Below are 55,488 nucleotides of genomic sequence, written 5' to 3'. Positions count from 1 at the left end.
GCCGAGCAGCCCGAAGCTCAGCACAGCAGCCAGATCGGCCCACTTCCCTCTGCGAGGCGGCCGAGCGACACCGGAGGCCCCCTCCACCGACGACGCGGTGGCCGGGTCGCCGCTGCCGCTGGGCACGTCCGGTTCAGGAGTAGTCATGACAATTCATAGGGTAGTCAGCGTATGACGCCGCCGTGACATGTTTCGGGGTACTGCCGTACTATGTGCCGGGTTCGCCGACCGCCGATCACGAACCCACCCCCCGACCACAATTCGGCCACCCCGCTGCCCCGATTCTTCTGCCGTCCCAGCGGATGATTCACTCTGTCGGTCCAGGCACGGGTCGAGTTCATATCGTGAGGAATCGACGCATGGCAGAAATCACTGGGGATCAGCGCGTGCAGTCCGAGGTGCTGGAAGGCCTGGCAACCGCTGTCAACCACCGTCGCTGGTTTATCGAACTGGCCGTGCCGTACCTCGGCGACGACCCAATCGAGATCGGCAGCGGTCTCGGTGACTACGCACTGGAATGGTCCGAGCGGCTGCCCCGGTTCACCGCCACCGAGGCTGACCCGGACCGGCTGGTGCAGCTCAAGGAGCGCCTCGCCGACCGTCCGAACATCGAGGTCCGGCAGATGCTGCTGCCGCACCACGACCGGGGTGATCACAGCGCCGCCGTCTCGTACAACGTCCTGGAGCACATCGAGGACCACGTGGGCGCGTTGAGCAGCATGCGCGACCTGGTCCGACCCGGCGGCGCCGTGATCATCATCGTGCCGGCGTTCCAGTTCGCGATGGGCCCGGCCGACATCGCCACCGGGCACGTCCGCCGCTACACCAAGAAGACACTCGCGGCGGCGATGACCGAGGCCGGCCTGACCGTCGAAAAGATCCACTACGCCAACGCGCTCGGGTTGATCGGCTACTTCATGGCCACCAAGGTCTTCCGGCTGATGCCGAAGGAGGGCCCGATGGTCAAGGTGTACGACACCGTCGTCCTGCCCGCCACCAAGGCCGCCGAGCAGCTCATCCTCCCACCGTTCGGCCAGTCCGTCTTCGCCGTAGCCCGCGTCCCAGCCTGACCCCCCGGCCCGCCCTTTCCCCGCGCGATCTTGCACTTTCTGTTGCCGTTATGCCGGTTTAGGTCAGGTATGTCGGCGCAGAAAGTGCAAGATCGCGGGAGTCTGGGGGTAGGGGTTAGTCCTTGATTTGGTACGTCGGGCGGATCACCGCTCGTGCCAGGGTGTGGAACGTCAGGTTGAAGCCGACGTAGGCGGGCGTGGCGTCCGGGGTCAGGTCCAGGCGCTCGACGTCCAGGGCATGTACCGCGAAGACGTACCGGTGCGGGCGGTCACCGGCCGGCGGCGCCGCGCCGCCGTAACCCTGCTCGCCGTAGTCGTTGCGGACCGAGAACGCCCCACCGAGGTCGGTGCCCGCCGCGCCGCCAGCACCGGCGGGCAACTGGGTGACGGTGGCTGGCACGTTCACGAGCACCCAGTGCCAGAACCCGCTGCCCGTCGGCGCGTCCGGGTCGTAGCAGGTCACCGTGAAGCTCTTCGTCTCGGCGGGGAAATCCGACCAGGTCAGCTGTGGCGAGAGGTTGTCGCCCCCGGTGCTGCCATGCGCGTGCCGGGCGTCCATCGGCTCACCGTTCTGCACGTCGTCGCTCGTCAGCGTGAACGACGGCAGCGTCGGCAGCAGCTCGTACGGGTCCGGGGCGATCGGTCGTTCCAGGGTCATCGGGACGTGTCCTTCCGGTGTGCGGAGATACCAGCCCCTTCTTACCCCGCCACGGCCTTCCCAACGACCCAAGTGCGCGCGGACTGACTGTGGTTTGCCAGAGCTACGGTTAAGTCCGGGCAACGTTCCTCAGGGGGACATCGTGGCCGGCATCTGGCGGGACTTCGTGGTAGCCGTTATCACCGCGTTCCGCCGCCGGGACGAGCGAGCCATCGCCGACGAACGCCGACGCGCGGTCGAGCGACTGGCCGAGGAGACGATCCGCCGGGAGCGGCAGGCCACCGACCCGCCGGAGTGACCGGGACGCGGGGCACCGGACCACCCCGCGACGAACAGTCAAGATGACCTGATGGGCCGGTTCCTCCAGTCGCGGCCAGTAGTCACGGCGGAGACGCACCGACCGACGCTGTTCGAGATCTTCTTCGACCTGGTGCTCGTCTTTGGGCTCATCCAGGTCACCACGTTCATGAGCGGGCGGCCCTTGCCGGTGACCCTGGCGCAGGGATTCCTCGTACTCGTGCTGCTGTGGAACTCGTGGCTGGTCTACGCCTGGCTGGGCAACTACGTCCGGATCGACGCCGGGCCGATCCGGGCCGGCGTCACCGTGGCGATGGCAGCCGTCTTCCTCATCGCGCTGGTCATCCCCGACGCCTGGAAGACCGGCCCGGACACGACGAAACCGCGACTGATCCTGGTGTTGGCGTACGTCGTGGTGCGGTTGATCCAGTTCGCCCTCTTCTACTGGGTGGCCGCGGATGATCGCCGGCTGATCAGGACCGTACGGCTCTACGCCCTCACCACCACGCTGTCCTGGATTCCGCTCGTCCTCGGGGCCGTGTTCGGCGGCACCGCGCAGATCCTGCTCTGGGCGGCGGCACTCGTCATCGACATGGGCGGTGGGGTGTTCGCACTGCTGGTGAGCGGGTGGCCGGTACGCAGCCCCGGCCACTTCGTGGAGCGGCACGGCCTCGTGGTGATCATCGCGCTCGGCGAGTCCCTGATCTCGGTCGGCGCCGGGATCGGAACTCGCACGATCCAAGGCCCGACCATGGTGGCGGCGCTGCTCACCCTCACCGTCACGGTGTGCCTGTACTGGTTGTACGCGGCGAGCGCGGCGAGCGCCGGGAAGGCCCTGACCACGGAGTCCGGGCTACGACGAGGATTCGTGGCCGGCAACGCCTACAGCGTTGCCCACCTTCCGCTGCTGGCCGGGACGATCTACGTGGCGCTGGGAGTCGAGGAGGTGCTCACCGGCCTGGCAGAAGAGGAACCGCACGGCACCTTGCACTGGGTACCGGCCATCGCGCTGTTCGGCGGGACCGCCCTGTACCTCGCGGGCCGGGCGACGTTCCTGGTTCTCAGCATCCGACGCGTGCAACCCGAGCAGTTCCTCGCGCCTGCTGCGGCGCTGCTGTTACTGCCCATCGGCCGACACCTGCCCGGCCTGGCGGCTCTCGGCCTGCTCACCGCGTTCCTCGTCGTCCTCCTCAGCTACGAGGCGTGGACCAGACGATCAACTCGGGTTCAGTGATATCGGGGTATCCCTGAGCTTGGGACACCCCGATATCCGAAAAGTCGAGTGGATCAAGATGGCGGAGGGTGTGGGATTCGAACCCACGAAGACATCGCTGCCTTACCGGTTTTCAAGACCAGCGCCATCGGCCACTAGGCGAACCCTCCTGGGCCGCCACCCGCAGGCGTACGGCCACGCATAGTCTGCCACGGCTCGCTGCGGGCGGCCCGGCGTCCCTCCCCGGTGTGCCGGCCAGCCGGTCTGCTGGGTCCACTGTGGGGCCGACGGTGCGCCTGCGGCACCGGGGGAGATCGGGAAGACTGGGCCCATGCGAGCCATCACGATTCCGCAGCCCGGTGGACCCGACGCGCTGGTCTGGGCTGAGGTGCCCGACCCGGAGCCGGGCCCCGACGAGGTGATCGTGGATGTGCGGGCCGCCGGGGTGAACCGTGCTGACCTGCTGCAACGGCAGGGGCACTATCCGCCGCCGCCAGGCGCGTCCGCGTACCCCGGGTTGGAATGTTCCGGGGTGATCACAGTGGTTGGCGCGGAGGTCGCCGGGTGGGCGGTCGGGCAGCAGGTCTGCGCGCTGCTGTCGGGCGGCGGGTACGCGGAGCGGGTCGCGGTCCCCGCCGGGCAGTTGCTGCCGGTGCCGGCCTGCGACCCGGTCGACGCGGCGGCGCTGCCCGAGGTGGCCTGCACGGTCTGGTCGAACCTGGTTCAGGTGGCGCGGCTCGGCGCGGGCGACACGCTGCTGGTGCACGGCGGTGGCAGTGGGATCGGCACCTTCGCCGTGCAGCTCGGGGCGGCCCTCGGCGTGACAGTCCTGACCACCGCGCGAGAGGCCAAGCACGCCCGGCTGCGCGAGCTTGGCGCGTCGCACGTGATCGACTACCGGGAGCAGGACTTCGTCGAGGAGGTCCAGCGAGTCACCGACGGTCGCGGCGTGGACGTCGTCCTCGACATCATGGGCGGGTCCTACCTGGGGCGGAACGTCTCCGCGCTGGCCACCGGCGGTCGGCTCGTGGTGATCGGGCTGCAGGGTGGGCGCAAGGCCGAGTTGGATCTCGGCGCGCTGCTGACCAAGCGGGCGAGCGTCACCGCGACGTCGCTACGCTCCCGGCCGCTCGCGGAGAAGGCGGAGATCGTCCAGGGCGTACGGGACGAGGTGTGGCCGTTGATCGAGGCGGGTCGGATCCGGCCGATCGTGGACCGGCGGCTGCCGATGACCGAGGCGGCCGAAGCGCACCGGCTCGTCGAGTCGAACGATCACTTCGGGAAGGTGCTGCTCACACTCCCGCCGGGGTCGGCCGGCAGTTGAACGGGCCGGCAGGAGTCGGGGCGTCCGCCGGTTGGGGCAGCACCAGACGGGCGCCCGGACCCTCCCCGGCCAGCGTGTCCTCCGGGTTGTTGAGCGCGCAGCGCTGCAAGGACAGGCAGCCGCAGCCGATGCAGCCGTCCAGGTCGTCGCGGAGCTTGGCGAGCAGTCGGATCCGCTCGTCCAGCCGGCTGCGCCAGCTCGCCGAGAGTCGCGCCCAGTCCTGTGGGCTGGGCGTGCGGGCCTCGGGCAGCGAGTCGAGCGCCGCCCGGATCTCGTCGAGCGAGACGCCGACCTGCTGGGAGATCCGGATGAAGGCGACCCGTCGCAGCTCGGCGCGGGCGTACCGACGCTGGTTGCCGCCGGTCCGGTCGGCGCGGATCAGCCCGAGCCGCTCGTAGTAGCGCAGCGCCGACGGTGCCACCCCGGAACGCGCGGACAGCTCACCGATCGTCAGTAGATCCGGCATCACCAAATCCTTAAGTTGAAGTGCACTTCAACTCACAGGGTAATGGCATGACCACGGCACTGACCACTGACAGCGGTGCCGGGCTGACCGGCGACGACAGGTGAGCCTGGGGTCAGTTGGCGGCTGAGACGGCGGGGCGGCGGCGAGCGCGCTCGCGGCCGAGGATCCAGATCGCCTCGACGCCGTCCTTCCAGGTGATCTTCTTGCCCTCTTCGCGGCCACGTGCCCGGTAGCTGATCGGCACCTCGTACGGCCGGATCCGGCGGCGCAGCAGCTTGCCGGTCACCTCGGCCTCCATGCCGAAGCCGCGCGAGCGCACCTCAAGCGACCGGTAGAGCGCCACCGGCATCAGCTTGAAGCAGGTCTCCAGGTCACCGATGTACGAGTTGAACAGCACGTTGGCCGCCATCGTGACGCCCTTGTTGCCCATCACGTACCAGAAGCTGTAGGCGCTGTGGCTGCCGAAGGTGCGATTGCCGTAGACCACCGTGGCCCGCCCGTCGAGCACCGGGTCGAGCAGCTTGGGGATGTCCTGCGGGTCGTACTCCAGGTCGGCGTCGAGGATGACCATGTAGTCGCCCTCGGCGCTGTCGACCGCCGTCTTGATGGCAGCGCCCTTGCCGGCATTACGCTGGTGGGTGATCACCCGCAGGCGCGCGTCGTCGGCGCGACCGAGGACTTCGCCCGTGCCGTCCCGGCTGCCGTCGTCGACGACGACCAGCTCGATCTCGCAGGGATAGTCAACCGCCAGTGCCTGCTTGAGGGCATCCGCGATGCGTTCTTCCTCGTTGTAGACCGGCATGAGGATCGAGAGCTTCACGGGAATCTCCACGGTGGCGGTAGACACGTCCGCCATAGCCTAGCCTGGTTGCTTACCTAACCGCCTGCCGCCACCGCCGGGCAGTCGGCGCGGCGGGCTCAGGTCGATGGTGTTTACTTCCGCCATGTCGGCTGCCGGCCTCCTGCTCGCTGCGGTTCCTGCCGCCGCAATGCTCCTGCTCACCGTCGCGGCCCGGCCGCGCGAGGCCGGCGCGGTGGCACCGCTGCGGCTTGCCGTGGTACGCGCCGTCCTGCTCAGCGGAGCGTACGCGGTGCTCGTCGTCGAAGTGCTCGGCGCGTTGCACGCGCTGACCCGAACCACGTTCGCCATCGCCTGGCTGCTCTTCCTGACCGCCGCAGCGACGGCGGCCGGTCTGCGGTGGCGACGGACGACCCGCCTCGGGCAGCCGCCCGCCGCCGCGCCGCGGCCAGTGCCGGTCGGCGCGGTGGTGTCCGGTGGCAGCTCCGACCCGTCCGCCCCGGTCGTCGAAGGCGGTGCGGGCGAGCCCGGCGCCGCACCCACCCGGGCCGGTCGGGGGGCCGCCGGCCTGCTCGCGGCAGCGGTCGACACCTGGCGTACGGCTCGACCCGGCGAGCGGCTCCTCGCCGGCGTGGTCGGCGGGCTGGTCCTGCTGGAACTGCTGGTCGCGCTGTTGGCTGAGCCGAACAACTTCGACTCGCAGACGTACCACCTGCCGAAGGTGGAGCACTGGGTGGCCCAGGGCGACCTGGACTTCTGGCCGACCGCCATCCACCGGCAGGTGACCATTCCGCCCGGAGCCGAGTACCTGCTGCTGCACCTGCGCCTGCTCACCGGCGGGGACCACCTGCACAACCTGGTGCAGTGGGCGGCCGGTGTGGTCTGCCTGCTGGTGGCCGCTCGGATCACCGCGCAGCTCGGCGGGGGCCGGCGAGCCCAACTGCTCACCGCGTTCGTGTTGGCGACCACGCCGATGGTGGTGCTCCAGGCGACCAGCACGCAGACCGACCTGATCTGCGCGGCGTGGGTGGCCTGCGCGGCGACCCTGGTGCTGGACGGGCTGCGTCGGCGGACCGGCTGGGGCACGCTGCTCGGGCTGGGGGCGGCCACCGGGCTGACCGCGGTGACCAAGACCAGCGGCCTGATCGCTGTCGGCCCGCTGCTGGTGCTCTGGGGGTTGGCCCAGCTGAGGCTGGCCCGGACCGAGAACGCGGCACCGGCCGGCGGGGGTCGGCGGTCCTGGTCGGTTCGCCGCCTGGCCCGCACGGTCGGCGGTTCGGTGCTGATCCTGCTGGTGGCGGCCGTGGTGGTCGGCCCTTTCCTGGCCCGGGTGACCGCCGAGTTCGGGCACCCGCTGGGGCCGCCCCGACTTCGCGAGTCCATCCCGATGGAACGGCACGACCCGGCGTCGATCCTGGTCAACACGTTGCGGATCGGGCACACCGCGTTCGACACACCGCTGGCACCGCTGCGCCGAGCCGGTGCCGACGTGATCATCAGCGGCGCCGAGGCGATCGGGGTCGACCCGCAGGACCGCGCGATCACCTTCGGTCGGGAACTCTTTCCGGAGCCCGCCTGGTATCCGGACGAGGATCGGGTGTCGTTTCCGCTGACCGGCGCGCTCGTCATGATCGGCGCGGTGCTCGCGCTCACCCGAGGACGGCAGATCGCCCCCGAGCGGGCCGGGTCGCTGCGGGCGTACGCCGTGGTGGTGCTGACCGCCGTGCTGCTGCACACCGCGATGCTCAAGTGGCAGCCGTGGGGCAACCGTCTACTGCTCTACGCCGTGGTGCTCGCCGTGCCCCTGGCCGGCGTCTGGCTGGACGCGCTCTTGCGCCGCCGCCCGAGTGGGCGTCGTTCGGTGGCCACCGTGGCGGCGGTCACCGTGCTGGCCACCTCGGCGCTGGCCGGGGTCCTCGCGCTGTCGTACGGCTTCCCGCGCCGGCTGGTCGGCGCCGGCTCGGTCTTCACCACCTCGGACTGGGACACCCGGTTCCTGCGCCGCCCGCAGTGGGCCGACGAGTTCCGCTGGGCGGCGACGGCAGTCCGGGACAGCGGTGCGCGACGGATCGGGCTGGTGCAGCAGAACGACAACTGGGAGTACCCGTGGTGGCTGCTGCTGCGGCAGCCCGACGGCGGCTCCCCGGACCTGGTGGCGTTGCAGTCGGTACTGCCGGAACGACCGCCGGCCGACCCCTCCTCGGTCGACGCGATCGTCTGCACCGGCAGCGAGGCGGCCTGCGCCAAGCTCGTTCCGGCGGGCTGGCGGCTGGAGTTCCGCGGCTACGTCGGCTACGCGCTGCCGCCCGGCCGCTGAGCCAGAAGGCCGGATAGTCCGATCCGGGCGGTTCTGCATCCCGCGCGCAAGGATCCGAGGCGCATTCACATCTATTGATCTGCACGTTACCGTCTGGTAACTCAATCGACGTCCCGCGATTGAGCCGAAAGGAGTGCGTCGATGCCTGAAACCCCCGCCAGGCCCGAACGCGCGACCCGACGACGGGCCATCACCGTCGCCGTCGCCGTTGCCGCTCTCGTCCTACCGATGCTCGCCGGACCGGCCACCCCGGCCACCGCCGCCGACCGGCCGACCGTCCAACCACTCCCCGCCAACCTCGAAGCCATCCGGGCCGCCGAGGCGACCGCCCTCTACGGCAGCCCGGCGATCCGCCCGATCGAACAACGCCGGACCGCGTTGATCACCATGGGTGACAGCGAGATCTCCGGTGAGGGGGTGGGCAACTACGTCCCCGGCACCCACCAGGACGGCAACTGGTGCGACCGCTCGTACGACCAGGCGGTGTTCCGCACCGGCATCACCTCGGACGCGCAATACAACATCGCCTGCTCCGGTGCCACCCCCTGGAACCTGATCGCCGGCGGCCCGACCCAGCACAACGAGCTGAACCAGGGCGACTACCTGGGGATCAAGGCACGCAACACGCACGTGAAGCTGATCTGGGTGGTGGTCGGCGCGAACGGTGACGGCACCATCCAGTTCGGGCCGGTCGCCACCGACTGCGCCATCCGCCGGGTCTTCTTCCAGGGCGCCTGCTACCCCACCTACACCGACCAGTGGACGATCCGCACCGACGGCAGCAGGCAGGCCGTGGAGGCGGCGCTCACCGACATCCGGCAGACCATGACCAACGCCGGCTACCTACGGTCGGACTACGAGCTGGTGCTGATGTCGTACCCGAGCCCCGGCAGCCCCGACGTGGAGGACAACCCGAACTTCCCCGGCTGGTACTCCGGCGGCTGTCTGCTCTACCTGGCCGACGCGGCGTTCGCCCGGAACAAGGCGGTGCCGCTGTTCGAGTCGGCGCTACGTGCTGCCGCGACGAACACCGGCACCCGCTACCTGGACGCCAGCCGGCTCTTTCACGGGCACGAGGTGTGCACCGACAACACCTCGGTCCGCGGCCTCTACATCGAGGTCGGCATCTGGAACGAGAACGCCGCCCGTCAGTCGTTCCACCCCAACGCCCGTGGGCACGGCATGTTCGCCCAGTGCATCACCCAGTTCTGGAACTCCGGGCAGACGCGAGCCAGCTGCGTCGACCCGGCCAGCACCGGCAGCGGCGTGCTCTACCCGGGGCTGCTGGAGTTCAAGCAACTGCGCAACCTGGCCACCGGCACCTGTGTCGACGGCAAGGGGTACGACTCCCGCAACGGCACCGCGCAGCAGCCGTACTCCTGCCACGGTGGGCGCAACCAGGGCTTCTGGTACGACTCGGCCCGGCGGTCGCTGCACTCGGAGCTGTCCCACGACCGCTGCCTGGACGTCTCCAACAGCTCGATGACCGCCGGCACCGCGGTCAACATCTACGACTGCAACGGCACCGGCGCGCAGCAGTTCGTCTTCGTGGGTAACCAGATCAGGCCGGCGAGCGCCAACAACCTCTGCGTGGCGTTCGACAACCCGTTGCTGGGCAGTTCCCGCCTGCGGTTGGCGAGTTGCGGAAGCAGCACCCGGCAACAGTGGTCGTTCGAGACCCGTACCGCCGCCAACCCGGTCGGCTACGGTCACGACGACTTCATCGGCTCCCGCGTCTACTGACGAGAGATTGGGGCCCTGGCGTCGGCCAGGGCCCCTTCGCTCACTTCGCGCGGGGAATGAGGACGAGCCGGGCCACGCCCTTGTCGCCGTCCTTCGCGCCAGCGACGCCGACCGTCGCACCGACCTTGACCTCGCTCGGCTGCACCGTGGCCCGCCGCTCGACGACCCGCAGATCGTCGCCGAACGTCCAGGTCATCGTGAAGCCGTCGGTGGACTTGACGGTCATCGAGTCGCCGTCGATCGCGGTCACCTCGCCGCGCTGCACGGCGACGGTCCGCGTACCGCCGTCCTTGGCCTTCACCACCGCCTCACCGTGCAGGGTGTTCTTGCGCAACAACACGCGGGCCTGGCGGCGCTTGCGCCACTCCTCCCCACGCTTCTCGCGGGCCTTCTCCCCGGCCGTGGGCGAGGCGCCCGGCGTCGGGGTGGCTGGTGCGGCGACGGTCTGCACGTCCAGGTCGTCGGCGTCGAAACCCATCGCGGCCAGCGCCTGACCCTCGACCCCCATGGCGGCGGCGACCTCGACTGCGGCATCCCGGGCGGGCTGGCTGGCCACCTCGGCCGCACCGCAGCCGCTGACGCCGAGCGCGACCGCCGCGAGCAGTGCCGTGGTGCCGGTGGCGAAACCCCAACGTGGCATGGTTCTCCCTCTCGTCCGTGGAGTCTTCAGCCTTCCCCGCGACGACGAGCGGATCGTCAGGCCGACGTTCGGGTCAGGTAAGGATCACCGGGCAGCCGGACCGTGAAGGCGGCGCCGCCCTCCGGCGCGTGCCCGGCGGCAATCTCCCCGCCCAGCCGGCGGACCAGCCCGGCGGCCAGCGCCAACCCCAGCCCGCTACCCACCTTGCGCACCCCTCGGTAACGCTCGTGCAGCGCACCGCGTTCGAATGCCACCGCCAGGTCGTCGTCGGTGAAGCCGGGCCCGCCGTCGCGGACCTCCAACACACCGCCGCGCGCCGGATCCGCGCCGGCCGGCCGGACCGCGAGCACCACCGGCGACCCCGGGGGTACGACCCGCAGCGCGTTCTCCAGCAACCCGTCCAGCACCTGCCGGATCCGCCCCGGATCGGTGTACACGGGCACCGGCTGACCGGGCGTCTCCACCCGGAACGGCACTCCCACCGCCGCGCATCGACCGAACCAGGTCGGCTCGGCGTCCAAGGCCAGTTGGGTCAGGTCCACCGGCACCGGTTCGAGCGGGAAGTCGGCTGCCTCCAGCCGGGCCAGTGCCAGCAGGTCACCGATCAGCCGGTCCAGGTGTTGGGCCTCGGCCAGCACCGTCCGACCGGTGTCCACCGTGTCGTCGGCACCGAGCACCCCGTCGGCGAGCGCCTCGGCGTACCCCCGGATCGCGGTCAACGGGGTGCGCAGCTCGTGCGAGACGGAGAGCAGGAACTCCCGCTGTCGGCCCTCGCTGGTGGCCAGTGCGGCGGCCAGACCGTTCAACGCCTCGGCCAGGTCGGCGACCTCGTCCGGCGGCTCGACAGGTATCCGGACGGCACGGTCACCCGCGCGCAGCCGGGCGGCGGCGGTGGCCGCGACACGGATCGGCCGGGCCAGCCGGCGGGCCAGCAGCAACCCGGCCACCACACCGGCGGTCAGCCCGGCCAGCAACGGCAACCAGAGACTGCGCAGCACCCGGGCCCACAGCCCGTTCGCCGAAGGACGGGAGAGCACCACCCCGTTTCCGCTGGGCAGGGCCCGACCCTCGACCAGGGCCTGCTTGCCGTCGACCACGCGGCGGGCCGACACGTTGCGGCCCTGCTCGATCCGCTGCACCACCCGGGGTGGCAGACCCGGCCGGTCGACCGCCCCGCGCCGGATCAGGTACGCGTCGATGCCCTGGGCGCGCAGTTGCTGGATGAGCCGCTCCTCGTCGGCGCTGCGACCCCGGTCGAGGCGGGTCCGCAGCACCTCGGCCGCGAGCCGGGCCTGCGCGGCCAGCGCCTCCTGATCGCGTCGCTCCGCGCCACGGATCGCCAACGGCACCGCGACGATGGCGGTGACCAGCACCGACACCAGCGCCACCGCGCAGGTGACGAGCACCGCTCGGGCGGTAAGCGTACGGCCGAATCGACCTCGTCGAGGCGCGACGGGTGGGCCGGTGCCGACCACCGGCAGGGCCATGGTCGGCGACTCGGCGCGGCGGGGATGGTCAGGCATCGACCGCGTACCCCACACCTCGATGGGTCCGGATCACGCTCGCCGGGCCGAGTTTCGCCCGCACCTGGGCGACGTGCACGTCCACCGTCCGGGTGCCAGCGTGCGCCGCGTAGCCCCAGACCCCGGCCAGCAGCTCCTCCCGGGTGAAGACCCGACCGGGCCGGCCCATCAGGTGGGCCAGCAGGTCGAACTCGGTCGAGGTGAGCTGCACCGGAGCGCCTGCGGCGGTGACCGTACGGCGGGACGGGTCGAGCGTCACCGGGCCGACCACTCGTGGCCGGTCCGCACCCTCCGGGCCACCGGCGGCACGGCGCAGCACCGCGCGCACCCGGGCTACCAACTCGCGCGGGCTGAACGGCTTGGTGACGTAGTCGTCGGCACCCAACTCCAGGCCGACGATCCGATCCACCTCGTCGTCCCGGGCGGTGAGGAAGATGACCGGGGTCCAGTCACCGGCCTCGCGCAGTTGGCGGCAGATCTCGGTGCCGGCCAGGCCGGGCAGCGCGATGTCCAGGACGCAGGCCACCGGGCGCAACCGGCGGGCCGCACTCAGACCGGCCTCACCGTCGCGTTCCAGGTGGACGCCGAACCCGTCCCGGGTGAGGTAGAGCCGGACCAGGTCGGCGATGGCCGGCTCGTCCTCCACGACGAGGACGAGCCCGCGATGCGGTGGTTCGACGGTCACCGACCCATGATTGCCGACCCGGCGGCTCCAGTGCGATCGGTGCGTGTTCGAGTTCGGTAAAGGCAGGTGGCGTCAGCTCACCGCGGCGGGGCGGAAGACGCTGGGCCGTACGGCGGCCGGCGCGTCACCGATGGTCTTGACGATCCGCTCACGGGAGGCCCGCAGGCGGGTCCGGAAGGCGTGGTTGAGCAACGCGTCGAGCTGCCACACCCGCTTCGGGTGGCTGGTGCGGATCAGGAACCGCTCACGGATCCCGTCGATCGCGGTCGCCGCCAACTCGACCGACTGCAGCCGCGGGTCGGGGCTCCAGGTCACGTTGCTCAGCTCGCGTAGCTCGGTGTTGAGGTGCAGGCGCAGGCGGTGCAGCAGGCGGGTCTGCTGGGTCACCACCAGGCTGCGGTGGGTGAGTAGTAACAGGTAGTCGCCGGTGACCGGGCGGTCGGGGCGGCTGCAACGGGTGACCAGGATTGTGGCGTCACCGGAGCCGACACAGCGCCGGAAGACCGGCATGTGCCGGCTCACCGTCTGCACGGCCAGGCCAGCCTCAGCGGCGGCCGGGAGGAACGTTCGGGAGAAGACGTCCATGACGTGCCCAACGACCTCACCAGCGGGGTGACGTGGGTCACGCGGGTTTTTTGGAAGTTCCACGCGGCCTGTCGCACTGCCTGTCCGACTTCTGACTCGGACGGATCTCGGTCAGGAGTTGGGCTGAAGTGGACTGGCGGCGAACAGCTCCTCCAGCCAACCCGGGACCGCGTCGGCGTACTCGGCACGGGACTCCTCGGCGGTATCCAGTGCGCGACGCCAGGAGAGCGACCGGCTCACCGGGCCCAGGTCGATCGCCAGGTCGGCGGCCTCGACGAGAGTCCGGCGGTCGTACCGGTCGGTCCACGCCTCCAGGTAGGCGTCGCGCAACCGAACCAGTTGGGCGTCGTCGGCTGCCAGCTTCTGCGCGTGCCCGATGGAGCGCAGGGTCACCAGCAGCGTGCCGAACGGGTGCGCCACCGAGGCGTCGCCCCAGTCGAAGTAGCGGTAACCAGCACTGCCTGCGAAGACGTTGCCGTCGTGCAGGTCGTCGTGCTGCACGGTCGCCGCAATGCCGATGTCGGCGAGGCGACGGCACCGCTGCGTGTACGACGGGACCTCGGCCCGAAGCCGCTCGTGCAGGGCCGGACTGAGCCCGCCCTCGGCGCCGATCAGCAGCGCGTCGTGATCGTCGAGCAGCTCGACGAAGAGGCCGGCCAGCACCTCGGGACGCTGATCCGGCACGCCCCGGGCGACCAACTCGTCGGCATGTGCCGCGCTCGCCAGTTGGAGCGCCGCGTACCCGGGCAGCGCCCGCTCCCAGTGCGCCAGGTCGGGGTCACGCCCCAGCACGTCGCGCAACGACTCGCCACCGTCGGGCAGCAGCGACCAGCCCTGCGCCGGGTCCACCGCGATCGGCGTCAGCACCCGGGCGGGCGTCAACTGGGCGAGCGCCGCGATCAGGACGGCCTCGTGCACCGTGCCCGGGTTGTTGGCCTTGAACCAGACCGGACCGTCGTCGGTGGGCACCCGCCAGACCAGCGACCAGGGCCGCACCCGGGGCTCCACCAGCCCGGTCACCCGCCGGCCCGTCCGGCTCAGCTGCGCGTCGACCCAGGACCGGGCCCGCACCTGCCACTGCTCGCTGGACCACTCGGGGGTGCGCTCACCGTCGATCGTCGTCACGCTGGGCACCTTAGGCGGCTCTTCCGGGTCTCGGCGAGGTGTTTTCGCAGAGCGCGGGTCAAACCAGCTCGACGATCGTGGCGTTGGCCATGCCGCCGCCCTCGCACATGGTCTGCAGGCCGTAGCGGATCCCGTTGTCCCGCATGTGCTGAAGCATCGTGGTCATGATCCGGGCACCGGAGCCGCCGAGCGGGTGACCGAGGGCGATCGCCCCGCCGCGCGGGTTGAGCCGCTCCGGGTCCGCCTCGGTCTCCGCCAGCCAGGCCAGCGGCACCGGGGCGAACGCCTCGTTCACCTCGTACACCCCGATCTCCTCGATGCCCAGCCCCGCGCGGCGCAGCGCCTTCGCGGTGGCCGGGATGGGTGCCGTGAGCATGGTGACCGGGTCGTCGGCGGCGACCACGGCGGTGTGGATCCGGGCCAGCGGGCGCAGGCCGTGCCGGCTGGCCCAGTCGGAGGTGGTCACCGCGAGCGCTGCGGCGCCGTCGGAGATCTGGGACGCGGACCCGGCGGTCACCACGCCGTCGGCGCGGAACGGGGTGGCCAGCTCACCGAGCTTCTCCAGCGAGGTCTCCCGGCGGATGCCCTCGTCGGCGGCGAACTTGCCACCGTCGGCGAGCGGCACCGGGGTCAGCTCCGGGTCGAACGCTCCGGCGTCCTGTGCGGCAGCCGCCTTCTCGTGGCTGGCCAGCGCGAACTCGTCCAACTGCGTACGCGAGAGGCGCCACCGCTGGGCGATCAGCTCGGCCCCGACCCCCTGGTTGAACGGCAGCGGCGCGTCGTCGGCGAAGCCCTCGACGCCCCGGTAGCGAGCGCGCAACTGATCACTGAAGGGCATGCCGCCGGCCACACTGGAGCCCATCGGCACCCGGGTCATCGACTCGACGCCGCCGGCGACCACCAGGTCGGCCTGGCCGGAGAGCACCGTCGCGGCGGCGAAGTGCAGGGCCTGCTGGCTGGAGCCGCACTGCCGGTCCAGGGTCGTGCCGGGCACCGTCTCGGGCCAGCCGGCGGCCAGCACGCCGTTGCGGGCGATGTTCCATGACTGCTCGCCGACCTGGGACACGCAGCCCCAGAAGACGTCGTCGACCTGGGCCGGGTCGATCCCGGTGCGCTCGGCGAGGGCGCGCAGCACGTGTGCCGAGAGGTCGACCGGGTGGACGCTGGCGAGGCTGCCCTTGCGCCGCCCGACCGGGGTCCGTACCGCGCCGACGATGACCGCGTCACTCATGTTTACTCCCCGGTAACTTGGGCTGCCCCGATCCTACGCCCAGGGCACTGCCCCCAGACCCTCCCGCGTCGATCATGGAGTGGTGGTGGGCAGAAGTTTCCACTTCGCACCATATGTGGGGCAGCACAACTGCATGATCGATCCGCGCGAGGCTACGATCCGGCGAACCGCTGGCATGCTGGGCGGGTGGATGAGATCTCCCCGGCCCGGCAGTGGCGAGTTCCGGCGAGCCTACCGGCGGCGAAACTCGCCGGCGCGGTTCTGCTGATCGCACTCGGGTTGCTCTTCGCCGACGGCGACGCGGTCCGGCTGGTGCTGGCCCTTCTGGCCGCCGCCGCGCTGGTCGGCTGGGCGGTACGCGACCTGATTGCACCGGTCAGATTGGCGGTTGATCCGACCGGACTCACCGTCATCCACGGGTTCGCCGGCCACCGGCTGCTGCCCTGGGCGACTGTCGAGGCGATCACCGTGGACCGTCGACCACGGTTGGGGCTGACGTCCGAGGTCCTGGAGATCGACACCGGCGAGTCGCTGCACCTCTTCGGCCGATTTGAGCTGGGCACCACCCCGGAAGAGGTAGCCGCCGAGCTGCGCGCCGCCCGCCGCTCCTGACCCCCGAGATCTTGGAAGGAAGGTGCCTTGCCGGGGGCGGTTTCCTTCCAAGATCTCGGTCGAGCTGTCAGCCGAGTAGCTGGGCGGTGCGGAAGAGGACCAGGGCTAGCAGGATCAGCAGGATGATCGCGCCGCCGGCGACCTGCACCAACGTGCGTCGGCTGCGTGGCGCGTACGCGAGCACCAACGCCATCAGCGCGCCGACCACCAGCCCGCCCAGGTGCCCGGGGATCGAGATGCCCGGCACGGCCAGCGTGAAGACCAGGTTGATCACCAGGATCGGGATGATCCGGGAGATGTCCCGACCGAGCTTGCGCTCGATGATGATCAGCGCGGCGAAGAGACCGAACACGGCGGTCGACGCGCCGACAGTGGCCGCCCTCGGGCTGCTGAACAGGTAGGCCGCCACGTTGCCACCGAGGCCCGCGATCAGGTAGAGCGCGGCGAACCGCACCCGCCCGAGGTTGGCCTCCAGCGACCGGCCGAGCACCCACAGCGCCCACATGTTGAGCAGCAGGTGGAGCACGCCGTAGTGCAGGAACATAGCGGTGACCAGCCGGTACCACTGACCCTCGGCGATCCCGCCAAGCGTGTAGTCGGAGAGGTAGGCCCGGCCGAGCACCGCACCCCACTCGGTCAGCGGCGTGCTGCCACCCATCAGGCCGCCAAAGCCGGACCCGCCCACCGCCGCGTCCCCACCCCGGGCGGAGGCGATGGAGAGCAGCAGGAACAGCGCGTTCACGGCGATCAGGGCCTTGGTGACATAGCCGTGCCGGCCGGCCGTACCGCCACCGAAGGCGGTACGCGCCGGCCGGACACTGCGACGTCCTTCGTCGACGCACTCCGGGCACTGGTGCCCGACCGACGCCTCCCGCATGCAGTCCGGGCAGATCGGCCGGTCGCAGCGGGTGCAGCGGACGTAGGTCTCCCGGCCGGGGTGCCGGTAGCAGACCGGGGTGGTCGGCGGAGACTCGCTCACCGGGCCGACCCTCCGTCCGCCACCACACGGTCCACCGGCACCGGCCGTGCTCCGGAGCGCTCAATCATGCGAGCAAAGGTACCTCGCCGTTCGCTCAGGAAGCGGACCGCTCGATCTCGACCCGCTCGATGACGACGTCCTGCAGCGGACGGTCGCTCGGACCGGTCGGGGTGTTCGCGATCGAGTCCACGACCTTCACCGACTCCTCGTCGGCGACCTGGCCGAAGATGGTGTGCCGGTTGTTGAGGTGCGGCGTCGGGGACACGGTGATGAAGAACTGCGAACCGTTGGTGCCCGGCCCGGCGTTCGCCATCGCCAGCAGGTAGGGACGGTCGAACCGCAGCTCCGGGTGGAACTCGTCGCCGAACTTGTAGCCCGGTCCGCCCCGACCGGTGCCGGTCGGGTCGCCCATCTGGACCATGAAACCGCTGATCACCCGGTGCGAGATGGTGCCGTCGTAGTACGGACCACTGCCCGGCTGACCGGTGCGCGGGTCGGTGTATTCCTGGTTGCCCTCGGCCAGGTCGACGAAGTTACGGACGGTCTTCGGCGCGTGGTTGGGGAAGAGCTCCAGCCGGATCGGGCCGGCGTTGGTGTGCAGGGTGGCGTAGACAGCCTCGGCCACGGGTACTCCTCACTTGTGGGTCAGTTCCATGCGGATCCTCCCATGTGCCCGATCTGGCATCGCGGAGGCATCCGAAGGTGGAGGATGACGAAGGAACAACTCCCAGGAGGTAGGACCGTGTTTGGATTCGGGCGGCGTAAGTCCCAGGGGCAGCTGGCCAGGGCCGAGCTGAACCAGAGCATCAGCCACCTGATGCAGGCAGCCAATCACGCCGCGATGGGCGCTGGAGCGACCGTCGGCCCGCGGGTCCAGGTGGCCCGGGCCTACGTCGGGCCGACCGCGGCGAAGGTACGCGACCGCGCGTCGACCGGCTGGGGGACGACTCTCACCACGCTGGCACCGCTGGCGGCGGCAGCCCGTGACGGCGCCGCGCAGGCCGGGCCGCTGACCAGGAAGGCCAAGTCGAAGACCATGCGGATCACCGGTAAGAAGAAGCAGCCGCGCCGTCGCGGCTCGATGATGACCGGCCTGTTGGCGGCCGGTGCGATCGCCGGCCTGGCCGGCGCGGTCGCCCTGCGTCGGCGCCGGGAGCAGCAGGAGTGGGCCGAGTACGACCCGACCAGCACCCTGGAGCCGATGCGCGACGAGGTCGACTCGATCGAGGTGCGCACGCCGTCCGCCGCCCGGGGGTCCGACGGGTCCGCCATGACCGGCGCGGCGGGGATGACCGGCGCGGGCAGCTCGGCGGTGGCCGGCGGCCCGAGCGCCAGCACCACTGGCACGACCAAGCAGGCCACCGTCCGCCCGACCGACAAGGTCCCGTCGGTCGCCGAGGGCGCCACGGACATCACCGGCCGGCCGACCGACGACCTCACCAAGGCGCTGGGCAAGGACACCGCCCGCACCAACGGCCGTCGCTGAGGTCGACGACAGCGCAGCGGGCGCCGGCGACGCGGAATCAACCCCGCTCGCCGGCGCTTGCGCGTACCCGCGTGTGGGTGCCGGCCGCCTCGCGGTCTAGAGCCAGCCGTTGCGGCGGAACCAGCGGTAGAGGGCCAGCGAGACGCCGAGCATGAGGGCCAGCGCCACCGGATAGCCGTACGTCATCTTCAGCTCGGGCATGTTGTCGAAGTTCATGCCCTCGACGCCGGCGATGGAGGTCCAGACCGCGGCGATGGCCGCCCACGCGGCGATCTTGCGCATGTCGTTGTTCTGGTCGACGGTCACCTGGGCCAGCCGCGCCTGGAGGATCGAGTTCAGCAGGTCGTCGTAGGAGTTCACCTGCTCCACGGTGCGGCTCAGGTGGTCCTGCACGTCCCGGAAGTAGCGGCGAACCTCCTTGGGCACCTCCCGGTTGACCTGGGAGGTAAGCGTCATCAGCGGCCGTTGCAACGGCATCACGGCCCGCTTGAACTCCACCAGCTCCCGCTTCATCTGGTAGATCCGCTGGATCCGCCCGTGGCCGTGCCGGTCGAAGACCTCCGCCTCCAACACGTCCAGGTCGTCCTCGATCTGCTCGGCCACCTCCAGATAGAGGTCGACCACCCGGTCGGTCACCCCGTACGCCACCGCCCACGGGCCGTGCAGCAGCAACTCCTGCTTGCTCTCCAGGTCGGCGCGGATCGGGGCGAGCCGGCAGGCGTCCCCGTGCCGGACGCTGATCACGAAGTGCGGGCCGATGAAGAGCATCACCTGCCCCGTCTCCACCACCTCGGAGTTCTCGGTCAGCTCGGTGTGCTCGCAGTAGCGGGCGGTACGCAGCACCAGGAAGACGACGTCGCCGAAGCGCTCCAGCTTGGGGCGCTGCTCGGCCTTGACCGCGTCCTCGACGGCCAACTCGTGCAGACCGTAGGTCTCCGCGATGGCGGTCATCTCGGCCAGCTCCGGCTGGTGCAGACCTATCCAGACGAAGCCGTGCTCCTCGCGGCGGGCCTCGGCCAGCGCCTCCGCGTACGTCCAGTCACCGGGCTTGCGCTTGCCGTCGACGTAGAGCGCGCAGTCGACCACCGCGCTGCGCCCGGTGTCGGTGGGTGCCGGAGCGGGCGGCGAACCGTCGGCGTTGAGGATCCGGGTCATCGCCCGGACCGGGGAGGGCCACGCCCGAGGTCGCAGTACCCGACCGGTGCTCGACGGCGCCGTCCGGTCCCGCTCTGTCCGATCCGTCATCGCGTCACCTCCCGCGCTCAGCTCAGCTGCGGATTGCAGGCTACGCCGACTGAGGTCGAGGGCAGGTGTGACGGCGGTCGCGTGCGGGGGCGGCGCCGGGCGGGCCGGGCCGCATCAGGGGGGTGTGCGGGGACGACACGGCCCACCCGGCACCTGTGGGGGGCGGGAGGTTGTGCTGCCGCGTCACCCCGGTCAGGGCCGGCCGTGGTCTTCTCAGCTGACCGGTGACGCTCGCAGCATTGTGGGCCAGCCGACCGCCCGGTGGGGAGCCCTGGGGCGGCCGGCATCGTCGTTCTGTCAGGAACCCGACAGATGAATCAGCTACGAACTGCCTCGACGGCCTCCGCGAGCCGCCGGACACCCTCGTCGATCCGGTCGGCGGTCACCGCCGAGAAGGCCAGCCGGAGAGCGTGCCGCCCGCCGTCCAACACGAAGTCGCTGCCCTTGACCACGGCGACCCCGCGCTCGGCGGCCGCCGGGGCGAGCCGATCGACGAGCACGTCCTCCGGGAACTCCACCCAGAGGAAGTAGCCACCGTCGGGCTCCACGAACCGCGCCTGCGGCAGGTGCCGGCGCAACGACTCGGCGAGCACGCGGGCCCGCTCGCCCAGTGCCGCCCGGACCGTCTCGATCGAGCGGTCGATGTCACCCGAGACGCAGAACTGGTGCACGATCGCCTGGGACACCATCCCCGGGGAGATGTAGAGGCTCGTCGCGTTCTTCGCGATGGAGGCGATCAGGTCGGCCGGGCCGACCAGGTAACCGACCCGCACACCCGGGCAGACCGTCTTGGTGAAGCTCGACGCGTGGACCACCACGTTGCGGGTGTCCAGCGAGAGCATCGACGGCAGCGCCTCGCCACGGAAGCGGATGTCCGCGTACGGGTCGTCCTCGAAGATCGTGAACTCGTACTCGGCGGCCAGGTCGAGCAGCTCCCGGCGCTTCTCCAGCGACAGCGTCATGCCGGCCGGGTTCTGGTAGTTCGGGATGACGTGGGCGAGCCGGGGCCGGACCCCGGACTCCAGCAGCTTGCGCAGCTCGGCAGTGTCCAGGCCATCCGGCTGCACCGAGATGCCATGCAGCTCGCTGCCCATCCGCTGGAGGTTGAGCAGCGTCCGGTCGTACGTCGGGCGTTCCACCACCACCGCGTCGCCGGGGCGCACCAGGTGGTCGAAGAGGAACGCGTCGGCCTGGAGCGACCCGTTGGTGACAAGCACCTGGTCTGCCTCGACCCCGTGCTTCTCGGCGATCCATTTCCGCAGCGGAAGGTAACCGACGGAGGTGCCGTACGCCGTTACCCCCGCAGGGTCGGCGTCGAAGGCGCGGACGGCGGCGGCCTTGAGCCCCTCGACATCGACGATGTCCAGCGAGGGAGCCCCACGGGCAAAGGAGATCAACTGCTCGGCGGTCATGGATGTTGAGCGTACGGGCGGCGGCGGGCAACGCGCGGACGGCACGGCGATGTCCGCATCCTGAGCCACCGGGTCGGGTGACCCCACTGCCCCAGTCGGCGACAGATCAGACCGGAAGGGCGAGCGCGTCGTGGTGCGCCGCCCGGGAAAGTCCCTCCAGCTGCACGCCGAGCGCGTCCAGGAGCTGGCTCCAGTCGAAGTAGGAGCGCCAGGCGGTGATCCGACCCTTGCGGGCCCGGACCACGTCGGCCACCTCCCAGCTCACCAGGCGGCCGGTCGGCGCGACGGTGCCGTACGGCGAATGCAGAGTGCCGGTGTGGGTGCCGGTCAGACGCACCTCGACAGCAGCGCCACCACCGGTGCGGACCACGCCCATCGGGTCGACGCGCAGATCTCCGAAGGCACCGGTCCAGGTGCGCAGGAGCGCGGGCAGCTCGATCGGACGGACCGTCACACCCGGCATGGAGTAGAACGCCTCCGGGGCGTAGAGGTCCGGCAGCCGGGCCACGTCCCGGCGCAGGAGCATGGCGTACTGCTGCTCGACCAGCCGCTCCGCGTCGCGCATCGGGACCTCCCCCACGGGCCACGGCATCTCCGCGCCCGCGAGGGATGTCTACCCGCCCGTCCTGATCGACACACCTGTGCCCGGTCAGGTAGTGGCGACCGCCTGACTCTCCGACCAGACCCGCATGATGTCCCGGACGGAGATCACGCCGGCCACCTCCCGGCCGTCCAGCACCACCAGGTGCCGGAACCCGCCCCGGGCCATCGCGGCGGCAGCCTCGGCCACCGTCCATTCCGGCCCCGCGTAGACCACGTCCCAGGTGAGGTGGGCACCAGTGCGTTCCACGTCGCAGTCCAGGCCGGCGCCGATGGCCTTCAACACGTCGCGTTCGGTCATGATCCCGACGCCCTCGGAATCCGGGTCGATCACGACCGCCGACCCGACACCGCGGGCCGACATCATCCGGGCCGCCTGGCGGAGCGTGTGCTCCGGACCGACGACGAGGACCTGGCTGGACATCGCATCCCGTACCTGCATCACGCATCACCCCTTTGGGACGGTGGCATTCGGTACGGACATGGTGGTCGGTGGATGTTTCCGGGACAAGAGCGGCATCGCACATGCTGCGGACGCTGGCTACTGTCGGACGGTGTCCACCGAGCCCCTGCGCTGCGCCGGCGCGCTGATCGTCGACCACGACGGCCGCATCTTCTTTCAACGCCGCTCACCGCACCGACGGCTCTTTCCCAACTGTTGGGACATCGTCGGCGGCCACCTGGAGCCGGGCGAGGACATCGACGAGGCACTGAGCCGGGAGATCACCGAGGAGACCGGCTGGGTCCTCTCGCACGTCCTGGGCCAGGTCGGCGAGTACAGCTACGTCGGCGACGACGGCCTGGCCCGGACCGAACACGACTTTCTGGTCCGCGTCGACGGTGACCTCGACCGCCCGACGCTGGAGGCCGGTAAGCACACCGAGTACCGCTGGCTCGCCGAGCACGAGGTGACCCTGCTGGACGAGCACCGCGACGTCAACGACGGGCTGATCCGGCGGATCGCGGAGGAGGGCTTCGCCGTCCTGCGGTCGATCGGGCTCTGAACGCCATCTTGCGGGCGGCGTTGCCCGGCTGACCCGGTTGGCCGGAGCGGCACACCCGGCCGGCGCTATCCTCCAGCGGTGACGGGGAGCAGGACGAGGGAGGATGTCGCGATGATCGGAATGGTGCTCGCGGCCGGAGCGGGACGACGGCTGCGCCCGTACACCGACACCCTGCCCAAGGCGTTGGTGCCGGTGGACGGCGAGACCACGATCCTGGACATCGCGCTGGGCAACCTCGCCGAGGTCGGGCTCACCGACATCGTGATCGTCGTCGGCTACGCCGCGGACGCGGTCCGCGAGCGGCAGGCCGACCTGGAGAAGCGGTACGGGGTCACGCTCACCCTGGTGCACAACGACAAGGCCGAGGAGTGGAACAACGCCTACTCCCTCTGGCTCGCCCGGGAGTACTTCGCCCGCGGGGTGCTGCTGGTCAACGGTGACACCGTGCACCCGGTCAGCGTGGAGAAGACCCTGCTCGCCGAGCGTGGGCCGGGCATCCTGCTCGCCGTGGACACGCTCAAGCCGCTCGCCGAGGAGGAGATGAAGACCACCTTCGACGCCGCCGGCCAGCTCACCCGGATCACCAAGCTGATGGACCCGGGCGAGGCGTACGGGGAGTACATCGGCGCGACGCTCATCGAGCCGCAGGTCGCCGACGCCCTCGCCGACGCGCTCGAGGCGACCTGGCGACGGGACCCGAACCTCTACTACGAGGACGGCTACCAGGAGTTCGCCGAGCGGGGCGGGGAGGTGCGGGCGGCACCGATCGGTGACGTCCCGTGGGTCGAGGTCGACAACCACGCCGACCTGGCCCGCGCGCGGGAGATCGCGTGCCGCTACTAGCTCGCAGCGTCCTCACCCCGCTGCACATCGACGTACGACGCGGGGCCGTCGCCGACCTTGGCGCGATCCTGGCCGACGGGCGGATCTCCTCCGGCGGTGACGTCGCGGTGGTGGTCGGCCCGGGTCAGGGTGCCCAGATCGCTGAGCTGATCCGACCGTCGCTGCGCTCGGCGGACGTGTTCACCGTCTCCGGTGGGACGCTTGACGCCGCCGACGACCTGGGCGGCAAGCTCCGCACCCGCTCCTACGACGCGGTCGTCGGGATCGGCGGCGGCAAGACGATAGACGTCGCCAAGTACGCGGCCACGCGCCGAGGGCTGCCGATGGTGTCGGTGGCGACCAGCCTCGCCAACGACGGGATCGCCTCCCCGGTGGCCAGCCTGATCACCGACGGGATCAAGGGCTCCTACGGCGTGCACATCCCGATCGGGGTGATCGTCGACCTGGACTTCGTGGAGAGCGGCCCGGATCGGCACAACCGGGCCGGCATCGGCGACGTGATCAGCAACATCAGCGCCCTGGCCGACTGGGAGCTGTCCCGGCAGGTACGCGGTGAGCGGGTCGACGGGCTGGCCGCCTCACTCTCCCGAGCGGGCGCCGAGGCGGTGCTCAACCACCCGGGCGACATGAGCGACGACGCCTTCGTCATCGTCCTCGCCGAGGCGTTGATCTCCAGCGGCCTGGCGATGGCGGTCGAGGGCACCAGCCGTCCGTGCAGTGGCGGCTGCCACGAGATCATGCACGCGGTCGACGCGCTCTTCCCCGGCACCGCCTCGCACGGCGAGCTGGCTGGGCTCGGAGCGCTGTTCTGCACCTGGCTGCGCGGAGACCTCCGCCGCTTCGGCGAGATGTCGGCCTGCCTCGCCCGGCACGGTCTGCCCCGACTCCCGGCCGAGGTAGCCCTCACCGACGACCAGTTCATCGAGGCGGTGCAGTTCGCGCCGCGTACCCGGCCGGACCGCTACACCATCCTCGAACACCTGGCGCTGTCGCCTACCGAGACCCGGGAGCGGCTGGCAGACTACGCCGGTGCAATCCGAGACCAGCTTGGCTGACCCCCGTCCCACCATCGCCGACTTCCACCGGGTGAACCGGGGCGGCGGCCTGTTCAGCGAGTCGATCAGCCAGTGGCTGGGGGCCGTCTTCGCGCTCGTCGCCCAGCGGCTCGGGCTGCGCCCCACCGCGTTGTCCATCGCCAACCTGGTGCTCGGGCTGGCCACCTCGGTCGCCGTGGTGGCGCTCGCCGGCCCGGTCGCCGCCGGGGACGTACCGGCCTGGGTGGTCGGCCTGCTCGCCCTGATCGGCTGGCAGGTGGCGTACTCCCTGGACTGCGCCGACGGGCAGCTCGCCCGGGTGACCGGCCAGGGCAGCGCGTCCGGCGCCCGCGTCGACGTGCTCTGCGACGTAGCTGCGCAGATCGCCCTGGTGGCAGCGTTGGCCGCCACCGCCGTGGCGCAGGAGCCGTCCACGCCGACCTGGTTCGTGGCGACCTTCGCGGGCACCTGGATGGTCAACCTGGTGACGTCGGTGATGCAGGCCGGCCCGAACGCGGCCAGCATGGTCACCTCGACCTCACTGCCGGTACGCCTGGTGAAGCTGGTCCGCGACTACGGCGCGGTGATCTTCGTGGCCGCCCTGGTGCTCGCCGTGGCCCCCGCGCTGGTCCTCTGGGTGATGATCGCCTTCACGATCGTCAACGGCGGCTTCCTGCTGGCGAGCATCGCCTTCTCGGCCCGCGCCTCGCTGCGCTGACCCACACCCACGCCGGGCCACCCCTCAACACCAGTGCAAGATCGCGGGGCAGGGCCGGCCCGCCCTCGTCGATCAAGGAGTTGTGGTGCCCGGCTTGGCATGATGCGGGCACTTTGTCACCCACCACAACTCCATGATCGACGCAGCAGCACGGGGTTGACGAATAATCACTCCGTCTAACGATCTTGCTCTCGCGGGGTCGCGGGCGGACCAGGACAAGGGCGCCTGGGGGCAGGGCGGGGTAGGTCAGACGTGGTTGGGGGTGCGGGCCAGGCCCGCGTAGATGTCGATGAGCCGCTTGGTGACCACGTCGGGGTGGAAGGTGCGCTCGTAGCGGGCGCGGGCGGCCAGGGTCAGCCCGACCGCGCCGGCGCGGGCCACCGGCAGGGCGGCCGCGAGCGCGGCCGGCTCCGGGGCGACCACCCAACCGGCCTCGCCCAGGCCGATCCCCGCCGGCATGGGTGCCCCGCCACCCCCGGCGACCGCGGAGGCGTTCTCGGCGGGCCCGGTGCCGGCTGGCTCGTGCGGGGCGTCGGCCCCGACCAGGTACGGGATGCCGCCCAACGCCGTACCGAGCACCGGCCGGCCGTTCGCCAACGCCTCGATGATCACGGTGGGAAGCACGTCGTGCCACATGGCGGCGGCGATCACGACCGCGCTCGCCTCGACCGCGGCCTGCACGCCGGCCCGGTCGAGCTGACCGAGGTAGACCACGTCGGGTCGCTCGGCGGCGGCCGCCTCCACGAGTGGGCGCAGCTCACCGTCGCCGGCCACCCGCAGCGTGCCCAGTGAGCCCACCGGGTGCCGACGCCAGGCGTCCAGCAGCAGGTCGACGCCCTTCTCCGGGGAGAGCCGGGCCATGTAGAGGAACCCGTCACCGAGCGGCGCCGGCCGACCCGGGTCGGGTACGGAGTTCGGCTTCACCACGATGCGTTCGTCCGGAATGCCGTAGTCGCGGAGGTGGTCGGCGATCGCCGAGGTGAGCGCGATGTACCGATCCACCGAGCGCCAGGTGCCCCGGTGCACGGCCAGGGTGGTCGCCATCAGCGCGCTCTGCGCCGCCGAGTCGCGGTAGCAGCGGTGCTTGATCGCCGGCACGCCCAGCACTCGGCCCTTGCAGTCCTGACAGATCACGCCGTCGCGGAAGTAGATCCCCGACGAGCAGACCTGCCGGTAGTTGTGCACCGTCTGCACCACCGGCACGCCGTGCCGGTGCGCGGTCCGCACCACCCAGGGCGAGATCAGGGGGTACGGGTTGTGCAGGTGCAGAACGTCCGGTCGGTGCTCGGTGAGCAGCCGGCTCAGGTCGTGCTGCGCGCGCGGAGCCCAGATCGGCGAGATCGGCAGCAGCGCCTTCGCCGCCTTCGACATCGACGGGATCTCGTCCGAGCTGCGGATGAACGGCAGCACCTCGACGCCAGCGGCGGTGAGCTGAGCGATCTCCGAGTCGACGATCGTGTTCTCACCGGAGGGCTGGGCTTCCCGGTACCGGTTGTGCGCCACCACGATTCTCACGGGAAAGAAGGCTACCGTTGGCTGGTGCCCGAACTACCGGAGGTTGAGGCGCTCGCGGGTTACCTGCGTCAGCGCGCGGTGGGGCGGCGTGTCGACCGGCTGGAGATCGCCGCGATCAGCGCCCTGAAGACGTACGAGCCGGCTCCGACCGAGGTCGCCGGTCGGGCGGTGGTCGACGCCAGTCGACACGGCAAGTTCCTCGACGTGCTCTTCGAGGGTGACCTGCACCTGGTGGTGCATTTGGCGCGGGCGGGCTGGCTGCACTACCGGGAGGCGTTCCCCGCCACCACCCCGCTGCGTCCAGGCAAGGGCCCGATCGCGGTACGCGTACGCCTGGATGACGGTTCCGGCTTCGACCTCACCGAGGCGGGCACCCAGAAGAAGCTGGCCGCGTACCTGGTCACCGACCTCGCGGCGGTCCCCGGGGTGGCCAAGCTGGGCCCGGACGCGCTCGCCGCCGACCTGCCCACCTTCGCCGAGCGGCTGCGCAGCCGGCGGGGGCAGGTCAAGGGGGTGCTTACCGACCAGTCGGTGCTGTCCGGGGTGGGCAACGCGTACTCGGACGAGATCCTGCACGCCGCGAAGCTGTCCCCGTTCGCGATCACCGATCGGCTCACCGACGCCCAGATCGCCACCCTGCACGCCGCCACCCGACAGGTTCTCGGCGACGCGGTCGAGCGGTCCCTCGGTCAGCGGGCCGCGGAGCTGAAGGGCGAGAAGCGCTCCGGGCTGAAGGTGCACGCCCGCACCGGGCTGCCCTGCCCGGTGTGCGGCGACACCGTACGTGAGGTGTCGTTCGCCGACTCCAGCCTTCAGTACTGTGCGACCTGCCAAACCGGCGGAAAGCCACTCGCTGACCGTCGGTTGTCCCGTCTCGTACGGTGAGTAATTCCACTCCACGACTACAGAGCGGAATCGCCCTCACTGAGTGGAAGCTCCGGTCCGCCGTTCTCGCCACGGGCGCATCCATCGGTATAGTGGCCCGGTCCCCGGCTTCTGAAATGGTGCGGAGCCGGCCAGATCCCGCCGGCACCATCGGTCGCGAATCTCCTTCGGGACGGCGACCGGTCGGAGCCCACGTGGGAGACTGGGACGGTGGGCGACCGGGTCCTCACGCCGAGTGAGCGGCTCGTGTCATGCGGGAGGACATGGGTGAGGTGACGGCAAGCCTCCAGCGCCCGGTATCCAACGAAGGCCGGAGCAGACTCGTGCGGCACGTCGACAGCTTCGAGATCCAGCCGCCGACGCCGCCGTCACACAACGGCGTCCCCCGGTCGGCGTGGACCAGGGCGCGACGTCGTGTGTCCCGCTGGCACCGGCCCTACATCGCGACCCTGCTGTTGCTCGACTTCGCCTCGGCGGCGTTCGCCAGCTGGATCGCGATCCAACTCTTCGACCAGGCTGCCTCCGGGTTCTCCGGCACCAAGCAGGACCCGACCTGGTTCCACACGATCTCCTACCTGCTGCTGCCGCTCGGCTGGGTGGTCATTCTCTGGAGCAACCGGGCGTACGACCGGCGCTACCTGGGGCTCGGCCCGGACGAGTTCAAGCGGGTGATCCGAGCCTCGGTGACGGTGGCCGCGAGCGTCTCCTTCCTCGCCTTCTCCACCGTGACTCAGCTGTCCCGGTTCACCGTGGGCACCGCGCTGGTCGGCGCGACGCTGCTGATCCTCTGGGGCCGTTTCGTGGCCCGTTGGGCGTTGCACTACATCCGTCGGCGGGCTGGTCAGGCCGCGCATCGGATGGTGCTGGTCGGCACCCTGCCGGAGTGCCTGGAGGTCTACGCGGCGGTCACCCGCAACCCGAACGCCGGGCTGATGCCCGTCGCCATCCACATCACCGACGGGTACGCGGCGGCCCGCGGGATGCCGACCCCGGTTCCGGTGTACGCCGGACGCGACGTGCTGGCCCTGGTCCGCGAGGTCGGCGGGGACACCATCGCCGTCTGCGGGTCGGCCAGCGCCGAGCCGGGCGAGCTGCGCCGGCTGGCCTGGCAACTGGAGGGCTCCGGCGTCGACCTGGTGGTCGCCCCGCAGCTCACCGACATCGCCGGTCCCCGGGTGCACATCCGGCCGATCGAGGGTCTGCCGCTGCTGTACGTCGAGGAGCCGACGCTCTCCGGGCCGGCGCTGCTGGCCAAGAACCTGATGGACCGGGTCGCCGCGGGCCTCGGCCTGCTGCTGCTGATCCCGCTCTTCCTGGCCATCGCCGTGGCGATCGGGATCTCCGACCGTGGGCCGGTCTTCTTCCGCCAGCCCCGGGTGGGGCACGAGGGACGCACGTTCCGGGTGTGGAAGTTCCGGACCATGTACGTCGACGCCGAGGATCGGCTGGCCAGCCTGGTCGACCGGAACGAGACCGACGGCATGCTGTTCAAGATGAAGGAGGACCCTCGGGTCTTCACGGTCGGTCGGTTCCTGCGGGCCACCTCGCTGGACGAGCTGCCGCAGCTGATCAACGTGCTCTGGGGTGAGATGTCGCTGGTCGGGCCCCGCCCGCTGCCCGCCGACGACGGTGACTTCCTCGGTGACGTCCGCCGCCGTCTGCTGGTCCGCCCCGGCATGACCGGCCTGTGGCAGGTATCCGGCCGCTCCGACCTGTCCTGGGACGAATCGGTCCGACTGGACCTCTACTACGTCGACAACTGGTCACTGGCGTACGACCTGAGCATCCTGTGGCGCACCGTCGGGGTGGTGCTCGCCCGCAAGGGCGCGTACTAGGGGGTTGGCGCGCCGGCTCGCAGCGGCGAGGATCGCTGCGTGGCTGCCAACCTCTCCGCCGTGGTCGGCGTCGTCTCACTCGTCACCGCGCTGACCGCAGCCCTGTTGGCGGTGCTGCGGCTGCGGGCCCGCCGTGGCATCGCCACCGCCACCCAGCGGGCCACCTACGAGGTGCTGCACGCCGCCGGCCTGGCCGCGGAGCCGCTGCGAGCGGGGCTGAGCGCGGCGGGCGCGGCGAAGGCCGTACGCCATCTGCGGGCTCTGGTGGGCGCGGCCGGGCTGGCGCTCACCGACGCCGACCGGCTGTTGGCCCTCGACGGGCGCGGCACGCACCACGGGGAGCAACTGCTCGCGGCGGCCCAGCGGACGGTGGACACCGGCCGCTCGACGGTGCTGGGTGAGCAGGATCTGCACTGCGACCGGGTCGACTGCCCGATCCGAGGGGCGGTGGTCGCGCCGTTGCTGGGGGCGGACGGCCGGGTGGTCGGCGCGCTGGTGGCAGTCGCCGACAGCCCACCACCCCCGGGGCTGGTGCAGGCCACCCTGGAGACGGCGCACTGGGCCGGCAACCAGCTCGCCCTGGCCGAGTTGGACTCGTCGCGGGAGCGGCTGGCCCGCGCCGAGATCCGCGCGCTGCGGGCGCAGATCAGCCCGCACTTCATCTACAACGCGCTGACCGCGATCGGCTCGTTCGTGCGCACCGATCCGGAGCGGGCCCGGGAGCTGATCCTGGAGTTCGCCGAGTTCACCAGGTACTCGTTCCGGGCGCACGGGGAGTTCACCACGCTGGCCGAGGAGCTGCGGTCGATCGACCGCTACCTGACCATCGAGCGGGCCCGGTTCGGCGACCGGTTGCAGGTGCGGTTGCAGATCGCCCCGGAGGTGCTGCCGGTGACGCTGCCGTTCCTCTGCCTCCAGCCGTTGGTGGAGAACGCGGTTCGCCACGGGTTGTCCCGCAAGCCGGGCACGGGCATGGTGAGCATCGAGGCCCGGGACGCGGGGGCCGAATGCCACATCACGGTGGAGGACGACGGAGTGGGAATGGATCCGACCACGCTGACCGCCGGCATCGCCGAGCTGGCCCGCGGCACCGGCGACCCAGCTGACGACAACGGCCAGCACGTCGGCCTCTCCAACGTCGACGAGCGGTTACGGTCGGTCTTCGGCGACCGGTTCGGCCTGGTCGTGGAGACCGGGCTGGGCTCGGGCACGAAGGTGAGCATGCGGGTGCCGAAGTTCCACCCCGGCGTACGGGCCGGGTCGTGACCACCGGTTTCCTGCGGGTCCTGGCGGTGGACGACGAGCCGCCCGCGCTCGACGAGTTGGCGTACCACCTGCGGGCCGACCCCCGGGTGGCCCGGCTGCACACGGCCGGGGATGCCACCGAGGCGCTGCGGTTGCTGCGCGACGGCGACGTGGACGTGGTCTTCCTCGACATCCGGATGCCCGGCCTGGACGGCATGGAGCTGGCCCGGGTGCTGCGGCGCTTCGCTCGACCACCGGCGATCGTGTTCGTCACCGCGTACGACGACGGCGCGGTGGACGCGTTCGATCTGGGCGCCACCGACTACGTCCGGAAACCGGTTCGCGCCGATCGGCTGGCCGAGTCGCTACGTCGGGTGATCGGGTCGCGGGTGGTGCCGTCGCACCCGGCGGCGCTGGCCCGCGCCGAGGAGGACCCGACAATCCCCATCGAGTTGGCCGGCACCACGCGGATGCTGCCCCGCTCGGCGGTGCGGTGGGTGGAGGCGCAGGGGGACTACGCCCGGTTACACACCGCCGAGGGGTCGCATCTGGTGCGGGTCTCGCTGGCCACGCTCGCGGAGCGTTGGGCCGATGCCGGTTTCGTCCGAGTGCACCGGTCGTACCTGGTGCAGTTGAAGTTGATCGCGGAGCTGCGGCTGGTCAACTCCGGCTACGTCGTGGTGATCGACTCCACCGAGCTGCCGGTGAGCCGGCGGCACACCCGGGAGCTGAAGGACAAGCTGGTCAGGGCCGCGAAGCAAGATTGGAGTCGTTGAGTCGGGAATACCAGGACCCTTTCCGTACGTCGTACGATAGTCCGTACGACTTCTGGGAGGCCGCCGTGACCGAAGCCTTGTTCGACGCCGACACCGAATTCGACCGTCAACTCGACCGACTGATCCAACTCGGCTACCCCGCTCTCGCCGGGCTGACCGAGAACGCCTTCCGCGACCTGGTCGCGCCACTGCGGGCCAGCGCGGTCGAGGGCACCGCCGGGCTGTCCGCCCCCACCGACGCCCGCGTGCCGTTCCTGCTTGTCACCACCCGGGACCTGATCGGGGTGCCGGAACGGGTGCAGCTCACCACGCTGGCCGGCAAGCGCAAGCCCGGCGTCGTCGACCGGAACTACGCCGAGGACGACCTGCCCCGCTTCGACCCGATCAAGGAGTTGGAGGTGCCGGCCGGGCCCGCGTACCTCCTCTTCGACGTCGACCGGGGCGAGGAGTTCCGCAACCTGGCCCCGGCGACAGCCATGGAGGGGATCACTGCCCAGGGCCGACTGCCACTCAGCATCGACGAGGGCCTCGCGTTCATCACGCTGCACCCCGCTGCGCTGGCCAGCAACCGGTGCTTCTCGCTCGTCGGCTCCCGCTGCGGCGACAAGCGGGTGCCGGCGCTCTGGATCAGCCAGGGCGCACCCAAGCTCGGCTGGTGCTGGTATGGCAACCCGCACACCTGGCTCGGCTCCGCCTCCGCCCGCCCGGAGCGGATCGGCCTGGAGTGACGAGAGCGCGAACGCACTGCGCGTAACCGCTCCCGCACCGTCTTATGTGGACGATCTGACCTATTCTCCTGGTGCCGATTTTCTTACGGGGCAGCGGATCGGTGCGGGCGGAGCCTGCTCAGGCTGCCCCACCACCCTCACGTTGGGACATTGATGCAGCTACACCCAGCCCGCCGCGCCCTGCTGGCCGGCGCCATCGTGGCGGCACTCGTGCTGCCCGGTGCCACCCCGGCCCAGGCCGCCGACACGGGGGCGGTCAGCGGACGACTGACCACCAGCGCCGGCACCGCCGCCGCAGACGTTTTCGTGCAGCTCTACAAGCCCGGAAATTACTCAAGCATCGGCTCCACCAACACCGACGCCGACGGCAACTACACCTTCGACGGGCTGACCGCCGGTTCCTACGTCGTGGGCTTCGTCCCCTGGCCACAGCCCGACCAGTACCACCACCAGAAGTTGGAGCTAACGGACGCCGACCCGGTGACCGTCTCGGCTGGTGCCACCACCACTGTCGACGAGCAACTCTTCGCCACCGGCACGATCGCTGGCCGGATCATCGACGATGCCGGCAACCCGAAGGCGGGCCTGAGCGTCGACGCCATCGAGACCGACACGTACCGCCGCGCCATTGGTCGTACCGACGGGGATGGCAGGTTCACCATCCCCGCGCTGCCCGGCCGCTACCGGGTGACCTTCAACCCGATCGAGGGCTCGAACCAGGTCCAGTACGTCCCGGGGAAGCTCGACGAGGAAGGCGCGCGCGTCTTCGACGTCAGGGGCGACGAGACGACCGAGGTGAACGAAACGGTGCTGCCGGTCGGTGTGCTCACCGGCCGCTTCACCACCACCGCTGGCGCGCCTCTCAACAGGGCAAGTGTCAACATCGGTACCGCCAACAACGGCGGCATCGCCTGGAGGGAGACCGACCCGAACGGTGAGTTCACCGCGCACCTGTTGCAGGGCTCCTACCAGGTGAAGTTCTCCACCAGCAGCCGGGAGCAGTACTACCGCGGCAAGCTGACCGCCGAAGACGCCAACCTCGTTCAGATCCGGGGCGGGCGGCAGACGAGCATCGCCGACAGTCTGCTGGCCACCGGCTCGGTCGCCATCTCCGCCGTCAACTCGGTCACCGGCGCCCCGGTCACCAACTTCTGTAACGACGACCAGTGCAGCAACGGCAGCGGCACGCTGATCATCAGCGGCCTGCCGCAGGGTCGCCACGACCTTCGCCTGTACGCGCCCGACAAGCTCTTCTTCCCGCGGGACCTGTCCCGGGTACGTGTCGATGCGCAGGCCACGACCCGGCTGACCGTGAAGTTGCGGCCGGGCGCGGTCATCAACTCCACAATCGTCGACCGGCAGACGGGCACGCCGCTGTCGAGCGTCTGCCTGGACGCGTTCCTGCCCAAGCAGGCAACAGCTCGGGACGGCTACGGCGAGTGCAGCGACCGCAACGGCCGGATCAAGGTGGGACCGCTCACCGCCGGCAGCTACAAGCTCTTCGCGGTGCCACAGGACGACGCCTACGGTCGCCAGTGGGTCGGCAGCGACGGTGGGACCGGCGATGAGCGGCAGGCGGTCACCGTCGTCGCCACCGTCGGGCAGGTGACGACGGGTCCGCAGGTCAGGATCGACCGGGCGGGCACCGTCACCGGCACGGTCACCGACGCGGCGACCGGCAAGCCGATCGAGGACATCGCCGTATCCGCGCTGACCAGCCACCCGGGGGTCGGCGCCCACGACGCGACGACCGACGAGAACGGCGTCTACACGGTCCGGCGGCTCGGGCCGTACGCCTGGCCGCTGATCTACGGCGACGAGCAGTACGCCCGCGAGTGGTCGGGCGACAAGCCGAGCCGATTCACCGCCACCCCGGTGACCGTCACCGCCGGTGCGGCCACCACCCAGGACGTCCAACTCGGCAAGGGCGTCGAGTTGACCGGGACCTTCCGCACGCCGGACGGCACCTCCTTCACCGATGGTTGGGTCCTTGCCCACAGCGTCGACACCGGGGACATCACCGGTAACGGCTGGATCGCCGACGGGAAGTTCAGCATCCGTCTCAACGGACCGCAGCGGATCTTCCTCACCTACAACGCCTCCCTAGGTGCGGAGCAGGTCGACGGTCGCTACCTGGTGACCCAGCCGGACGGCACCCGCAAGCTGGGGCGGTTCTCCGTACCGGCCAGCGGCAGCATGTCCGTGGACCTGGTCGTACCGACCAGCTGACGGTTCGACGTAGCGGGGCCGGTGGCACTGTGCCACCGGCCCCGCCGCACGTCCGGCGGTGCTCAGTCCGGGAGCGGTAGGCGCGTCCAGGCTGTGCCGTCGCCAGTCAGCTGCACGTGGTCCGCACCGCCAACCGTCATGTCGTCCCGGCCGTAGAGCCAGGCGGATCCGGGCGCAGCACCGACGCCCCCGTCGCGTCGGTCGTACTCGCGGACCGTCGTGAAGTGTCGCCCCGCATCCACGCTGATCATGGCTTTGGACCTGTTGCTGGACGGCTGCATGTTTCCCGCTTCGACGAGTAGCAGGGATCCGTCCGCGCCGACCACGAGGAACCGCGTCTCCAGTGAGTTGGGCAGGTCGGTGCCCACGTCCGCCCAGGTTCGCCCGCCGTCCGTGGTACGCAGCAACTGCGACGTGCCCTCGACCTCCATCGGCTGGGCACCGGCCGGTGGTGGCGGCGCGATCAACAGGTACGCCTCCTCTGCGCTGACCCCGGCTATCGCGATCACGTTCGCCCCCTCGGCCGGCTGCCAGGTGGTCCAGGTGGCTCCCCGGTCCACGGTCCGAGCGACCACCATGACGCCGATGTCACCCGGCCAGTAAGTCGCCCAGATAGTTCCGTCCGCACTCGGATAGATGCTCGCGGGCGGATAGGGCGACGGCGGCTTGCCTCCGAGCCGGTACACCGTCCCCGTCGACGAGACCGCCAACGGTTCACGTAGCGCCCCGCAGCCCCGGCCCCACTGACAGAAGACCGGCTGTGCCCTCGCCGGAAAGGACGGCACCGTCACCATGGCCTGCTCGGCGTCCCGCCAGGTGCGGCCGTAGTCGGTGGAGAGCCGGAGTTGGTCGCCATCCCGGACCAGGTAGGAGCGCTGGCCCAGCACCGAGAACTCCGGGTTGCTCACCGGGCGTCCCTGTTCATCCTGTCCGCATTGGCTGGTGCGGTAACGGGTCAGCTCGTCATCGGTCCAGCTCCGCCCGCCGTCTTCGGTGTGCCGGAAGCGCACGGTGAAGCAACCCTCGTCGGCGTCCCACACCCCCGCAATGACGGCCGACTCCGGCCCGGTCAGGAAGAGCTCGCCGCCGCGGTCCGGCTTGACCGGCGGCTGGTCCGGACCGGTCCACCCACCCCGGCCGGTGTTGCCGGACAGTGGCAGCATCGCCACGCTGGCCAGGGCGATAGCCAGAACAAGCGCCACCCCGCTGGTACGCCGCCGACGGCGGGCCCGCGCTGCCGTTCGCATGTCGTCCAGAGGTGGCTGGCGGATCGCGTCGGCGATGGTGTCGACGTCGAAGCCGGTGAACTCACGTTCGGACATCGATCCTCCCGATGTTCATGCTCTCGCTGATCTCGGAATCGGTGAGCAGCGTCGCCAGCGCCTGCCGGCCCCGGGACAACCGGGACTTCACCGTGCCCGGCGAAACGCCGAGCGTCGCCGCCACCTCATCGATCGGCAGGTCGACCAGGTAGTGCAGGGCCAGTGCGTGCCGCTGACCCTCGGGAAGGTCACGCAGGGCGGCTAGCAGCGCCAGATGCTCCGGTGAACGGTCGGCGACCGTCGGCGGCGGGCCAATCCGACGCAGCAGGCCGTCCAGCACCCGCCGTCGGCGGTAGCGACTGCGGGCGACGTTCACCGCGACCCGGCGCAGCCATGCCTCCGGATTGTCGAGGCCGGTGAACCGACCAGGTGCCACCAAGGCCCGGGTGAACGCCTCCTGGACGGCCTCCTGCGCCTCGTTCAGGTCTCCGGTCACCGCGTAGAGCTGGACCACCAGGCGGCGGAAACAGCCGGCGTACAGCTCGGAGATCGCATCACCGTCAGACACCGTCACCCCCCTTCTTCACCTGTCCCACTCCTGGGCGGGAGGAAAGGTTCCGGGTGGCGGGTCAGAAGATGTCTCTGCCGTTCGTCCACAACGAGCCTCGGGATTTCACACAGGCCAGCCTGCGTTGACGCCGGGTTATCCACAGGCGTGAACCGTTCTCCACAGGTTATGCACAACGCTGCCCGGCGCTGTGCGCAATGCCGCCAGTCTGCGAGGCTGGTGAGCGCGAACGCTTGACAATCCCGCCCGGCGGGCGAGACTGCCGGGGTGGCCAAGCAACTCCCGGAGGTGGGGTCAGGCGTTGCGGTGCCGCCGGCCCGGCGGTCCCGGATCGTGCTGGCCGAGATCACCCGGCAGGACACCCGCGCCGAACGGACCCGCGCCGAGTTGGCCCAGCAGACCCAGGTCGGCGAGGCGCTGGTCCGCGGTCTGGTCCGAGCCCAACTCGCGTTGGCGCTTCGGCTCTCCCTGGTGGTGGCCATCGGCCTGGGCGGGCTGCCCTGGCTGTTCGCGATCGCGCCGTCGCTCGGCCGGACCACAGTCGCCGGCGTCAACCTGCCGTGGCTGCTGCTCGGGGTGGCCTCCTTTCCATTCCTGATCGGGGTGGGCTGGGCGTACGTGCGGTTGGCCGAGCGCAACGAGCAGGACTTCACCGACCTGGTGCAACGGCCGGAGCGCTGAGTGGGCAACGACTTCGTGGTCCCGGCCATCGTCGCGGTCACCCTGGTCACCGTCGGGATCGGCTTCTACGGGCTGCGGTTGGCCCGGACCACGTCCGACTTCCTGGTGGCGTCCCGGGCGATCAGTCCGACGTGGAACGCCGCCGCGATCGGCGGGGAGTACCTGTCGGCGGCCAGCTTCCTCGGCATCGCGGGGCTGGTCCTCAAGTACGGCGTGGACGTGCTCTGGTACCCGGTCGGGTTCGCCGCCGGCTACCTGGCCCTACTGCTCTTCGTCGCCGCGCCGCTGCGCCGCTCCGGGGCGTTCACCCTGCCCGACTTCTGCGAGCTTCGGCTGGGGTCGCGTCGACTCCGCATCCTGGCCACCGCCTTCGTGATCTTCATCGGTTGGCTGTACCTGGTGCCGCAACTCCAGGGTGCCGGGCTGACCCTGGCCACGGTGGCCGGCTCCCCGTACCCACTCGGTGCCCTGCTGGTGGCCGCCGTGGTCACCGCGAACGTGGCGCTGGGCGGAATGCGGGCGATCACCTTCGTGCAGGCGTTCCAGTACTGGCTCAAGCTGACCGCTCTCGCCGTACCGGTGATCTTCCTGGCGCTGCAGTGGCAGGCCGACGGCCGCCCGGCGGTGACCCCGCCCGACGGGCCGACGTTCCGGGCCGCGACCACCGTCGTGGTCGAGCACCGCGCGACCCTCACCCTGCCCGACGGCAACATCCGAGAGGTACGCCCCGGCGACGAGCTGACCTTCGCCGCCGGCGACCCGGTGCCGGACGTCTCCGGAGTGGCCACCGAAGCCGGCGACTGGCTGCTGCCCAGCGCGGCAGGCGACGACGACCGAGGGCTGTTCGCCACGTACTCGCTGATCCTCGCCACCTTCCTGGGCACCATGGGTCTGCCGCACGTGCTGGTCCGCTTCTACACCAACCCGGACGGCGCGGCGGCACGCCGGACCACCCTGGTCGTGCTGGCCCTGGTCGGCGCCTTCTATCTGCTGCCCACCCTGTACGGGGTGCTCGGCCGGATCTACACCCCGCAGCTGCTGGTCAGCGGCCAGACCGACGCGGTGGTGGTGTTGCTGCCCGGCGCAGCCCTCGGTGACGGGACGGTCGGGCGGCTGCTCGCCGCGCTGGTCTCGGCGGGCGCGTTCGCGGCCTTCCTCTCCACCTCGTCCGGGCTGCTCACCAGCGTCGCCGGCGTGATCTCGACCGACGTGCTCGGCCGTGGCTCGGTACGCGGCTTCCGGCTGGCCACTGTCATCGCCGGAGCCGTGCCGACGGTGCTGGCGCTGCACGTCTCCGGACTGGACGTGTCGCAGGTGGTCGGGCTGGCCTTCGCGGTCGCCGCGTCGAGCTTCTGCCCGCTGCTGGTGCTCGGCATCTGGTGGCGAGGGCTGACCGACCTGGGCGCCGCCGCCGGAGTGCTGGTCGGTGGCGGGGCGGCGATCGGCGCGGTGCTGGTCACGGTGCTCGGCCCACCGCTCTCCGGCTGGCCGGCCACGCTCACCACACAGCCAGCCGCCTGGACGGTGCCACTGGCGTTCACCGTGATGGTCGCGGTGTCGATGGCGACCCGCCGCCGGGCCCCGGCCGACGTCGCCGCCACCATGCTCCGCCTGCACACCCCGGAAGCCCTCCGCATGCAGTGAGCACGAGGAGAGGATCAACGTTTGTCAGTCGGAGATCTTGGGGTGGCCCGTGCCTGCATGCTTGATCCAACAGGTGCGAGTGTCGTGGTCGGGTAGATACCAGATGCGACCGCCGGCGGTGACTTCGTACTGCCACTGCGGCAGCGTCTTCCCGTTGTGCCCGGCGGTGGCGAGAGAACCCTTGAGTGGATGTTGTCGGTTGGTCGGCGGGGACGGGCAGGGGTTGGATTCAATGGCGTCGAATGCGGCGCGAGTATTGGCGGCAGCCTGTCGGCACAGCTCTTCCCAGCCCTTGGCCGCGTCGTTTGTCGCGAATCGCAGGCTGTAGCCGCCCGGGTGGGGCGGTGGTGCCGCTCGGTCGCCTCGCTTGGCGTTCATTCGCCAGCCGGGCGTGCCACCGGCCCGAAATCGTCGGAGCTCGGCGCGGCCAGGACCCGGTGCAGGTCGGGGTCAGCATGAATTTCGGCAGTGTGCCGCCACTCGGTGAGCAGCTGCGAGACCGCTGCGGTGTTACCCATCGCTGCGGCCGCCTCCGCCGTCGCGACGAACTCGCTGGCCATCTGCTCAAGGTCCTCTGCTGGGAGGAAGCGCACCCACGGCAGCACGGTGGGCAGGGACTCACGCACCAGGGTGGGATCCCGGCGGGCGACGCTGGCGAGCAGCCGGGTGGTCAGATCCACCACCTCGCCCTCCGCCGCCGCCCGATCAGCGGACATCAGCACCAGGTCTGCCGCGTCCCGTCGGCGCAGCCGGACCGCGCGAGCGCGGGAGAGCCGATCCGCCGTCTCGGTCGGCTGACGCAGCAGCTCCGAGAACGGCACGGATTCCAAGGGCATGGACATAACTTCAACACTACTTCAGGAGTACGTACTGACGCTACGACCCCAGGATGATCGTTGGTCCGCCCGTCGCCGGACGGCGGAACTGGCGATCGACGGATAACGTCGGCGCATGACTGTTGAGCACCCCGCGCTCGCACTGCGTGGCCTGGCCAAGCGGTTCGACGGCACGGTCGCGGTGGCCGGCGTCGACTTGGACGTCCCCGCCGGCTCCTTCTATGGCCTGCTCGGCCCGAACGGCGCCGGCAAGACCACCACCCTGTCGATGGCGGTCGGGCTCCTGCGGCCGGACGCCGGCTCGGCCTGGGTGCTCGGGCACGACGTCTGGCAGGACCCGGTCACCGCCAAGCGGCTGCTCGGCGTGATGCCCGACGGGGTGCGCCTGTTCGACCGACTGACCGGCGCGGAGCTGCTGGCGTACAACGGGTTGTTGCGGGGGATGGACCCGGCGGTGGTCGACCAGCGGGCGGCCGAGCTGCTGGACGTGCTGGCGCTCGGCGACGCCGGCCGGACGCTCGTGGTGGACTACTCGGCGGGTATGAAGAAGAAGATCGGTCTGGCCTGCGCGCTGCTGCACGGCCCTCGGGTGCTGGTGTTGGACGAGCCGTTCGAAGCGGTCGACCCGGTCTCCGCCGCGCTGATCCGGGACATCCTCACCCGCTACGCGGCTGGCGGCGGCACGGTGGTGTTCTCCAGTCACGTGATGGAGGTCGTCGAGCGGCTCTGCTCGCACGTGGCGATCCTGGCTGGCGGCACCATCAAGCGGGTCGGCACGATCGACGAGGTCCGTGGCGGTCGCTCGTTGGAGCAGGTCTTCGTCGAGGTGGTCGGCGGGCGCACCGCGACCGGCGAGGAGCTGTCGTGGCTCTCCCAGTGAGCGCGGACGTCAGCCCCGCCACGCCGGTACGGTCAGTCTCCGCTCGACACTTCGTGCGGCTCAAGCTGCGGGTGATGGGCAACAACTTTCGGGGCCAGGGCTGGCGGATCGCCATGTTCATCGGCGGCGCGTTGCTCGGGCTCTGGTTCGCCGCCGCCGGGTTCTTCCTCTTCGCCGCGCCGGGCCTGGCCGGCAACGGCCGGTACGCGGTGCTGATCGCGGCGGCGGGTGGCGGGCTGCTGGTGGTCGGTTGGCTGCTACTGCCACTTGTCTTCTTCGGTGTGGACGAGACACTCGACCCGGCCCGGTTCGCGCTGCTGCCGCTGCCCCGGCGCACGTTGGTGACCGGCCTGTTCGTCGCGGCCCTGATCAGTGTGCCGGTGCTTGCGGTGCTCATCGCGTCGTCCGGGCTGGTGCTGACCGCCTGGTCGTTGGGCGGGTGGTCGGCGGGGTTGTTCGCCGTCGTGGGTGTGCTCGCCGGGATACTGCTCTGTGTGGCCGCCAGCCGGGCGGTGACCAGCGCCTTCGCCACCATGTTGCGGTCCCGACGGGTCCGCGACCTGGCGGCCGTGCTGCTGGCGGTGACCGCCGCGCTGATCGGCCCGTTGCAGGTCTTCGGCCTCGCCGCGCTGCGCGAGGCGGATTGGACCCGAATGACCGGCGTGGCGACCGTGATCGGTTGGACGCCGCTCGGCGCTCCGTGGACCGTCGGCATCGACGTGGCCCAGGGCCGGGTGTGGGCGGCACCGGTCAAGTTGCTGATCACGGTGGTGGCGCTCGGCGCCCTGCTGGCCTGGTGGTCCCGGTCGCTTGAGTCGGCGATGGTGGGTGCGGCGAGCGCCGGTAAGGCCCCGGTGCGGCGCGGCGTCACCGGTGGCGCGGTCGCCCAACTGTTTCCCCGGGTCGCCGGCTGGGCCCGCCGGGACCGATTCGGTGCCCTGGTCGCCCGGGAGGCCCGTTACTGGTGGCGGGATGCTCGCCGCCGGGCCAACCTGATCACGATCGCGGTGGTCGGCATCTTCGTGCCCGTGTTGATCAACGTTACGGGTGGGGACTTCGCGGCCATGAACGACGAGGGGTTGACGGCCGCTACCAGCGACAGCTCACCGGTGGTGGTCACCATCTCGATGCTCTTCGTGGGCGTGCTCGCCGCCGTCACCCTGGCCAACCAGTTCGGCTTCGACGGCAGCGCGTACGCCGCGAACGTGGTGGCCGGGGTGCCCGGTCGAGTCGAGCTGCGGGCCCGGATGACGGCATTCTCGCTCTACGTGCTGCCGATGCTGGGCGTGGTCGCGGTGGTGCTGTCGTTGCTGCTCAGCCGACCGGGTTGGATCGGGCTCACCATCGGCGCCCTGGTCGCCACCTACGGTGCCGGGTTGGCGGTGAACAGCCTGGTCTCGGTGCTCGGGGCGTACTCACTTCCGGAGACGAGCAACCCGTTCGCTATGAACAGCGGCGCGGGCCTGGCGAAAGGGCTGCTCACCCTGCTGGCCATGCTCGCCTCGGCGGTCGCCGCGGTGCCGATGGTGGTGGCCGCCGCGCTGCTCGGTGACGCCTGGCTCTGGCTGGCCCTGCCGGTCGGCGCGGCATACGGGCTTGGCGCGGCGCTGCTGGGCGCGTACCTGGCCGGCGACGTGTTGGACCGACGCCTGCCGGAGCTGCTGGCCACTGTCACACCGCGCCGCTAACTGGAGCGTCGGCTGGGGTCCTGGGCGGCGTCGGCGATGAAGCCACGCCAAGCGGCCGGAGCGAAGGTGAGGGTCGGGCCGGAGCGGTCCTTGCTGTCCCGAACCAGGACGACGCCGGGCAGGTTGTCCGCCACCTCGACGCAGTTACCGCCGGAGTCGGTGGACCGGGTGGACGTGCGCCAGCGAGGCTCAATCATCGTCATGGGGTCACCTTCAGCTTCCGGATCAGATCCATCGAGGCGCTTGTAGAGAGTGCTTCGCCGAGCAGGCTATCCCATTTGCGATCAATCAACCGGAGTGTCTCCGGGTCGTCCATGACGTGTCCTCGAGCGGCATTCTCCAGGTAGAGCACCCTGTCCCCGTCTGGCAGATCGGCGAACACGAAGCCGCCCCCAAAGCCGACATGCTCCCCGACGCTCAGTGGAATGACGTGCAGTCGGGCGGACGGAAGATCCGCCACCTCAAGCAGTCGGCCGAGTTGGGCGTTGAGCACGGCGTGACCACCCACCGGGCGGTGGAGGCCCATCTCGTCCACCAGGAAGACGCACGTTGGCGGCGAATCCCGGGACAGCACCAGTTGGCGTTCCAGACGAACCGCGACGAGCTCGTCAACCACCGCCGGCCGATGCAGCCCGCCCGCCGAGATGACGGCACGGGCGTACTCCTCGGTCTGAAGGAGACCGGGCACAAGACATGCCTCGAAGGCACGTAGGCGCGTCGCCCGCTGTTCGTATCCGCGCCAGGGAACGAACCATGATGGGCCGTATTCCTGGTCGGCAGCCTTGAGGAGTTCGGCGAGGAGGCCGCCGGTGGCTAGGGCTTCGTCGGCGGCGACCGCGAACTCCATGGTCGGCCGACGCCGGCCGGTCTCGATGGCGGCCACCGTGGATGGACTCCACTTGGTCAGCGTCGCCAATGCCTCCTGGGACACCTCGGCACCGGCTCGGGCGGCCTTCAACGCCCGTACCCACATTTCGACGTTCATCCTTACCTCTCCGGTAAGTACGTGACCGCGCTGTGTAGTAAGCCCTGGCATCCTCCCCTCTCCGCGCCTTTCCGTCCAGGGTGGAAGGCACGCGGCCCGGCCGGTGGAGGCGACGTCCCGGCGACTGGGTCCTGCGTTCGGGCCGCCCCGGTCCTCCCCCGATCGGGGCGGCCCTCGTCGACTGGGAGGAGATCAGCCATGTTCGGGTTCATCCGTGGCAGGGGCGGTGCGCGGTGGTCGTACCGGAGAGGAAAGGTTGCGGCACCGGCGGCCGTGCCGGGCGGGCAGCGACCGCCGGGCGACTCAGCTCGGCCGCCTGTGTGGGCGAACGGGCCGACGGTGGCCCTGCCGCGACCGGGTCGGCCCGGTTGGCTGACCCCCGCGCAGACCTGGCGAGCGAACGGCGGTCGGTGGTGAGCTGCGCCGACCAGGCCCGACTGGTGAGCCGCCCGCACCTGCCGATGCGGCCGCTGTGGCGGTGTCGGGGCTGCGGCGCGCTCTGGCCGTGTCAGCCGGCGCGGCTGGCGCTGCTCGCCGAGTACCGGGACGACCGGGTGGGGCTGCTGGTCTACCTGGGCGCCCTGATGGCGGAGGCGGGTGATCAGCTCGCTCGGCTCAACGGTCGACCCGCCGATCTGCACGAGCGCTTCCTTGGCTGGGCGAGGGTCCGGGGCGGCACAATGTTTCACGTGAATCATGAGCCGGGTGCCGAGATCCACCACACCGATCCGTTCGCGGTGCCGACCGGGCAGCGGTCGCCGGTACGCCGGCTGCGTGGTCGCCTCGCCGCGCCGGTGACCCTCTGGACGGCGCCCGGTCCGGCTGGGCTGACCGTCTCGTCCACCCTGGTGGCCGAGGGAGAACCGGACCGGCTGCTCGGGCTGATCGACCCGGAGTCCGACCTCTGGGCGGCCGTCGAGGAGTCGGGCCGGTTCGCGGTCACGCCGCTCGGCCCGCCGCACCGGCAACTCGCCGACCGGTTCGCCGGCCTCTTCCCCGCCCCGGGCGGGCTCTTCGCCACCGGCACGTGGGTCGAGACGCCGTACGGGCCGGTCCCGGCGGACGCCGGCGGCTGGGCTGGCTGCCGGCTGGACACCGCCCGGGAGTACGGCTGGGGCCTGCTGGTCGAGGCCACGATCGAGGCGGTCGACCTGACCGCGGAGGCAGCTCCGCTGCTGCACTACCGCGGTCGCTATCACGAGTTGCCGGCCTGAACGGGCTCCTCGCCCGAAGCGACCGATCACCGCAGTGACCTGAGTCACTTGGCGCAGCCAGCCAACCGCTCGGCGCACTCGCCGACCGGCGTCGATCTCAGCCTTCCCTGCCGGGGAGTGCGCTCTTTACGGTGCGCGAAACTCCTCTGACGCCTGTGAAGGTGGTGATCCACAGATGTCCACGGACACACCCACTCCGGCTGCTTCCCAGTCGGACAAGTACCTGGCCGTACAACGGTCGGACGAGTTCGCCGGGCTGCGGCGTGCGCTGCGCGGCTTCGTCTTCCCGATGACCGTCGCGTTCTTCCTGTGGTATGCGCTCTACGTCATTCTCTCCGCGTACGCCCGGGACTTCATGGGCACGAAGCTGTTCGGCAGCAACATCAACGTCGCACTGGTCTTCGGCCTGCTCCAGTTCGTCTCCACGTTCCTGATCGCCTGGCTCTACTCCCGGTACGCGGACCGGAAGATCGACCCCATCGCGGACCGGATCCGCGCCGAGATCGGGGAGGTGACCCATGAGCACGGTCCTCGCGGTTGAGACGTTCCTCGCGGCCGAGGCGGGTAACCACACCGCCCGCAACCTGACCATCACGCTCTTCCTGGTCTTCGTGGCGGTGACCCTGGGCATCACCATCTGGGCCAGCCGGCAGACCAAGACGGCGACCGACTTCTACGCGGGCGGCCGGTCCTTCTCCGGCTTCCAGAACGGCATGGCGATCGGCGGCGACTACATGTCGGCCGCCTCGTTCCTCGGTATCGCCGGCATCATCGCGCTGTACGGCTACGACGGCTTCCTCTACTCGATCGGCTTCCTGGTCGCCTGGCTGGTGGCCCTGCTGCTGGTCGCGGAGCTGCTGCGGAACTCGGGCCGGTACACGATGGCGGACGTGCTGGCCTTCCGGATGCGTCAGCGTCCGGTGCGTACGGCGGCGGCGGTCTCCACCATCACGGTGTCGATCTTCTACCTGCTGGCGCAGATGGTGGGCGCCGGCGCGCTTGTCGCGCTGCTGCTCGGCATCCGGCCGGGGACGACCTTCCTCGGCATGGACGCGGCCACCGCCAAGGTGGCCACCATCATCATGGTCGGCACGCTGATGATCATCTACGTGACCGTGGGTGGCATGAAGGGCACCACCTACGTGCAGATCGTCAAGGCGTTCCTGCTCATGGGCGGCGCGCTGTTGATGACCATCCTGGTGCTGGCGAAGTTCAACTTCAATCTGTCGGAGCTGCTCGGCCAGGCGGCCGCCGCGTCCGGCAAGGGCAGCGCATTCCTCGAACCCGGGCTCCGGTACGGCGTCGAGGTCGCCGGCAACTCGACGCAGACGTTCTACAACAAGGTCGACCTGCTGTCCCTGGGCATCGCCCTGGTGCTCGGCACCGCCGGCCTGCCGCACATCCTGATCCGCTTCTACACGGTGCCGACCGCCAAGGCGGCCCGTAAGAGCGTGCTCTGGGCGATCGGCATCATCGGCACCTTCTACCTGCTCACCCTGGCCCTCGGCTTCGGTGCGGCGGCGCTTGTGGGCAGCCAGGCGATCACGGCACAGGACAAGGCCGGCAACACTGCCGCGCCGCAGCTGGCCGAAGCGCTCGGCATCGACTTCTTCGGCGGCGAACTGGGTGGTGCAGCCCTGCTGGCGATCATCGCGGCGGTCGCCTTCGCCACCATCCTCGCGGTGGTCGCCGGGTTGACGCTGGCCTCGTCGTCCAGCCTGGCGCACGACTTCTACGCGAACGTGCTGAAGAAGGGTGAGGCGTCGGAACGGCAGGAGGTACGGGTCGCCCGGATCTCCGCCCTGGGGATCGGCGCGGTGTCGATCGCTCTGTCGATCTACGCGCAGAACCTCAACGTGGCGTTCCTGGTGGCGCTGGCCTTCGCGGTCGCCGCCTCGGGCAACCTGCCGGCGATCCTCTACAGCCTCTTCTGGCGGCGGTTCAACACCTCCGGCGCGGTGTGGGCGATCTACGGCGGTCTGCTCTCGGCCGTACTGCTGGTGTTCTTCTCGCCGGTGGTCTCCGGTGCGGCGACCTCGATGTTCCCGGACCACGACTGGCAGTGGTTCCCGCTGTCCAACCCGGGCATCCTCTCCATCCCGTTCGGTTTCCTCTGCGGGTGGATCGGCACCGTCATCTCCAAGGAGCACGACGAGGCCAAGTACGCGGAGCTGGAGGTGCGCGCTCTCACCGGCTCCGGCGCCCACTGATCGCGGTTCCGGTGGCGGGCCCCCTGTCGACGCGCGACGTCAACAGGGGGCCCTTCCGCGATTTCGTGGCTCGGTAGGCTGAGCAGCATGAAGGTTGCTGAGCGCTTTGGGTCCGGTCACCGCGTCCTCGTCACCGGCGGTGCTGGCTTCGTCCCGTCGCACCTGGTCGATTCCCTGATCACCCGCGGATGCACGGTGGTGGCGCTGGACAACTTCGTGACCGGCTCCAAGGAGAACGTCGCCCACCTTCTGGATCGGCCAACCTTCACCCTCGTCGAGGCGGACATCTCCGAGGGCCTGCCGACCCACCACCCGGCGCTGGCCGAGCGGTTCGACGCGATCCTGCACATGGCCTCCCCGGCCAGCCCCACCGACTTCGCCCAACTGCCGGTGGAGATCCTCCGGGTCGGCTCGGTGGGCACCCTGCACCTGCTGGAGCGGGCGGCCGCCGACGGCGCCCGGTTCCTGATGGCCTCCACCTCCGAGGCGTACGGGGACCCGAAGGAGCACCCGCAGCGGGAGACCTACTGGGGCAACGTCAACCCGATCGGGGTCCGCAGCGTCTACGACGAGGCGAAGCGCTTCTCCGAGGCCGCGACGATGGCGTACCACCGCTACCGCGGGCTCGACGCGGCGATCGTCCGGATCTTCAACACGTACGGCCCGCGGATGCGCCCGGACGACGGCCGCGCCATCCCCACCTTCATCTCCCAGGCGCTGCGCGGCGAGCCGATCACCGTGCACGGCACCGGCAACCAGACCCGGTCCATCTGCTTCGTCGAGGACCTGGTGCGGGGCATCCTGCTGCTGCTCGACTCGACCGAGACGGGCCCGGTCAACTGCGGCACCGAGCACGAGCTGACCATGCGGCAACTCGCCGAGTTGATCGTGTCGCTCTCCGACAGCACCTCGAAGGTGACCTATGTCACCCGCAGCTCGGATGACCCGGAGATGCGCCGGCCGGATCTCACTCTCGCTCGTGAACTGCTCGGATACGAGCCGACGGTCGCGCCCGAAGATGGCCTGCGACGCACGATCGAGCACTTCCGGGCGCGGCTAGGGTAGCCGGATCTTTCGCGTACCGCCGCCGCTGAGTGTCGCCTGAAGGCGACGGTGGCTCTCGCTACGTACCCTGAGTTACATGTCCGCGACTTCGTCTGCCGGCGTCCCGCATCCGTACCTGCATCGCAGCGCCGGGCGCGCGTCGGTGCCTGGCCCAGACCGGGGCGCCTCCGGGCGTGCCCGTCCGACCGAGGCACGCTTCTACCCGTCGCACGACGAGGAGCAGCCGCGGCCCGGCGGTCCGGCGGGCCCTCCGGGGTCTGGCGGCCCGGGTGGCGTCGGTGGGTCGGGGCGGCGTGGCCCGCGACCGCGCTGGGGTCGGATCGCCCTCGTGGCCGGGGTCGCGGTGCTGGTGTTGGCGCTGCTCGGCAGCGTCGGTGCCTGGCTGTACGCCCGCAACCTCAACGGTGACCTGGCTCGCACCGACCCGTTCGCGGAGATCACCGGTGGCCGGCCGGCCAAGACCGTCGATGGCGCGCTGAACATCCTGCTGGTCGGCAGCGACTCGCGAGACCCGGACGCGCCGGTCGACACGAAGAGCCAGTGGCGTGCCGACACGATCATCGTCATGCACATCCCGGCCGACCATCAGGAGGCCTACCTGGTCTCCATCCCGCGCGACCTCTACGTGCCGATCCCGGAGAGCGCCGGCGCAGACTGCGGCTCCGGCCAACGCGCGAAGATCAACGCGGCGTTCGCGTTCGGCGGGCTGCCGCTGGCGGTACGCACCGTGGAGTGCTTCACCGACGTTCGGATCGACCACGTGATGGCGATCGACTTCGGTGGTTTCAAGGAGGTCACCGACGCCCTCGGCGGGGTGGACCTGAAGGTGGAGCGCACCGTCACGTCGATCCACAAGCCGTACCGGACGTTCACCAAGGGCACCAACCACATGGACGGCGCCGAGGCGCTGGACTGGATCCGGCAGCGCAAGCAGTTCCCGGACGGGGACTTCGCCCGGATGCGGCACCAGCAGGAGTTCCTTCGGGCACTGATGGATAAGGCGGCCAGCACCGGCACGCTGGCGAACCCGAAGAAGCTCAACGACTTCCTCCAGTCGGTGACCGCGGCCGTAACCGTCGACCAGGCTTTCTCGGTTACAGACATGGCGCTGCAGTTCCGTAATCTGCGCGGCCAGAACCTCACCTTTGTGACCAGCCCGAACTCGGGCAGCGACACGATCAATGGCGAGTCGGTGGTGGTATCGGACCGGGAGAAGGCGCTCGCGATGTACCGGGCCATGTCCGCGGACACCATGGCCGACTGGGTCAAGGCCAACCCGCCGAAGAGCAACGACGGGGGGTAACCGCGTGCCCACCGATTGAGCAATCGAATAGCGACGATAGGCCGAATCGCGGAAAATGCCGTCCGGATGGACCGGTGATGAACTCGCCAAGTCGAATCGATGTACGTACAGTGGTGCCGCCCCCTCCTGATCACGAGCTGGAGCACGCATGCCGGTTCAGGCCAGTCGTCGCCCTTCTTCCCCCGGGTCAACCGCGTCCAGCGGTCGAGTCGCCGGGGCCATACCGGCACAGGCACGCCCCTCGGGTGGCGGGCCAGGCTCCCGCCCGCCCGGCGGCGGTGGCGGCGGCGGCGCGGGTGGTGGCGGGTCGAAGAAGCGGGCCAAGCGTAAGGACCCGCTCTGGGCTCGGCTGACCGTGGTCTTCGGTGCCGTGCTGATGCTGAGCAGCGGGGTGGCCATCGTCGGCAGCAAGCTGCTGATCGGGCAGGCGACCGGCGGCATCGCCAAGGGCAACCTGCTGGGTGAGGCCGGCAAGTCCGACGCCGAGGGCGGCGCGAGCCTGGAGGGCCCGATCGACATGCTGCTGCTCGGCGTGGACGCCCGGGAGCGCTGGGCCGCCGACGACGTCCGCTCGGACAGCATCATCATCCTGCACATTCCGGCCACGCATGACCAGGCGTACCTGATCTCGATCCCCCGGGACACCGAGGCGCGGATCCCGGCCTTCCCGAAGAACGGCTACGCCGGTGGCACCGACAAGATCAATGCCGCGTTCCAGGCCGGTGCCGCCAACGGTGGCGGCTGGGAGGGTGGCGCCCAGCTGATGGCCAAGACGATCAAGCAGCTCACCGGGATCAGCTTCGACGGCGCGGCGATCATCAACTTCGGTGGCTTCAAGAACGTCATCGACACCCTGGGCACGGTGCGGATCTGCGTGAGCCAGGAGGTCCAGTCGCTGCACATGTCGTACGTCGACGGCAAGCCGATGTGGAACGCGGACGCCAAGAAGACCGGCAAGTCCCGGACCCCGGTGGTGCACAAGAAGGGCTGCCAGCAGATGGAGGGTTGGGCCGCGCTCGACTACTCCCGGCAGCGCAAGACCCTGAAGAACGGCGACTACGACCGGCAGGCCAACCAGCAGCAGCTGATCAAGGCGATGGCCAAGAAGGCCACCGACGGCGGGATGTTGACCAGCCCGACCAAGATGAACCAGCTGATCAAGGCGGCGGGTAAGGCGTTCGTGCTGGACACCGGCGGCGTGAAGATCGAGAACTTCATCTTCACCATGCGCGGGGTGACCGCAAACGAGCTGACCATGCTGAGGACCAACGGCGGCACCTTCCACGCCAACGGCAACAACACCGAGGGCTTGAGCGAAGAGACGATGGCGATGTTCCAGGCCGTCAAGCAGGACAAGCTCGCCGAGTTCGTCTTCACCCACCCTGAGGTGATCTCCACCCGCAAGTGAGGCCGGGAGTCGCGGAAAGCCAGCGACGACACCGCCACCGCCCGTAGCCTGACGTGAGCAGGTTTCACGTATCGGCTGCGGGGAGGCGGTCACGTCCAGGTGGGGACGGAACGCGCAGGGCCGGGCCGCAGCGGCCCCGCCCGCCCGGCCACGTCGCGCCCGTGGGCCGCGGATCCTGCTCGGCATCGGCCTGACCCTCGTCCTGCTGGCCGGGCTCGCCATGGCCGGGCTCAAGATACTCAGCCACCGGTACGACCGTACGGTGACCAAGGAGCAACTGCTCGACCCCGACGCCCGAACCGCCCGCACCGACCTGGACGGGCCGCTCAACTATCTCTTGGTCGGCTCCGACCGGCGCCCCGGCGACAGCGGGCCGGACCAACGCTCGGACACCATCCTCATCGTGCACGTCCCCGCCGGGCAGCGGGAGGCGTACCTGGTCTCCATCCCGCGTGACCTGCTGGTCGCCATCCCACCCGCAAACGGCTTCGGCGGCGGTCAAGACAAGATCAATGCCGCGTACGAGCACGGCGGCGGCGGGCAGGCGGGCGCCCAACTGCTCTCCGCCACCCTGAACCGACTCACCGGAATCCGGTTCGACGGTGCCGCGCTGATCGACTTCTCCGGCTTCCGCAAGGTCATCGACCTGCTCGGCGGGGTGGAGATGTGCGTGGACACCGAGGTCCGCTCGATCCACACCAAACGCGTCTTTCCCACCGGCTGCCAGCAGATGGACGGAGCGCAGGCGCTGGACTACGTACGCCAGCGCTACGACCTGCCCGGCGGCGACTACGACCGGCAGCACCACCAGCAGCAGTTGCTCCGGGCGATGCTGGACAGCGCCGGCAAGGCGGACCTGCGAACCAACCCCGTCAAACTGGACCAGGTGCTCCGGGCGGTCGGCGGCTCGTTGACCGTCGACACCAACGGCGTACCCCTGGAGGACCTGCTCCTCGCGCTGCGCGCGCTGCCGCCCGACGGGATGCGCGGCGTCCAGGTGCCCTCCTCGCCGCAGACCATCGACGAGGTCTCGTACGTGGTGCTGGACAACGGGGGCAACGGGCTCTTCGAGGCGCTTCGCGGCACACGGGTGCCCGCCTGGGCGCAGGCCAACCCCCGCTGGGTGACCCGGTTGTGACAGTGCCGACGGCCCGGTCGGTGCCGAACCGGGCCACGAGGATCTAGTGTTGCTTCCTGTGTTCGGACCCCAGGTTCCCACCGTGCCCGTGACCGAGATCGCCGACGAGACCTACCTGCTGGACGTGCGGGAGGACGACGAGTGGGCGGCCGGCCACGCGCCCACCGCCCATCACCTGCCGATGATGGAGCTGCCGGCCCGCCTGGCCGAGGTGCCCACCGACCGGGAGGTGGCGGTCGTCTGCCGTTCCGGCGGTCGCTCCGCCCAGGTCGTCGCCTACCTGATCAACAACGGTTGGGAGCAGGTGCGCAACGCCGACGGCGGGATGCGTCAGTGGGCTGCGGTCGGCCGACCGGTGGTCGACGCGAACGGGCAGCCCGGCCAGGTCATCTGAGGCCGGCGAAATGGGCGGGCCTCTGGTCTTCGCGCACCGCGGCGCCTCGTTCGACCTACCCGAGCACACCCTCGCCGCGTACCTGCGCGCTCTCGACGAGGGCGCCGACGGCCTGGAGTGCGACGTCCGGCTGACCCGGGACGGGCACCTGGTCTGCGTGCACGACCGACGACTCGACCGGACCAGCAACGGCCGCGGTCTGGTCAGCGCGCGTACGCTCGCCGAGTTGGATGCCCTGGACTTCGGCTCGTGGCACCCGGGCAGCGCGTCGAACGGCGACCTGCCGCCGGATGAGTCGCACACCCGGTTGCTGACCCTGGCCCGGCTGTTGGACGCGGTGCTCGCCGCCGGCCGGCCGGTCCGGCTGCTGATCGAGACGAAGCACCCCTCCCGCTACGGCTCGAACGTGGAACGGCGACTGGTCGGCCTGCTGCGCCGATACGGGCTGGCCGATCCCGCCCCGGACGACCCGGTGCAGGTCACCGTCATGTCGTTCTCGCCGCTGGCCGTCCGGCGGGTGCGCGAGCTGGCCCCGACGCTGCCCACCGTGCTGTTGCTGGAGGTGTTGCCGCGCTGGCTGCGGTTGGGTCGGCTGCCGTTCGGCACCCGGATCGCCGGGCCGGGCATCGGCCTGGTCCGGGCCCGCCCGCAGCTGCTGCCCGCACTGCGCGCGGCCGGCAACCAGGTGTACGTCTGGACGGTCAACGAGCCGATCGACCTGGAGCTGGTGCTGGCCGCCGGGGTGGACGGGATCATCACCGATCGGCCGGCGTACGCCCTCGCCCGGCTGGAGCGCTGACCGCATCGACCGGCCAGGGGTGCCCAAAACGGGGTCGGCGGGGCAGACTCGGCACATGCCGGAGCGTATCGATTTCCCCGCTCTCATCGCCGGCCACACCGTCGTGATCGAGATGATCAACTCTGGCGACGCGGGTCTGCCGGTCCTCACCCAGCTGCTCCGGGTGGCTCAACCGGCACTCGGCGCGACCGGAATGGCGTTCGTCGAGTTCGGTCCGACCGGTGGTCGCGTGATCGCCGCGACCGGTGCGGCGGAGTGGGCCCTCGGTCGACCACTGGCGATCGATGACCCGGACACCGTCTGCCTGCTCTCCGGGCCCCGGGTGCGCCCGGTGCGGGTGGGCGACCTCAGCGGCAAGCTCGCCGGCGAGCTGGCCGGCAGCGGCCTGCGCCGGATGGCGGTCTCCCGGGCCGAGATCGGCGGCCACACCGTCGGCAGCCTGCACGCGCTCTATCCGGGGGATGACGAGCCGGATGCCGAACAGCAGGGGGTGATCGCCTACCTGGCGTCCTGCGTCGGGCACATGTACGGCGACCAGGGTGGCCTACCGGTGCACGGCGACGGCCCGGTGGTGGCGGCCCTCGCCGACGGGCTGGCCGTCGTCGACCGCGACGGGCACGTCCGGCTCTGGAACCCAGCCGCAGCCCAGGTCACCGGCCGGACGGTCGAGCAGGCGCTGAGTCGCCCGTTGCCGTTCCCACTGCCGCCCTCCGGGCAGGTCCGGGACCACCGGATGCCGGACGGCCGCTGGCTGCGGATCACCTCCGGCGAGCTGCCCGGTCCGGGCACGTTGCGGGTGGTCACCTTCCGCGACATCACCGACCAGCAGCGTCGCGACCACGACCGAGAGCTGTTCGTCGCGGTGACCAGCCACGAGCTGCGCACCCCGGTCACCGTCATCAAGGGGTACGCGGACACCCTCACCGACCACTGGGAGTCGCTGACCGACGTGGACCGACGACAGGCGGCCCGGGTGATCGGGCAACGCGCCAACGAGTTGGCCCGGTTGGTCGACCGTCTCCTCAGCTCCGCGGCCGAGGTGGGGCCGGGCGACGACCCGCCCACCCCGTTCGACCTCGGGGAGGCGCTGCGCTCCGCCGTCGTGGACCTGCCGTCGGAGTTGCGCCGCCGGCTGGCGCTCCGCCTCCCCAGCGATCTGCCCAAGGCGCTCGGCCACCGGCCCAGCCTGTCCACCGTGCTCACCGAGTTGACGACCAACGCCGGTAAGTACTCGGCACCGGATTCGCCGATCGAGATCACTGCCTCAGGCGACGGTCAACTGGTGGCGTTCCGGGTCAGTGACCGGGGGATCGGCATCCGACCCGAGCACGTGGAACGGGCCTTCGACCGGTTCTGGCAGGGCGAGTCCGGCGACCGTCGCGGCTACCCGGGAGCCGGGCTCGGCCTCTATCTCGTCCGCCGGATCGTTGAACAGCAGAATGGATGGGTATCCCTACGTCCGAGGACCGGCGGCGGTACGGTCGCAGAGGTGCGGCTACCACGCGGTTGACCGAGGTGGCGCGACGTGGAGGCGACGGTGGCAGCGGCAGCGAGAGATCGAGCCTGGTGCGTGGTGGTTCCCCACCACCCGGGCGGGGCACGGCTGGCCCGGCACCGCCTCGCCGCCGAACTGGCGGACGTCGTACCCCCGACGCTCCTCGCGGATCTGATCGCCGTGCTGGCGGAGCTGGTGGGCAACGCGGTGCGGCACGCCAGACCTCTGCCCGGCGGTGTGATCCGGGTTGCCTGGCGGCTGCGGCCCGCGGTCGAGGGCTCGCTGATCCAGCTGTGCGTCACCGACGGCGGCGCGAGCACCGGGCCACGTCTCCGGGCGGCCAGCCCGGACGCGGCGGACGGACGCGGGCTGCACATCGTGGTCGGCCTGGCCACCCGCTGGGGCGTCGAGCAGGACGGCATGGGCCAGCGGGTCTGGGCAGAGTTCGACCCGGTGCCGGCACCTCGACCCGACCTGGTGGCGGCCGGCTGAGTGCGCATCGGGCGGGTCCCGGCCACGGCGGGCCGGTCGAAGCTCTAGGCTGTGACGCCGTGAGTAAGCGTCGAAAGAGCCAGCGCACCACCGCCGACACCACCCCCCGCCGCGACAAGGTGCGGGACGTCTTCGTGCCGCGTCCGTTCGATGGGTTGGTCGACGAGTCCGAGTGGATCGCGCTGCGCGAGCTGGTGCCCGCCGCCTCCGCGCCGCTGCGGCTGGCGCCCGCCCTGGTCGAGGAGTTCGGTGACCGGGCGGCGACGCTCGCCACGGTGCTGCCGATGGCCGCCCCGGCGATCTCCAAGCCGGACGGCCGCGTGCTCATCGGTCTCCAGCGCCACCAGCAGTCCGGCGACGTCTCCCGGGATCTGGCCGACGCGCTGCTCTGCGCGCTGCGCACCGAGCCGGGTGGCCAGGTGGCCGTGCCGCCACTGCCCGGCCCCGGCCCCCGGCTGCAGGACGTCCTCGTGGACGGTCCACTGGACATCAGCATGCACGACGGTTTCGACTTCTGGCTCGACCCCGGGGCTGCCGACGATCCGACCGTCCAGGCGTCCCTGGAGCGGGCGAACGCGGCCATCTACCCAACGGTGCGGCTGAC

At 70.6% G+C, this 55,488-nt stretch carries 57 protein-coding genes and 1 tRNA gene (2 of these 58 only partly in view); 34 read left to right on the top strand and 24 right to left on the bottom strand.

All coding sequences use genetic code 11. The features are described from left to right. Positions 1-147, bottom strand: partial view of a hypothetical protein gene (locus IF46_RS0108795; RefSeq protein WP_232233972.1) — the 5' portion only. The gene continues 1,689 nt to the left of window position 1, outside the view; 147 of the gene's 1,836 nt are visible here — the first part of the coding sequence; its start codon is at positions 145-147; its stop codon lies off the left edge, out of view. A gap of 212 nt (positions 148-359) precedes the next feature. On the opposite strand from IF46_RS0108795, the gene IF46_RS0108790 reads away from it, so the two are divergent. Further along, a complete protein-coding gene (locus IF46_RS0108790; protein ID WP_030487795.1) occupies positions 360-1,070 on the top strand; it encodes a class I SAM-dependent methyltransferase in 711 nt (236 codons plus the stop codon). A 115-nt stretch (positions 1,071-1,185) separates the two neighbouring features. On the opposite strand, the gene IF46_RS0108785 is transcribed toward IF46_RS0108790, so the two are convergent. Then, positions 1,186-1,728 (bottom strand): YbhB/YbcL family Raf kinase inhibitor-like protein, encoded by a 543-nt coding sequence (locus IF46_RS0108785; RefSeq protein WP_030487794.1) that lies wholly within the window; start codon positions 1,726-1,728, stop codon positions 1,186-1,188. A gap of 142 nt (positions 1,729-1,870) precedes the next feature. Here IF46_RS0108785 and IF46_RS34280 point away from each other — a divergent pair, with 142 nt between their 5' ends. Both IF46_RS34280 and IF46_RS0108775 read left to right on the top strand, forming a co-directional pair. Continuing rightward, a complete protein-coding gene (locus tag IF46_RS34280; protein WP_157562745.1) occupies positions 1,871-2,026 on the top strand; it encodes a hypothetical protein in 156 nt (51 codons plus the stop codon). A gap of 51 nt (positions 2,027-2,077) precedes the next feature. Continuing rightward, positions 2,078-3,259 (top strand): low temperature requirement protein A, encoded by a 1,182-nt coding sequence (locus IF46_RS0108775; protein WP_030487793.1) that lies wholly within the window; start codon positions 2,078-2,080, stop codon positions 3,257-3,259. 59 nt (positions 3,260-3,318) lie between these two features. On the opposite strand, the gene IF46_RS0108770 is transcribed toward IF46_RS0108775, so the two are convergent. Further along, a tRNA-Ser gene (locus IF46_RS0108770) sits at positions 3,319-3,408 on the bottom strand. 161 nt (positions 3,409-3,569) lie between these two features. Between IF46_RS0108770 and IF46_RS0108765 the strand changes: the two genes are divergently transcribed. Then, a complete protein-coding gene (locus IF46_RS0108765) occupies positions 3,570-4,562 on the top strand; it encodes an NAD(P)H-quinone oxidoreductase (protein WP_030487792.1) in 993 nt (330 codons plus the stop codon). On the opposite strand, the gene soxR is transcribed toward IF46_RS0108765, so the two are convergent. Beyond that, positions 4,531-5,028, bottom strand: coding sequence for a redox-sensitive transcriptional activator SoxR (soxR, locus tag IF46_RS0108760; RefSeq protein WP_051723761.1), 498 nt, complete (start codon positions 5,026-5,028; stop codon positions 4,531-4,533). The genes IF46_RS0108765 and soxR overlap by 32 nt on opposite strands. 112 nt (positions 5,029-5,140) lie before the next feature. After that, positions 5,141-5,848, bottom strand: a complete 708-nt coding sequence (locus tag IF46_RS0108755; RefSeq protein WP_030487790.1) for a glycosyltransferase family 2 protein — start codon at positions 5,846-5,848, stop codon at positions 5,141-5,143. Between the two features lie 124 nt (positions 5,849-5,972). Here IF46_RS0108755 and IF46_RS0108750 point away from each other — a divergent pair, with 124 nt between their 5' ends. Continuing rightward, entirely contained in the window at positions 5,973-8,144 is a 2,172-nt protein-coding gene (locus tag IF46_RS0108750) for a glycosyltransferase family 39 protein (RefSeq protein ID WP_030487789.1), read from the top strand. Positions 8,145-8,285: 141 nt separating this feature from the next. Continuing rightward, on the top strand, positions 8,286-9,887 hold the full coding sequence (locus IF46_RS0108745) for a ricin-type beta-trefoil lectin domain protein (RefSeq protein WP_030487788.1): 1,602 nt from the start codon (positions 8,286-8,288) through the stop codon (positions 9,885-9,887). A gap of 40 nt (positions 9,888-9,927) precedes the next feature. On the opposite strand, the gene IF46_RS0108740 is transcribed toward IF46_RS0108745, so the two are convergent. From IF46_RS0108740 to IF46_RS0108715, 6 genes are all read right to left on the bottom strand, one after another. Next, positions 9,928-10,527, bottom strand: coding sequence for a hypothetical protein (locus tag IF46_RS0108740; protein WP_030487787.1), 600 nt, complete (start codon positions 10,525-10,527; stop codon positions 9,928-9,930). Between the two features lie 56 nt (positions 10,528-10,583). Then, a complete protein-coding gene (locus IF46_RS0108735) occupies positions 10,584-12,050 on the bottom strand; it encodes a sensor histidine kinase (RefSeq protein ID WP_030487786.1) in 1,467 nt (488 codons plus the stop codon). Beyond that, entirely contained in the window at positions 12,043-12,735 is a 693-nt protein-coding gene (locus tag IF46_RS0108730; RefSeq protein ID WP_030487785.1) for a response regulator transcription factor, read from the bottom strand. Before IF46_RS0108730 ends, IF46_RS0108735 begins: the two co-directional genes overlap by 8 nt. Before the next feature lie 72 nt (positions 12,736-12,807). Further along, positions 12,808-13,320: a hypothetical protein gene (locus IF46_RS0108725; RefSeq protein WP_030487784.1), complete on the bottom strand. Its 513-nt coding sequence runs from the start codon at positions 13,318-13,320 to the stop codon at positions 12,808-12,810. Positions 13,321-13,431: 111 nt separating this feature from the next. Then, positions 13,432-14,445 (bottom strand): phosphotransferase, encoded by a 1,014-nt coding sequence (locus IF46_RS0108720; protein ID WP_030487783.1) that lies wholly within the window; start codon positions 14,443-14,445, stop codon positions 13,432-13,434. A 58-nt stretch (positions 14,446-14,503) separates the two neighbouring features. Beyond that, positions 14,504-15,676 (bottom strand): thiolase family protein, encoded by a 1,173-nt coding sequence (locus IF46_RS0108715; RefSeq protein WP_030487782.1) that lies wholly within the window; start codon positions 15,674-15,676, stop codon positions 14,504-14,506. 186 nt (positions 15,677-15,862) lie between these two features. Between IF46_RS0108715 and IF46_RS0108710 the strand changes: the two genes are divergently transcribed. Then, the gene (locus tag IF46_RS0108710) at positions 15,863-16,288 is read left to right on the top strand and encodes a PH domain-containing protein (RefSeq protein ID WP_030487781.1); all 426 of its coding nucleotides are present in this window, start codon (positions 15,863-15,865) and stop codon (positions 16,286-16,288) included. A gap of 67 nt (positions 16,289-16,355) precedes the next feature. Here the strand turns inward: IF46_RS0108710 and IF46_RS0108705 are convergent, their stop codons facing one another. Both IF46_RS0108705 and IF46_RS0108700 read right to left on the bottom strand, forming a co-directional pair. Continuing rightward, positions 16,356-17,267, bottom strand: coding sequence for a rhomboid family intramembrane serine protease (locus IF46_RS0108705; protein ID WP_030487780.1), 912 nt, complete (start codon positions 17,265-17,267; stop codon positions 16,356-16,358). Positions 17,268-17,361: 94 nt separating this feature from the next. Then, the gene (locus IF46_RS0108700; protein ID WP_030487779.1) at positions 17,362-17,892 is read right to left on the bottom strand and encodes a peptidylprolyl isomerase; all 531 of its coding nucleotides are present in this window, start codon (positions 17,890-17,892) and stop codon (positions 17,362-17,364) included. 84 nt (positions 17,893-17,976) lie between these two features. Here IF46_RS0108700 and IF46_RS0108695 point away from each other — a divergent pair, with 84 nt between their 5' ends. Then, the gene (locus tag IF46_RS0108695; RefSeq protein ID WP_030487778.1) at positions 17,977-18,753 is read left to right on the top strand and encodes a hypothetical protein; all 777 of its coding nucleotides are present in this window, start codon (positions 17,977-17,979) and stop codon (positions 18,751-18,753) included. 96 nt (positions 18,754-18,849) lie between these two features. On the opposite strand, the gene corA is transcribed toward IF46_RS0108695, so the two are convergent. The 4 genes from corA to IF46_RS0108675 form a co-directional block, all read right to left on the bottom strand. Then, on the bottom strand, positions 18,850-19,998 hold the full coding sequence (corA, locus tag IF46_RS0108690) for a magnesium/cobalt transporter CorA (protein WP_030487777.1): 1,149 nt from the start codon (positions 19,996-19,998) through the stop codon (positions 18,850-18,852). Between the two features lie 317 nt (positions 19,999-20,315). Further along, on the bottom strand, positions 20,316-21,410 hold the full coding sequence (locus IF46_RS0108685; protein WP_030487776.1) for a PLP-dependent aminotransferase family protein: 1,095 nt from the start codon (positions 21,408-21,410) through the stop codon (positions 20,316-20,318). A 106-nt stretch (positions 21,411-21,516) separates the two neighbouring features. After that, positions 21,517-21,975 carry an ester cyclase gene (locus IF46_RS0108680; protein WP_030487775.1) on the bottom strand — a complete coding sequence of 153 codons (459 nt, stop codon included), beginning with the start codon at positions 21,973-21,975 and terminating at the stop codon, positions 21,517-21,519. Between the two features lie 84 nt (positions 21,976-22,059). Beyond that, entirely contained in the window at positions 22,060-22,452 is a 393-nt protein-coding gene (locus tag IF46_RS0108675) for a cyclic nucleotide-binding/CBS domain-containing protein (RefSeq protein ID WP_030487774.1), read from the bottom strand. 112 nt (positions 22,453-22,564) lie between these two features. Between IF46_RS0108675 and IF46_RS0108670 the strand changes: the two genes are divergently transcribed. The 4 genes from IF46_RS0108670 (at position 22,565) to IF46_RS0108655 (ending at position 25,609) form a co-directional block, all read left to right on the top strand. Continuing rightward, positions 22,565-23,014: an NUDIX hydrolase gene (locus IF46_RS0108670; RefSeq protein ID WP_030487773.1), complete on the top strand. Its 450-nt coding sequence runs from the start codon at positions 22,565-22,567 to the stop codon at positions 23,012-23,014. Positions 23,015-23,125: 111 nt separating this feature from the next. Beyond that, positions 23,126-23,857 (top strand): sugar phosphate nucleotidyltransferase, encoded by a 732-nt coding sequence (locus IF46_RS0108665; protein ID WP_030487772.1) that lies wholly within the window; start codon positions 23,126-23,128, stop codon positions 23,855-23,857. Continuing rightward, positions 23,845-24,912, top strand: a complete 1,068-nt coding sequence (locus IF46_RS0108660) for an iron-containing alcohol dehydrogenase family protein (RefSeq protein WP_030487771.1) — start codon at positions 23,845-23,847, stop codon at positions 24,910-24,912. Before IF46_RS0108665 ends, IF46_RS0108660 begins: the two co-directional genes overlap by 13 nt. Next, positions 24,887-25,609 carry a CDP-alcohol phosphatidyltransferase family protein gene (locus IF46_RS0108655; RefSeq protein WP_030487770.1) on the top strand — a complete coding sequence of 241 codons (723 nt, stop codon included), beginning with the start codon at positions 24,887-24,889 and terminating at the stop codon, positions 25,607-25,609. The genes IF46_RS0108660 and IF46_RS0108655 overlap by 26 nt, the downstream gene beginning before the upstream one ends. Positions 25,610-25,855: 246 nt before the next feature. On the opposite strand, the gene IF46_RS0108650 is transcribed toward IF46_RS0108655, so the two are convergent. Further along, positions 25,856-27,124: a glycosyltransferase gene (locus IF46_RS0108650; protein WP_030487769.1), complete on the bottom strand. Its 1,269-nt coding sequence runs from the start codon at positions 27,122-27,124 to the stop codon at positions 25,856-25,858. A gap of 24 nt (positions 27,125-27,148) precedes the next feature. Here IF46_RS0108650 and IF46_RS0108645 point away from each other — a divergent pair, with 24 nt between their 5' ends. The 6 genes from IF46_RS0108645 to IF46_RS0108620 all read left to right on the top strand — a co-directional run bounded on the left by IF46_RS0108645 (position 27,149) and on the right by IF46_RS0108620 (position 34,822). Next, positions 27,149-28,009, top strand: a complete 861-nt coding sequence (locus tag IF46_RS0108645; RefSeq protein WP_030487768.1) for an Fpg/Nei family DNA glycosylase — start codon at positions 27,149-27,151, stop codon at positions 28,007-28,009. A gap of 263 nt (positions 28,010-28,272) precedes the next feature. Beyond that, positions 28,273-29,844 carry a sugar transferase gene (locus tag IF46_RS0108640; protein ID WP_030487767.1) on the top strand — a complete coding sequence of 524 codons (1,572 nt, stop codon included), beginning with the start codon at positions 28,273-28,275 and terminating at the stop codon, positions 29,842-29,844. Positions 29,845-29,883: 39 nt separating this feature from the next. Continuing rightward, on the top strand, positions 29,884-31,110 hold the full coding sequence (locus IF46_RS0108635) for a sensor histidine kinase (protein WP_030487766.1): 1,227 nt from the start codon (positions 29,884-29,886) through the stop codon (positions 31,108-31,110). Further along, the gene (locus tag IF46_RS0108630) at positions 31,107-31,865 is read left to right on the top strand and encodes a LytR/AlgR family response regulator transcription factor (RefSeq protein ID WP_030487765.1); all 759 of its coding nucleotides are present in this window, start codon (positions 31,107-31,109) and stop codon (positions 31,863-31,865) included. The genes IF46_RS0108635 and IF46_RS0108630 overlap by 4 nt, the downstream gene beginning before the upstream one ends. 65 nt (positions 31,866-31,930) lie before the next feature. Beyond that, a complete protein-coding gene (locus IF46_RS0108625; protein ID WP_030487764.1) occupies positions 31,931-32,593 on the top strand; it encodes a DUF5701 family protein in 663 nt (220 codons plus the stop codon). 153 nt (positions 32,594-32,746) lie between these two features. After that, complete coding sequence (locus IF46_RS0108620; protein ID WP_030487763.1) at positions 32,747-34,822, top strand: carboxypeptidase regulatory-like domain-containing protein; 2,076 nt, start codon at positions 32,747-32,749, stop codon at positions 34,820-34,822. Positions 34,823-34,884: 62 nt separating this feature from the next. Here the strand turns inward: IF46_RS0108620 and IF46_RS0108615 are convergent, their stop codons facing one another. Together IF46_RS0108615 and IF46_RS0108610 are read right to left on the bottom strand one after the other, a co-directional pair. Continuing rightward, complete coding sequence (locus tag IF46_RS0108615) at positions 34,885-36,144, bottom strand: WD40/YVTN/BNR-like repeat-containing protein (protein ID WP_030487762.1); 1,260 nt, start codon at positions 36,142-36,144, stop codon at positions 34,885-34,887. Further along, on the bottom strand, positions 36,131-36,652 hold the full coding sequence (locus IF46_RS0108610) for an RNA polymerase sigma factor (protein ID WP_036391469.1): 522 nt from the start codon (positions 36,650-36,652) through the stop codon (positions 36,131-36,133). Before IF46_RS0108610 ends, IF46_RS0108615 begins: the two co-directional genes overlap by 14 nt. 267 nt (positions 36,653-36,919) lie before the next feature. Between IF46_RS0108610 and IF46_RS0108605 the strand changes: the two genes are divergently transcribed. Together IF46_RS0108605 and IF46_RS0108600 are read left to right on the top strand one after the other, a co-directional pair. Further along, complete coding sequence (locus IF46_RS0108605) at positions 36,920-37,333, top strand: hypothetical protein (RefSeq protein ID WP_232233971.1); 414 nt, start codon at positions 36,920-36,922, stop codon at positions 37,331-37,333. Then, positions 37,334-38,977 carry a cation acetate symporter gene (locus IF46_RS0108600; RefSeq protein WP_030487759.1) on the top strand — a complete coding sequence of 548 codons (1,644 nt, stop codon included), beginning with the start codon at positions 37,334-37,336 and terminating at the stop codon, positions 38,975-38,977. 24 nt (positions 38,978-39,001) lie between these two features. Here the strand turns inward: IF46_RS0108600 and IF46_RS0108595 are convergent, their stop codons facing one another. Both IF46_RS0108595 and IF46_RS0108590 read right to left on the bottom strand, forming a co-directional pair. Next, a complete protein-coding gene (locus tag IF46_RS0108595) occupies positions 39,002-39,355 on the bottom strand; it encodes a hypothetical protein (protein ID WP_030487758.1) in 354 nt (117 codons plus the stop codon). Next, positions 39,352-39,819: a hypothetical protein gene (locus IF46_RS0108590; protein ID WP_030487757.1), complete on the bottom strand. Its 468-nt coding sequence runs from the start codon at positions 39,817-39,819 to the stop codon at positions 39,352-39,354. The genes IF46_RS0108595 and IF46_RS0108590 overlap by 4 nt, the downstream gene beginning before the upstream one ends. A gap of 109 nt (positions 39,820-39,928) precedes the next feature. Between IF46_RS0108590 and IF46_RS0108585 the strand changes: the two genes are divergently transcribed. Next, a complete protein-coding gene (locus IF46_RS0108585) occupies positions 39,929-40,693 on the top strand; it encodes an ABC transporter ATP-binding protein (protein WP_030487756.1) in 765 nt (254 codons plus the stop codon). Further along, positions 40,678-42,381, top strand: coding sequence for an ABC transporter permease (locus IF46_RS0108580; protein ID WP_232233970.1), 1,704 nt, complete (start codon positions 40,678-40,680; stop codon positions 42,379-42,381). Before IF46_RS0108585 ends, IF46_RS0108580 begins: the two co-directional genes overlap by 16 nt. Here IF46_RS0108580 and IF46_RS0108575 read toward each other — a convergent pair. Both IF46_RS0108575 and IF46_RS0108570 read right to left on the bottom strand, forming a co-directional pair. Next, the gene (locus tag IF46_RS0108575) at positions 42,378-42,584 is read right to left on the bottom strand and encodes a DUF397 domain-containing protein (RefSeq protein WP_030487754.1); all 207 of its coding nucleotides are present in this window, start codon (positions 42,582-42,584) and stop codon (positions 42,378-42,380) included. The genes IF46_RS0108580 and IF46_RS0108575 overlap by 4 nt on opposite strands. After that, a complete protein-coding gene (locus IF46_RS0108570; protein ID WP_030487753.1) occupies positions 42,581-43,366 on the bottom strand; it encodes a helix-turn-helix domain-containing protein in 786 nt (261 codons plus the stop codon). Before IF46_RS0108570 ends, IF46_RS0108575 begins: the two co-directional genes overlap by 4 nt. Before the next feature lie 461 nt (positions 43,367-43,827). Between IF46_RS0108570 and IF46_RS0108565 the strand changes: the two genes are divergently transcribed. The 12 genes from IF46_RS0108565 to IF46_RS0108510 all read left to right on the top strand — a co-directional run. Next, positions 43,828-44,580 (top strand): flavin reductase family protein, encoded by a 753-nt coding sequence (locus IF46_RS0108565; protein ID WP_030487752.1) that lies wholly within the window; start codon positions 43,828-43,830, stop codon positions 44,578-44,580. Positions 44,581-44,755: 175 nt separating this feature from the next. After that, complete coding sequence (locus IF46_RS0108560) at positions 44,756-45,121, top strand: DUF485 domain-containing protein (protein WP_030487751.1); 366 nt, start codon at positions 44,756-44,758, stop codon at positions 45,119-45,121. Then, positions 45,099-46,790, top strand: coding sequence for a cation acetate symporter (locus IF46_RS0108555; RefSeq protein ID WP_030487750.1), 1,692 nt, complete (start codon positions 45,099-45,101; stop codon positions 46,788-46,790). The genes IF46_RS0108560 and IF46_RS0108555 overlap by 23 nt, the downstream gene beginning before the upstream one ends. An 87-nt stretch (positions 46,791-46,877) precedes the next feature. After that, the gene (locus IF46_RS0108550; protein WP_030487749.1) at positions 46,878-47,855 is read left to right on the top strand and encodes an NAD-dependent epimerase/dehydratase family protein; all 978 of its coding nucleotides are present in this window, start codon (positions 46,878-46,880) and stop codon (positions 47,853-47,855) included. 76 nt (positions 47,856-47,931) lie between these two features. After that, complete coding sequence (locus IF46_RS0108545) at positions 47,932-49,158, top strand: LCP family protein (RefSeq protein WP_030487748.1); 1,227 nt, start codon at positions 47,932-47,934, stop codon at positions 49,156-49,158. Between the two features lie 148 nt (positions 49,159-49,306). Further along, positions 49,307-50,566 (top strand): LCP family protein, encoded by a 1,260-nt coding sequence (locus IF46_RS0108540; protein WP_030487747.1) that lies wholly within the window; start codon positions 49,307-49,309, stop codon positions 50,564-50,566. A gap of 220 nt (positions 50,567-50,786) precedes the next feature. Then, a complete protein-coding gene (locus IF46_RS0108535) occupies positions 50,787-51,704 on the top strand; it encodes an LCP family protein (protein WP_030487746.1) in 918 nt (305 codons plus the stop codon). Between the two features lie 58 nt (positions 51,705-51,762). Next, a complete protein-coding gene (locus IF46_RS0108530; protein ID WP_030487745.1) occupies positions 51,763-52,098 on the top strand; it encodes a rhodanese-like domain-containing protein in 336 nt (111 codons plus the stop codon). A 10-nt stretch (positions 52,099-52,108) separates the two neighbouring features. Beyond that, positions 52,109-52,897 (top strand): glycerophosphodiester phosphodiesterase, encoded by a 789-nt coding sequence (locus IF46_RS0108525; protein ID WP_030487744.1) that lies wholly within the window; start codon positions 52,109-52,111, stop codon positions 52,895-52,897. Positions 52,898-52,952: 55 nt separating this feature from the next. After that, positions 52,953-54,407, top strand: coding sequence for a PAS domain-containing sensor histidine kinase (locus tag IF46_RS0108520; protein ID WP_030487743.1), 1,455 nt, complete (start codon positions 52,953-52,955; stop codon positions 54,405-54,407). A 60-nt stretch (positions 54,408-54,467) separates the two neighbouring features. Continuing rightward, entirely contained in the window at positions 54,468-54,884 is a 417-nt protein-coding gene (locus IF46_RS0108515; protein ID WP_084597825.1) for an ATP-binding protein, read from the top strand. A gap of 59 nt (positions 54,885-54,943) precedes the next feature. Next, positions 54,944-55,488, top strand: partial view of a DUF5926 family protein gene (locus IF46_RS0108510; RefSeq protein ID WP_030487741.1) — the 5' portion only. The gene runs 343 nt beyond the window's last position; only the first 545 of its 888 coding nucleotides appear in the window; it begins with the start codon at positions 54,944-54,946; the stop codon falls past the right edge of the window.

It is taken from the genome of Micromonospora chokoriensis (assembly GCF_000718555.1).
Classification (GTDB): Bacteria; Actinomycetota; Actinomycetes; order Mycobacteriales; family Micromonosporaceae; genus Micromonospora; species Micromonospora chokoriensis_B.
This window is presented reverse-complemented; position numbering and strand designations above follow the sequence as displayed.

What these genes read in the sequence shown, in the direction of transcription:
- IF46_RS0108525 (WP_030487744.1), top strand. Translation starts at nt 52,109, where the DNA reads ATGGGCGGGCCTCTGGTCTTCGCGCACCGCGGCGCCTCGTTCGACCTA.
- IF46_RS0108535 (WP_030487746.1), top strand. Translation starts at nt 50,787, where the DNA reads ATGGCCGGGCTCAAGATACTCAGCCACCGGTACGACCGTACGGTGACC.
- corA (WP_030487777.1), bottom strand. Translation starts at nt 19,998, where the DNA reads ATGACGGATCGGACAGAGCGGGACCGGACGGCGCCGTCGAGCACCGGT.
- IF46_RS0108570 (WP_030487753.1), bottom strand. Translation starts at nt 43,366, where the DNA reads ATGAACGTCGAAATGTGGGTACGGGCGTTGAAGGCCGCCCGAGCCGGT.
- IF46_RS0108665 (WP_030487772.1), top strand. Translation starts at nt 23,126, where the DNA reads ATGATCGGAATGGTGCTCGCGGCCGGAGCGGGACGACGGCTGCGCCCG.
- IF46_RS0108585 (WP_030487756.1), top strand. Translation starts at nt 39,929, where the DNA reads ATGACTGTTGAGCACCCCGCGCTCGCACTGCGTGGCCTGGCCAAGCGG.
- IF46_RS0108715 (WP_030487782.1), bottom strand. Translation starts at nt 15,676, where the DNA reads ATGAGTGACGCGGTCATCGTCGGCGCGGTACGGACCCCGGTCGGGCGG.
- IF46_RS0108550 (WP_030487749.1), top strand. Translation starts at nt 46,878, where the DNA reads ATGAAGGTTGCTGAGCGCTTTGGGTCCGGTCACCGCGTCCTCGTCACC.
- IF46_RS0108790 (WP_030487795.1), top strand. Translation starts at nt 360, where the DNA reads ATGGCAGAAATCACTGGGGATCAGCGCGTGCAGTCCGAGGTGCTGGAA.
- IF46_RS0108640 (WP_030487767.1), top strand. Translation starts at nt 28,273, where the DNA reads ATGGGTGAGGTGACGGCAAGCCTCCAGCGCCCGGTATCCAACGAAGGC.
- IF46_RS0108520 (WP_030487743.1), top strand. Translation starts at nt 52,953, where the DNA reads ATGCCGGAGCGTATCGATTTCCCCGCTCTCATCGCCGGCCACACCGTC.
- IF46_RS0108545 (WP_030487748.1), top strand. Translation starts at nt 47,932, where the DNA reads ATGTCCGCGACTTCGTCTGCCGGCGTCCCGCATCCGTACCTGCATCGC.
- IF46_RS0108540 (WP_030487747.1), top strand. Translation starts at nt 49,307, where the DNA reads ATGCCGGTTCAGGCCAGTCGTCGCCCTTCTTCCCCCGGGTCAACCGCG.
- IF46_RS0108750 (WP_030487789.1), top strand. Translation starts at nt 5,973, where the DNA reads ATGTCGGCTGCCGGCCTCCTGCTCGCTGCGGTTCCTGCCGCCGCAATG.
- IF46_RS0108785 (WP_030487794.1), bottom strand. Translation starts at nt 1,728, where the DNA reads ATGACCCTGGAACGACCGATCGCCCCGGACCCGTACGAGCTGCTGCCG.
- IF46_RS0108775 (WP_030487793.1), top strand. Translation starts at nt 2,078, where the DNA reads ATGGGCCGGTTCCTCCAGTCGCGGCCAGTAGTCACGGCGGAGACGCAC.
- IF46_RS0108575 (WP_030487754.1), bottom strand. Translation starts at nt 42,584, where the DNA reads ATGACGATGATTGAGCCTCGCTGGCGCACGTCCACCCGGTCCACCGAC.
- IF46_RS0108560 (WP_030487751.1), top strand. Translation starts at nt 44,756, where the DNA reads ATGTCCACGGACACACCCACTCCGGCTGCTTCCCAGTCGGACAAGTAC.
- IF46_RS0108675 (WP_030487774.1), bottom strand. Translation starts at nt 22,452, where the DNA reads ATGCAGGTACGGGATGCGATGTCCAGCCAGGTCCTCGTCGTCGGTCCG.
- IF46_RS0108685 (WP_030487776.1), bottom strand. Translation starts at nt 21,410, where the DNA reads ATGACCGCCGAGCAGTTGATCTCCTTTGCCCGTGGGGCTCCCTCGCTG.
- soxR (WP_051723761.1), bottom strand. Translation starts at nt 5,028, where the DNA reads ATGCCGGATCTACTGACGATCGGTGAGCTGTCCGCGCGTTCCGGGGTG.
- IF46_RS0108695 (WP_030487778.1), top strand. Translation starts at nt 17,977, where the DNA reads ATGACGAAGGAACAACTCCCAGGAGGTAGGACCGTGTTTGGATTCGGG.
- IF46_RS0108765 (WP_030487792.1), top strand. Translation starts at nt 3,570, where the DNA reads ATGCGAGCCATCACGATTCCGCAGCCCGGTGGACCCGACGCGCTGGTC.
- IF46_RS0108615 (WP_030487762.1), bottom strand. Translation starts at nt 36,144, where the DNA reads ATGTCCGAACGTGAGTTCACCGGCTTCGACGTCGACACCATCGCCGAC.
- IF46_RS0108745 (WP_030487788.1), top strand. Translation starts at nt 8,286, where the DNA reads ATGCCTGAAACCCCCGCCAGGCCCGAACGCGCGACCCGACGACGGGCC.
- IF46_RS0108590 (WP_030487757.1), bottom strand. Translation starts at nt 39,819, where the DNA reads ATGTCCATGCCCTTGGAATCCGTGCCGTTCTCGGAGCTGCTGCGTCAG.
- IF46_RS0108740 (WP_030487787.1), bottom strand. Translation starts at nt 10,527, where the DNA reads ATGCCACGTTGGGGTTTCGCCACCGGCACCACGGCACTGCTCGCGGCG.
- IF46_RS0108595 (WP_030487758.1), bottom strand. Translation starts at nt 39,355, where the DNA reads ATGAACGCCAAGCGAGGCGACCGAGCGGCACCACCGCCCCACCCGGGC.
- IF46_RS0108555 (WP_030487750.1), top strand. Translation starts at nt 45,099, where the DNA reads ATGAGCACGGTCCTCGCGGTTGAGACGTTCCTCGCGGCCGAGGCGGGT.
- IF46_RS0108680 (WP_030487775.1), bottom strand. Translation starts at nt 21,975, where the DNA reads ATGCGCGACGCGGAGCGGCTGGTCGAGCAGCAGTACGCCATGCTCCTG.
- IF46_RS0108565 (WP_030487752.1), top strand. Translation starts at nt 43,828, where the DNA reads ATGCGGCCGCTGTGGCGGTGTCGGGGCTGCGGCGCGCTCTGGCCGTGT.
- IF46_RS0108735 (WP_030487786.1), bottom strand. Translation starts at nt 12,050, where the DNA reads ATGCCTGACCATCCCCGCCGCGCCGAGTCGCCGACCATGGCCCTGCCG.
- IF46_RS0108620 (WP_030487763.1), top strand. Translation starts at nt 32,747, where the DNA reads ATGCAGCTACACCCAGCCCGCCGCGCCCTGCTGGCCGGCGCCATCGTG.
- IF46_RS0108725 (WP_030487784.1), bottom strand. Translation starts at nt 13,320, where the DNA reads ATGGACGTCTTCTCCCGAACGTTCCTCCCGGCCGCCGCTGAGGCTGGC.